The sequence below is a fragment of the Saccharopolyspora sp. NPDC000359 genome, assembly GCF_040300525.1.
Lineage (GTDB): Bacteria > Actinomycetota > Actinomycetes > Mycobacteriales > Pseudonocardiaceae > Saccharopolyspora.
Genome location: NZ_JBEPDU010000021.1, coordinates 56489 through 107535 on the forward strand (window position 1 = coordinate 56489; position 51047 = coordinate 107535).

The following is a 51047-nucleotide window of genomic DNA, read 5'->3' on the forward strand; positions in this document are numbered from 1 at the left end:
TCGGCGAGCTCCACGGAGTGGCACCGGACGAGGTGGCGGTCGGCCAGCGGGTCGCGGTCGACTTCCTGCGCGTGGACGACGAACTGGCGCTGCCCATCTGGCGGCCCGAGCCGACGGAGGCCTCATGAGCGGACCGGAACTCCGCGCGACCAGGTCCTCGGCCGGGGTCGCGATCGGTGATGCCCTGCCGGAGGAGCGGATCGAGGTGACGCCGACGTTCGTGGTCAGCACGGCAATCGCCACCCGGGACTTCCAGGACGTCCACCACGACCGCGACCTGGCGGTGGCCAAGGGGTCGAAGGACATCTTCGTCAACATCCTGACCACCACCGGTCTGGTGCAGCGCTACGTGACCGACTGGGCTGGGCCGGAGGCGCTGGTGCGCGGGGTGGCGATCAAGCTCGGGGTGCCCTGCTACGCCCACGAGGTGCTGACCCTGCACGGCCAGGTGCTGGAGCGCGACGGTGCGGTGCTGGTCGTGGAGGTGCTGGGGCGTAACAGCCTGGGCACGCACGTCAGCGGGACGGTCCGGGTCGAACTGCCGGAGGTGGCGGCATGAGCGAATTCTCCGGCAGCGCGGCGGTCGTGGGCATCGGCGCGACCGAGTTCTCCAAGGACTCCGGGCGCAGCGAGCTGCAGCTGGCCGCCGAGTCGGTGCGCGCCGCGCTCGCCGACGCCGCACTGGAGCCGTCCGATGTGGATGGTCTGGTCACCTTCACCATGGACACCAACACCGAGGTCGCGGTGGCGCGCGAGCTGGGCATCCCGGAGCTGAGCTTCTTCAGCCGGATCCACTACGGCGGCGGGGCGGCGTGCGCGACGGTGCAGCAGGCGGCGATGGCGGTCGCCACCGGCATGGCCGAGGTGGTGGTCTGCTACCGGGCGTTCAACGAGCGCTCCGGGAACCGCTTCGGGCAGGTGCAGACCGCGTTGGCGGGCGCGCCGACCTCCACCGGGCTGGACAACAGCTGGTCCTACCCGGTCGGCCTGGCCACGCCCGGCGCCCAGGTCGCGATGTTCGCCCGCCGCTACATGCACGCCTACGGGGCGACCAGCGAGGACTTCGGCCGGGTGGCGGTGGCCGACCGCAGGCACGCGGCGACCAACCCGAACGCCTGGTTCTACCAGCGGCCGATCACCCTGGCCGACCACCAGGCGTCGCGCTGGATCACCGAACCACTCCGGCTGCTGGACTGCTGCCAGGAGAGCGACGGCGGTGTCGCGGTCGTGGTGACCAGCGCGGAACGCGCTCGGGACCTGCCGCACCCGCCCGCGGTGGTGGCCGCGGCGGCGCAGGGCAGCGGTCCGGACCAGTTCACCATGACCAGCTACTACCGCGACGACCTCACCGCGCTGCCGGAGCTCGGCGTGGTCGCCCGGCAGCTGTGGCAGCAGGCCGGGATCGGGCCGCAGGACGTGCAGGTCGGCATCCTCTACGACCACTTCACCCCGTTCGTCCTGGTGCAGCTGGAGGAGCTGGGCTTCTGCGGGCGCGGCGAGGCCAAGGACTTCATCGCCGGCGGTGCGATCGAGCTCGGCGGGCGGCTGCCGCTGAACACCCACGGCGGTCAGCTCGGCGAGGCCTACATCCACGGCATGAACGGCATCGCCGAAGCGGTCCGCCAGCTCCGCGGCACGGCGGTCAACCAGGTCGACGACGTCGACCACGTCCTGGTCACCGCGGGCACCGGGGTCCCCACCAGCGGCCTGGTCCTGTCCACGTCCTGACCGCAGTTTCAATTGAAACTGCGACTCCCCTGCGGCCCAGACCGCAGTTTCAATTGAAACTGCGGGCCCGGCTCCCGGGGCTGCGGTGGCAATGGGACGGCAACCGCTGGTCAGCAGGGGAGGCCGCACTTGATGCAGACCATGCCGCCGCCCTGCTTCGGGATCGGGGCGTGGCCGCCGCCCTGCGGGCATTCGTCCATGCGCAGGATCGTGGTGCTGTTGCGGGGCGGTGCGGTCCAGGTTCGGGATCCTGCGAGGTCGGCCTGGAGTACGCCGCTGGTGCCCATTGTTTCGCTCCTGATCTTCGTGCTCTCAGGACTTCACGTCGGCTGAGAACGCGTCGAGGAAAAGGTGCAAATGGTCGGCCTCTCGGGGGATTTCCGCGTGGTCGGCGGAGCAACTCCAGCGAACGGGTGATGTTGTTCAGCCGAGCGCGTCGAGTCCCCGGCGCAGCTGGGCCCGAAGTTGCGCCCGCAGCTCGTCCGAGGCGTCGACGGTGAACTCCACGTCGAGGGCGGTCAGGGCGGCGATCTGCCGGGTGAGCTGGGGCAGCGAGTCCTCGCCGAGGTCGACGGTGCAGCTGTTCGCGCCGGTGGGGGACACCCGGTTCGGCAGCAGCGGGTGCAGGCGCTCGCGCACCACATCGGCAGGTGCGTGCACCCCGACCCGAGCGGTGTGGCGGTAGGGCGCGTCGGTGATGGAGCGGCGCAGGTGGTCCGCAGGGCTGTCGGCGGGGAGCTCGCGGGGTTCGAAGCGGCGGCCGGTGGCCAGCGGGTCGCGCAGCCGGTCGGCGCGGAACGTGCGCCAGTCGCCGCGCTCCGGGTCGAAGGCGATCAGGTACCACCGGCCGACGACGGCCACCAGACTGTGCGGCTCCACCCGGCGGGGTTGGGTCGCACCGTCGCGCCTGACGTAGTCGAACGACAGGATTTCGTGGTCCCGGCACGCCGCGGCGAGGGTGGCCAGGACCGCCGCGTCGACCTGTGGTCCCTCGCGCACCACCAGCGGCACCGTCGCCCCGGCCACGGCCGCCACCTGGGCGCGCAGCCGGGCGGGCAGCACCTGCTCCAGCTTGGCCAGCGCGCGGACCGAGCTCTCCTCGATGCCGGTGACGCTCCCGCTGGCGGCGGTCAGCAGCCCGGCGGCCACCGCCACGGCCTCGTCGTCGTCGAGCAGCAGCGGCGGCAGGTCCTTGCCGGAGGCCAACCGGTACCCGCCGGCGGTTCCGGTGGTGGAGGACACCGGGTAGCCGAGCGCGCGCAGCCGGTCGATGTCCCGGCGCACGGTGCGCCCGGTGACCTCCAGCCGGTCGGCGAGCTCGGCGCCGGACCACTCGCGCCTGCTCTGCAGCAGCGACAACAACCGGAGCAACCGGGCGGGCAAGGTGGTCATGACACCATTATCCCCTCCTTGAGGACAGGACCTGTCCGCAAGGTGGCGGATTTGGTCCTTCTGCCCACCGACGAGCACCACACCGCCGAAACCGCCGGGTTCCAGACCTCTCGGGGCGCCGAACGGACGTCGTCGCGGCGACCGGCGGCGAGGACGTGCGGGCCGCCGTCCAGATCGCCGCTGGTCGCGGACTCGCCGTCGCGGTGCGGAGCGAGGGCCACCAGCGTTCGGACCGTGACTGGTCGGATCACTCGTAGGCGATGCGGACCTCGTCGGTGATGGGCAGGGACTGGCAGGCGAGGATGATCCCCTCGTCCAGGTCCTCCTGCTCCAGCACCGAGTTCTGCAGCATCTTGACCTCGCCCCGCTCGATCCGGCAGGCGCAGGCGCTGCACGCGCCTTCGCGGCAGGAGAACGGGGCCGCCACGCCGTTCTCCAACAGCAGGTCGAGGAGGCGCTTCTGGCGAGGCCACCGCAGCCGGTGGTGCTCGCCGTCGAGTTCGAGCTCCACCACGGCCTCCGCCGAGCCACTGCCGGACTCGCCGGAGGCGCCCGGCTCGCCTCGCGGGGACGCGCCAGGAGGCTCGGGACGGTCGGGCGTGTCCACCTCAGGGGCGGCCCCCGCGGGCGCGCTGGACGTGCCCGCGGCGGGAGCGGACTCGTTCTCCGGTTCGCTGGCGGACGTGGCGCGCTTCCTGCGCTCGAACGGGTTCCGCTTGAGGGACACGAAGCGCTCGACGTGGGTCCTGGCTCGGGGCACGTCGAGCTCGCGCAACGCCGCTTCGGCGGTGTCCATGAAGCCGCCCGGGCCGCACACGAAGCACTCGCGGTCGGCGAACGGGCGGCTGAGCTCGCGCAGCGCCTCGACGGTCGGCAGTCCCTGGACCGACTCCAGCCAGTGCACCACCACCAGGCGGTCGGGGTGCCGCGCGACCAGGTCCTGGAGCTCGGCGGCGAAGATGACCGCGTCCTGGTGCTGGTTGGCGTAGATCAGCGCGATGCGCCCGGTCCCGGCCGCCAGCACCGACTTCGCGATGGACATCACCGGCGTGATGCCGCTGCCCGCCGCCAGCAGCAGGACGTCGGCGTCCAGCGAGGTCGGCACGAACGCCCCGGACGGCGGGAGCGCGTCCACTTCGGACTCGGCGGTGATGTTGTCGCACAACCAGTTCGACCCGTACCCGGCGCGCTTGATGGTCACCTGGAGCGCGTCGTCCACGTGCGGCGAGCTGGACAGCGAGTAGCTGCGCGCGACGGATCCGGTGCGGTCGCTGGGGATCCGCAGGGTGAGGAACTGGCCGGGGCGGTAGGTCCACCCCGGTGGTGCCTCGAACACCAGCGAACGGCTCTCGCCGGTCTCCTCGACCACCGCGACGACCCGCAACCGGGCAGGCTCAGGCATCACTGGCTCCTCTGGTGAGACGTCCCACGGCGCGAGACGCGACTTCCCTCGGGATCAGGCATCCGATCTCAGTGGAACTCCGACGCCTGATCCCCGTTGGAATCGCCTCCGGTGGTGGGCAGCCGCCCGTCCTGGGCTGCGGCGGCGATGCTGCGCTGCAGGTCAGGGCAAGACTCGGCGACCTCACCCGGTTCCCGGGCGGCGAACTCCGTGCACTGCCGGACGTTTTCAGCGCTCCACTGGACGCTGGTGTGCTGAGGGCTGTTCTTCTTCGCCAGCACGCACGCCGCGCACCGCTCGCACTGGACCGGGCGCAGGCCGTCGCGCAGGTAGGCGTCGCGGTCCGCGGCCGTGCCCACGCGCACCGTGTCGCGCTGCTGCGGCCGGTCGGCGAGGTCCGGCGCCTTGGCCCAGCTGGACATCAGCTCCGCGCCTCCTTGCGCGCCAGGTTCTCCGCGACCTCGCGCTCCCACACCTCGTTGGCCCGGCTGGTGTCCACCTCGAACTCGAAGCGCGCCACCATGTCGTCGGTGACGTCCTCGACGTCCACGTAGAACTGCTCGTACCAGCGGCGCAGCTGGTAGACCGGGCCATCCTCCTCGCACAGCAGCGGGTTGTCGATGCGGGTCTTGTTCCGCCAGATCTCCACGTCCTGCAGGAAGCCGACACCGGTGTTCTTGGCGATCTTGGCGGCCAGCTTGTCGGCGTCGGCGTCGGAGAGCCCGGGCAGCTTCTTGACCAGCACCCCCCACTGCAGCACGAAGGAGTCCGCGGTGACCGGGTAGTGGCAGTTGATCAGGATCGTCTCGATCGCATAGCCCTTGTACTCGTTCTGCAGCCGGTCGATCATGTACGACGGGCCGTAGTAGGAGGCCTCCGAGCGGACCACGTTGTCGTCACCGGAGTAGCTGCCCGCGCCGATGTCCGGTCGGCCCTTGGTGGTCAGGTACTGGCTGGCCACGTGGCCCTCGAAGACGTTCTTGAAGTAGGTCGGGAACGCGAAGTGGATGTAGAAGAAGTGCGCCATGTCCACCACGTTGTCCACGATCTCGCGGCAGTTCGAGCCCTCGATACGCACCGAGTCCCAGGTCCAGTTGCTCCACTCGCCGGAGTGCACCTCGGGCAGCTCCGGGATGGTCACGTGCTCCGGTGGCGGGTTGCCCTGCGGGTCGTTCCAGACGAACAGCTGCTTGTTGCGCTCCATCGCCAGCCACGCGCGGGTGCGGGCCCGTAGCGGGATCCGCTTGGCGTAGGGGATCCCGGCGCAGCGGCCGTTGCCGGACCAGCGCCAGTCGTGGAACGGGCAGGCGATGGCGTTGCCCTTCACGGTGCCTTGGCTGAGGTCGCCGCCCATGTGGCGGCAGAAGGCGTCGAGCACGTTGAGCGCGCCGTCCTCGCCCTGGAACACCACGAGCTTGGTGCCGAACGCCTCCACCGGGTGCGGCTGGCCGTCCTTGAACCGCTCGGCCAGGCCCAGGCAGTGCCAGCCGCGCGCGAACCTGGTCGGTGGTGTGCCGACGTCGATGGTGCGCACTTCGTCGTTGCTTGCCGCGGTCATCTCGTCCCTCCCGCTCGTTCCGCGCCGGTCGCCAGGTGCCGCGCGGCGAGGTATCCGAACGTCATCGCCGGGCCGAGCGTCGCGCCCGGGCCCGCGTAGGTGTGCCCCATCACGGCGGAGCTGGTGTTTCCCGCCGCGTAGAGGCCGTCGATGGGCGTGCCGTCCTCGCGCAGGACGCGAGCGTGCACGTCGGTGACCAAGCCGCCCTTGGTCCCGAGGTCGCCCGGCACGATCTTCACCGCGTAGAACGGTGAGACCTCCAACGCCGCCAGGCTGGGGTTGGGCTTGTTGCGCGGATCGCCGTAGTAGTGGTCGTACCCGCTCGCGCCGCGCTGGAAGTCGGCGTCGACGCCGCTGCGCGCGAACCCGTTGAACCGCTCGACGGTGCTGCGCAGCGCATCGGCCGGGACGTCGATGCGCCCGGCCAGCTCTTCGAGGGTGGCGGCGCGGTGGATGGCGCCGTGCTTGTACCAGCGCCCGGGGAACGGTTGCCGCGGGCCGAGCCCGGCAAACATGTACCGGTTCCGGTAGCGCTGGTCGGCGATCAGCCAGGTCGGGATGTTGCGCACGGGGCCGTCGCCCGGGCCGTACATCGCGTGCACGGCGTCGACGTAGGGTGCCGCCTCGTTGGTGAACCGCTCGCCCGCGCCGTTGACCAGGATGCAGCCCGGCAGGGTGCGCTCGGCCAGGCAGAACCACGGTCCGCCGGGCAGCGGGATCGACGGTCCCCACCAGGCGTCGTCCATCAGCTCCACGGCGGCGCCGAGCTGCTGCGCGGCGAGGATGGCATCACCGGTGTTGGCCTTCGCGCCGACGGTCCACTGGGTGCCGATGGGGTCGCGCTGGTGCTGTTTGCGCATCACCTCGTTGTGTTCGAAACCGCCTGCTGCCAGCACGGTTCCCCACCGCGCGGTCAGCGTCCGGCGCTGCCCGCCGCGTTCCACGACGACGCCGGTCACCCGGCCGCCGTCCTCCTGCAGCTCGACCAGGGGCGTGTTCAGCCACACCGGGACCCCGGCGTCGCGCAACCCGGCCCGCAGGCCCGCGGCCAGCGCCTGGCCCCGCCCGAGCAGGCGTTGGCGGCGGGCGCGGGCGAGCAGCCAGCGCAGTCCGACGCGCACTGCGCGGAGGGGGCCGCGCGGGTGGCGGGCCAACAGGTTCAGCCAGCGGAAGTCGGCCTGGGTGACGACCAGGCCCGCCGGTGCCTTGCCGTAGTCGGGTTCCAGGTCGGCGAGCAGCTCGCCGAGCACCCGGCCGTCCAGCGGGGCCGGTTCGACGGACCGCCCGCCGAGCCGCCCACCGGGGGCTTCCGGGTAGTAGTCGGAGTAGTCGGGCACCCAGCGCATGCGCAGCGGCGTGCGCGGCAGCAGCTCGGCCAGCATCCGCGGCCCGGCGTCCAGGAACGCCTGCTGCCGCTCGACGCTGACCGCGTCGCCGACGATGTGGGCCAGGTAGTCGCGGGCCGACTCGGGGGTGTCGGCGATGCCCGCCCCGGCCAGGACGTGGTTGTTGGGGATCCAGACGCCGCCGCCGGACCGGGCGGTGGAACCGCCGAACTTGGCGGCCTTCTCCACCACGACCGCGTCCAGCCCGTGCAGCGCTGCGGTCAGCGCAGCCGCCATGCCTGCAGCTCCGCTGCCGACCACCACGACGTCGAACCTGTCCGCAGCCATCGCACCTCCTCGCGACCCTTCGCGATCCATACTGAAACATGTTATAGATTTATGCGCCAGTGGCGCTATGGTGTAGCCAGAAATCGAGCGGTTGTTCGTCCGGAGCCGTGAAGAGAACCTGTTTCAAACTGGTGAGGGTGCGATGGTCCAGCGCAGCACGTTGCACGCCGATGTGGTGATCATCGGCTTCGGCGCCGCCGGGGCCTGCGCGGCGCTGGAAGCGGCCCGCGCCGGGGCTCGTGTGGTGGTGCTCGACCGATTCGGTGGCGGTGGCGCGAGTCGGCTGTCCGGCGGTGTCGTCTACGCCGGGGGCGGGACGCGCGAGCAGCACGCCGCCGGGGTGTCCGACTCTCCCGAGGCGATGCTGGCCTACCTGCGGCAGGAGGTCGGCGACGCGGTCTCGGAGCGCACCCTGCGCCGATTCTGCGAGGGCAGCGCCGAGATGATCACCTGGTTGGCGCAGCAGGGCGTGCCGTTCGAGGGCAGCCTGTGCCCCTACAAGACCTCGTACCCGAGCAACCGGCACTACCTGTACTACTCGGGCAGCGAAGCCGCCGGGCGGTTCCGCGACGCCGCGCCCCCGGCCCCGCGCGGCCACCGGGCCAAGGGCCGCGGGACCTCGGGGAAGGTGCTCTTCGCCGCGCTGGCCGCGGCGGTGCGGCGCGCGGGCGTGCAGGTGCTGACCGAGACCCGGGCGCGGGAACTCGTCGTCGACGCCGACGGCCGGGTCCGCGCCGTGGACTGCGAGCGGCTGAGCGGAGCCGCCGCACGCGCGCACCGGGCGGTGAGCCGGGTGGCGGCGAAGCCGGGGCTCTACGTGCCGAAGCTGGCCAGGGCGCTGCACCGGCGCGCCGAACAGCTCGAACGCCGTGCGGAACCAATTCGGGTACACGCCGAGCGGGCGGTGGTCATCGCGGCCGGTGGTTTCGTGTCGAACCGCGAGATGATGCGGCGGCACGCACCGGGCTACCGCGCTGGTCTGCCGCTGGGCACCCAGGGCGACGACGGCAGCGGAATCCGGTTGGGGGAGGGGGTCGGCGGCGCCACGGCGAAGCTGGACCGGGTCTCGGCGTGGCGGTTCATCACCCCGCCGAGCGCGATGCTCGCCGGGCTGCTGGTCAACCGGGATGGTGCGCGCATCGGCGACGAGTCCCGCTACGGCGCGGCGCACGGCCAGGCGATCGTGGACGAGCACGGCGGACGCGGCTGGTTGCTGGTCGACCAGCGGGTGCGCGACGCGGCCAGGCGCCAGGTCCGCACCCAGACCGTGTGGTTCCAGCGGATGCAGGCCGAGTACCTGCTCGCCACCGCGGCCACCGGTGGCACCCTCGAAGCAGCGGCGCGCAAGGCGGGCATCGATCCCAGCGGGCTCAAGGCCACAGTGGACGCGCACAACGCGGCGGCGCGCGCGGGTAGGCCCGACCCGGCCGGGAAACCAGCGGACTTCGTGCGGGTGCTGGACCATCCGCCGTACGCGCTGCTGGACGTCTCGGTGCGGCCCAGCACGGCCTACCCGTGCCCGGTGCTGACCCTCGGCGGCCTGCGCGTGGACGAGGACACCGGGCAGGTGCTCGACGAGCGCGGCAACCCGGTCGCCGGGCTGTACGCGGCCGGGCGGTCGGCGGTCGGGATCTGCTCGAACTCCTACATCAGCGGGCTCTCGCTGGCCGACTGCGTCTTCTCCGGCCGCCGCGCCGGACTCCACTCGGTGAAGGAGCTGACCGATGCTGACCGCTGAAGCGCGCACCGAGATCGCGCAGCGTCTCTGGGCCGCCGAGGTGCACCGCGCCCCCATCCCGCCGCTGGTGGAGACCCACCCGCAGCTCGACCCGGGGGACGCCTACCGGATCCAGCTGCTCAACGTGCAGCGCCGCGACGAACCGGTGGTGGGGCACAAGGTGGGCCTGACCTCGCCGGTCATGCAGCAGATGATGGGCGTCTCCGAGCCCGACTACGGCCACCTGTTGGCGAGCATGCGGCTGGCGGAGTCCGAGCCCGTCCCGGTCTCGCGCTACTGCGTGCCGCGGGTGGAGGTGGAGGTTGGGTTTTTGCTCGGCGCGGACCTGCCCACCGAGTGCACCGAAGCCGACGTGCTGGCGGGCACCGAGGCGCTGGTCCCGGCGATCGAGCTGATCGACAGCCGGATCGCGGACTGGCGGATCAGCCTGGTGGACACCATCGCCGACAACGCCTCTTCGGCGGGTTTCGCCCTCGGTGCCGCGCGCACCGCCCCCGGGGACGTCGACCTCCGGGCGATCGAGGCGACCCTGCTGTGCAACGGCGAACCGGTCGAGCGCGGCCGCTCCGACGCGGTGCTGGGGAACCCGGCGACGGCGGTGGCCTGGCTGGCCCGCACGGTCGCGGTCCACGGCGTCCGCCTCCGCGCGGGCAACGTGGTGCTCCCCGGTTCGTGCACCCGGGCGGTCGACGTGGCACCCGGCGACCACTTCCGCGCCGACTTCCGGTGCGGCGAAGACGAATTCGGCTCCGTGGAGCTGTCGTTCCGGTCGTGAGCGGGGATGGTCGATCTTGCCACCACCCCCACTCACGACGAAGAGAGGAGGCCGCATGGGCAAGGTCCCCGCTGCCATCGTCGGGTCCGGCAACATCGGCACCGACCTGCTGCACAAGCTGACCCGCTCCGCGCACATCGAACCCCGGTGGATGATCGGCGTCGACCCGGCCAGCGAGGGCCTGCGCCGGGCCGCTGACCTGGGAGTCGAGACCAGCGCCGAAGGCGTGGACTGGCTGCTGGACCACCACCGGCCCGGTGTCGTCTTCGAGGCCACCTCGGCGGGCGTGCACCGGGCCAACGCGCCCCGCTACGCCGAGGCCGGGATCCGGGCCGTCGACCTCACCCCGGCCGCGGTCGGGCCGTACGTGGTGCCACCGGTGAACCTCGACCAGCACCTCGACGCGCCGAACCTGAACCTGATCACCTGTGGCGGTCAGGCCACCATCCCGATGGTGCACGCGGTCTCGCGGGTGGTCCCCGTCGAGTACGCCGAGATCGTCGCCTCGGTGGCGTCGGTGTCGGCCGGACCGGGCACCCGCGCCAACATCGACGAGTTCACCCGGACCACCAGTACCGGGATCGAGGTGCTGGGCGGAGCGCGGCGCGGCAAGGCGATCATCGTGCTCAACCCGGCCGACCCGCCGGTGATCATGCGAGACACCATCTTCTGCGCCATCCCCGCCGACGCCGACACCGACGCGGTCGCCGCCTCCATCGGGCGGATGGCGACCGAGATCGCCGAGTACGTGCCCGGCTACCGGCTGCTGGTGGAGCCGCAGTTCGACCCGCCGTCGCCCGCCACCGGCGGGATGGCCCGGGTGGCGATCTTCGTGGAGGTCGAGGGCGCGGGCGACTTCCTGCCGCCCTACTCCGGCAACCTCGACATCATGACCGCCGCCGCGGTGCGGGTCGGCGAGCAGCTCGTGCGGAAGGAGGCAGTGCGATGACCGGTCTGCCCAGCACCTACTCGGACGCGCTCGACGTGCGCATCACCGACACCTCGTTGCGGGACGGTTCGCACCACAAGCGCCACCAGTTCACCGCGACCGAGGTGCGCGACATCGTCGCGGCGCTGGACGGCGCGGGCGTGCCGGTGATCGAGGTGACCCACGGCGACGGGCTCGGCGGGTCGTCGTTCAACTACGGCTTCTCCCGCACCCCGGAGCAGGAGCTCATCACGATCGCCGCGGAAACCGCGCGGCGCGCCAAGATCGCGGTGCTGATGCTGCCCGGTGTCGGTGTCAAGGACGACATCGTGGTCGCGCGTGACAACGGTGCCTCGGTGTGCCGGATCGCCACCCACTGCACCGAAGCCGACGTGTCGGTACAGCACTTCGGCTTGGCGCGCGAGCTGGGCCTGGAGACCGTCGGGTTCCTGATGATGGCGCACTCGCAGCCGCCGGAGGTGCTGGCCGCCCAGGCGCGGACCATGGTCGACGCGGGCTGCCAGTGCGTCTACGTCGTGGACTCGGCTGGTGCGCTGGTGCTGGAGCAGGTCGCCGAGCGGGTCGCCGCGCTGGTGGCGGAAGTGGGCGACCAGGCGCAGGTCGGGTTCCACGGGCACGAGAACCTCGGTGTCGCGGTGGCCAACTCGGTCGCCGCGGCGCGCGCCGGAGCGGTGCAGATCGACGGCAGCGCGCGGCGCTTCGGTGCCGGGGCGGGCAACACGCCGGTGGAGGCGTTCGTCGGGGTGTGCGACAAGCTCGGCATCCGCACCGGGGTGGATTTCTTCGCCATCGCCGACGCCGCCGAGGACGTGGTGCGACCGGCGATGCCGGAGGAGTGCCTGCTGGACCGCTCGGCGCTGATGATGGGCTACGCCGGGGTGTACTCCAGCTTCCTCAAGCACGCCACCCGACAAGCCGAGCGCTATGGCGTCAGCGAAGCCCAGCTCCTGGTCAGGGCCGGCGAGCGGAAACTCGTTGGCGGCCAGGAGGACCAGCTCATCGACATCGCCCTGGAGCTGCGACGGGGTTGAGCTCAGCGACAGCGTACGAGAACATGTTCTAGCCTGTGTGGGAACGGGAGCGCCGATGAAGGACAGTCGAGCAGTCGTGGACCGGGTGCGGGGCCTGCTGCCGGACCTGCGGGAGCGCGCGCAGCGGGCCGAGGAGCTGCGCCGGATCCCGGACGAGACCATCGCGGAGTTGCAGGAGATCGGGTTCTTCGCGCTGCTGCAACCGGAGCGCTACGGCGGTTTCGAGGCCGATCCGCTGGATTTCTACACCGCGGTCAAGCTCCTCGGCAGCGCCTGCGGGTCGACCGGCTGGGTGGCCTCCATCCTCGGGGTGCACCCGTGGCACCTCGCGTTGTTCCCGCAGCAGGCGCAGGACGACGTCTGGGGTGCGGACCCGGGCACCCGCATCTCCTCCTCCTACGCGCCGATGGGCAAGGCCAAGGTCGTCGACGGCGGCTACCGGCTCACCGGGCGCTGGAGCTTCTCCTCCGGCTGCGACCACGCGTCGTGGGCGTTCGTCGGCGGCCCGGTGGAGGACGACGAGGGCAAGCCGGTCGACTTCTGCACCTACCTGCTGCCGCTCGGCGACTACCGCATCGAGGACGTCTGGGACACCGTCGGCCTGCGCGGCACCGGCAGCAACGACATCGTGGTGGACAACGCGTTCATTCCGCAGCACCGGGCGCTGAGCTTCCTGGCGATGTCGCGGGGCACCTGCCCAGGGCACGAGGTCAACTCCGCGCCGCTGTACCGGATGCCGTGGGGCACGGTGCACCCGTCGACCATCACCGCGCCGATCATCGGGATGGCCCAGGGCGCCTACGACGCGCACGTCGAGCACCAGGTCAAGCGGGTCCGGGCGGCGTTCGCGGGGGAGAAGGTCAGGGAGGACCCGTTCGCCAAGGTGCGCATCGCCGACGCGGCCAGCGAGATCGACGCGGCCTGGCTGCAGCTGACCCACAACCTGGCCGAGGAGTACGAGCTGGCCAAGGCGGGTGAGGAGATCCCGTTCCCACTGCGGCTGCGCGCCCGCCGCGACCAGGTTCGCGGCACCGCGCGGGCGATCTCCGCGGTGGACCGCCTCTTCGAGAACTCCGGCGGCCGCGCGCTGTGGTCGGGCACCCCCATCCAGCGGTTCTGGCGGGACGCCCACGCCGGTCGCGTGCACGCCGCCAACGACCTCGAACGCGCCTACCTGATGTTCGGTTCCGGCGAGTTCGGCCAACCGGTGAAGGACACGATGGTATGACCACCTTCGACAGCACCAGCCGGACCGCGGAGCTGCCGTCCGGGCTGACCCTGCACTACCACGAGGCGGGCGACCCGGCGGCGTCCACTGTGGTCATGCTGCACGGCGGTGGCCCGGGTGCCTCGTCGTGGAGCAACTTCGCCCGCAACATCCCGGTGTTCGCCGAGGACTTCCGCACCATCGCGGTGGACCAGCCGGGGTTCGGCCGCTCCGCCAAGCCCACCGAGCACGGCCAGTACTTCACCCACAGCGCCTCGGCGCTGCTGGAACTGCTCGACGAGCTGGGCGTGGAGCGGGCGCACCTGCTCGGCAACTCGCTCGGCGGTGGCACCGCGGTGCGTTTCGCGCTGGACCACCCGGACCGCGCGGGGCGGCTGGTCCTGATGGGGCCGGGTGGGTTGAGCCTGAACGTGTTCGCGCCCGACCCGACCGAGGGCGTGCGCAAGCTCAGCGCCTTCGCCGCGCCACCCGGGCCGAGCAAGGAGAAGCTCGCCGACTTCCTCCGGACCATGGTCCACGACCAGTCGCTGATCACCGACGAGCTGGTCGAGGAGCGCTACGCCGCCGCCGCCACGCCGGAGTCGCTGGCCGCGATGCGCGCCATGGGCGCCTCGTTCATGCAAGCCGACACCTTCGAGGAAGGCCTGCTCTGGCGGGAAGCGCACCGGCTGCGGCAGCGCGTCCTGCTGGTCTGGGGGCGCGAGGACCGGGTCAACCCGCTGGACGGCGCGCTGCTCGCGCTGAAGCTGATCCCGCGCGCGCAGCTGCACGTGTTCGGCCGCTGCGGGCACTGGGCCCAGCTGGAGAAGTTCGCCGAATTCAACCGGATCGCCAAGGACTTCCTGCTCGACTGAGCCCTTGGCACGTGGGAGGAGGCCCGCTGTGGGCATTCGTTCGCTCGGCTACCTGCGCATCGAAGCCACCGACGTCGAGGCCTGGCGGGTGTTCGGGTTGAAAGTGCTCGGCCTGGTCGAGGGCAGCGGACCGGACCCGGACGCGCTCTACCTGCGGATGGACGACTTCCCGGCCCGGCTGGTGATCCTGCCTGGCGAGCAGGACCGGTTGGAGTCCTCCGGCTGGGAGGTCGCCACCGAGGCCGAGCTGGACGAGATCAAGAAACGGCTGGAAACCGCGGGTGTCCCGTACGAGGACGGCACGCCTGAGGAGCTGGCGGACCGGCGGGTCAACGGGCTGATCCGGTTCGCCGACCCCTCCGGCAACGGGCTGGAGGTCTTCCACGGGGTGGCGCTGCAGCACCGCCGCGTGGTCAGCCCCTACGGCCACCGGTTCGTCACCGAGGAGCAGGGGCTCGGGCACGTGGTGCTGTCCACCCACGACGACGCCGCCGCGCTGAGCTTCTACCGGGACGTGCTGGGCTTCCGGCTGCGCGACTCGATGCGGCTGGCCCCGGAGCTGGTCGGCCGACCGGCCGACGGGGAACCGGCCTGGCTGCGGTTCTTCGGCTGCAACCCGCGCCACCACAGCCTGGCGTTCCTGCCGATGCCCACGCCCAGCGGCATCGTGCACCTGATGGTCGAGGTCGCCGACGTCGACGACGTGGGGCTGGCGCTGGACCGCGCGCAGCGGCGGAAGGTGCCGCTGTCGGCGACGCTGGGGCGGCACGTCAACGACCTGATGCTGTCGTTCTACATGAAGGCGCCCGGCGGTTTCGACGTGGAGTTCGGCTGCGAGGGCCGCCAGGTCGACGACGAGGACTGGATCGCCCGCGAGAGCACCGCGGTCAGCCTGTGGGGCCACGACTTCAGCGTCGGCGCCCGATGAGCGCAGGGCAGGTCGTGGTGGACCAGGCCGCGTTCCGGCGGGTGCTCGGGCACTTCGGGACCGGGGTCGTGGTGATCACCGGGGTGGACGGCGCGCGGCCGGTGGGCTTCGCCTGCCAGTCCTTCGCCGCGCTGTCCCTGGACCCGCCGCTGGTGCTGTTCTGCCCGGCCCGCACCTCACGCGCCTGGCCGGTGCTGGAGCGCGCGGGCCGGTTCTGCGCGAACGTGCTGTCGGAGTCGCAGCAACCGGTGAGCACGGTGTTTGGCCGCAGCGGCGAGGACAAGTTCGCCGGGGTGCCCTGGACCCCGGCGCCGTCCGGAGCCCCGGTGCTGGCGGGGGCGCTGACCTGGGTGGACTGCCGGATCGAGGAGGTGCACGCAGGCGGCGACCACCACATCGTGGTCGGCCGGGTCGAGGCCCTCGGCGAGCTGACCGGCGAGCGCCCGCTGCTGTTCTACCGCGGGGCGTACGCGGGCCTCGGCCCGACGGCGCAACCACCACCCCCGGACCTCGAAGCCTTCCTCACCGGCCTGCACCCCGACGACTGGATGTAGCCGAGGCGACCGCAGCCCATACCCTTTCATTACGCATCGTTCCCTGTATGAGGTATCTTGGGGAGCGATGGCGGAGGAAATGTACTCAGTGGAGCAGGTTGCGGCGCTCCTGGGGCTGCACGTGCGGACGGTGCGCGGCTACATCCGGGGTGGACGGCTCAACGCGGTCCGGATCGGGAAGCAGTACCGCATCTCCCGGTCAGACCTGGAGGCGTTCACCGGGCAGGCGGCACCGGCCGAGCCGGTCGGGCCCACCTCGGTGGAGGTGTCGAGCATCGTGCAGGTCGACGGCGTCGACCGGGGCACCGCCGACCGGCTGGGCACGCTGGTGCTGGCCGGGGTGAACACCGCTCGCGGGTCGTCGAGTCCGCTGCGCGTCCACACCGCCTACGACGAGGAGCGGCACCGGTTGAAGGTCGTGGTGCTCGGCGGTGCGGGGGACACCGCCGAGGTGCTTCGCCTGCTGGATGCCGTGCTCGAAGGCGGACTGCACCCAGAGGAGGCCGGGGATGGCTGATGTCGTGGAAGAGCGGGCTGGCGTTCAGGTGCTGGTGTGCGACTCGGACGGGCCGGAGGTCTCGACCGTGCAGGACGCCCTGGACCTGATCGGCGCGTCCTACGGCGGCGAGGCGGTGGCGCTGCCCGCTGCGCGCCTCGACGCGCGGTTCTTCGACCTGCGCAGCGGTTTCGCCGGTGAGGTGATGCAGAAGTTCGTCAACTACCGCGTGCGGCTGGCGATCCTCGGCGACATCTCCGCGCACCTGGCGGCCAGCTCGGCGCTGCAGGCGCTGGTCCGCGAGTCCAACCGGGCCAACCACGTCTGGTTCCTGCCCGACCTGCCCGCGCTCGACGCCCGCCTGGCCGCGTGATCGAGGTCCCCGCGGGGCGGGTCACCTTGCGGGACGAGGGTGCGCGGACCAGCTGGGAGGTCGACGTGGCAGCTTTCCAGCTGGCCGAGCACCCGGTGACCCGCGAGCTCCACCTCGGCGCGGCGCAACCGGGTTCGCCGGGCAGGCCGGTGACCGAGGTGTCGTGGCTCGACGCGATCAGGTTCTGCAACCGGCTCTCGCGGGAGCACGGGCTTGATCCGTGTTACGCGATCCCCGAGGACCGGGACGGGGTGGGGGTGGTGTGTGACTGGTCGGCCGACGGCTACCGCCTGCCCTCCGAGGCGGAGTGGGAGCACGCGTGCCGCGCGGGGAGCTCCGAGGTCCGCTACGGGGAGCTGGACGAGATCGCCTGGTACCGCGGGAACTCCGGCGAACGGGTGCGCGAGGTCGGTGCCAAGGAACCGAACTCGTGGGGGTTGCACGACATGATCGGCAACGTCTGGGAGTGGTGCTGGGACCTGTACGACCCGGCGCGTTACGGGCCCTACCGGGTGTTCCGCGGCGGAGGCGCGTTCGACCCGCCCCGCGGCTGCCGGGCGTCCTGCCGCCGCAGGAGCCACCCGACGTTCCGCGTGGACGACCTGGGCTTCCGCCTGGCCCGCCGGGGCCCGTGAGCGCGGTTGTCCGGGGCGTCAGCGCAGGCGCTCGATGATGGTGCCGGTGGCCAGCGCGCCGCCCGCGCACATGGTGATCAGGGCCGTGCTGGCGTCGCGGCGTTCGAGTTCGTGCAGTGCCGAGGTGATCAGGCGGGCGCCGGTGCTGCCGACCGGGTGGCCCAGGGCGATCGCGCCGCCGTTGACGTTGACCCGGTCCAGGTCCGGTTCGTGCACCGCCGCCCACGACAGCACCACTGAGGCGAACGCCTCGTTGACCTCGAAGAGGTCGATGTCGCCGATCTTCATCCCGCTGAGCTCCAGCACGCGCTGGGTCGCCTGCACCGGCCCGTCCAGGTGGTAGTAGGGCTCGCCGCCCACCAGGCACTGCGCGACGATGCGGGCGCGGGGCCGCAGGCCCAGCTCGGCCGCTCGGTCGACGTCGGCCAGCAGCACCGCGGCAGCGCCGTCGGAGATCTGCGAGGACGTTCCCGCCGTGTGCATCCCGTCCGCCAGCACGGGTTTCAGCCCGCCGAGGGCCTGCATGCTGGTGTCGCGCAGCCCTTCGTCGCGGGTGACCGGCTCGCCGTCGGGGACCTGCACCGGCACGATCTCGCGGTCGAACCGCCCCTCCTGCCAGGCGGCCTGGGCGCGCTGCTGGGAGCGCAGGCCGAAGGCGTCGAGGTCCTCGCGGCTCAAACCGCGCCGCGCCGCGATCCGGTCGGCCGCCTGGTACTGGTTCGGCAGGTCGATGTCCCACGAGTCCGGTCGCGGCATGCCGACGTCCGCGCCGAGGTTGCTGCGCAGCGGCACCCGGCTCATCGCCTCCACGCCGCAGGAGATCCCGAGGCGCACCGCGTCGGCGGTGATCAGCCCGGCGACCAGGTGCGTGGCCTGCTGCGCCGAGCCGCACTGCGCGTCGACCGTGGTGCAGCCGACCTGGTGCGGCAGCCCGGAGTGCAGCCACGCGGTGCGGGTGATGTTGTTCGACTGCTCGCCGGCCTGCGTGACGCAGCCGCCGATCGCCTGGTCGACCTCGGAGCCGTCGAGGCCGGTGCGCTCCAGCAGGCCGCGCTGGGCGGCGCCGAGGATCTCGGCCGCGTGCAGTCCGGAGAGGCGTCCGCGGCGCTTGCCGATCGGGGTGCGGACCGCCTCCACGATCACCGGGTTGCCCACCTGGTCCTCCCTTCGGGCGACAACGTCGATCAAAATTAGAACACGTTCCTATTGTTCGGCAAGGGCGGTTTTCGCCGGGTCGGTTCGGTGGTTCCGGAACTGGCTCGGTGCTGGCTGAGTTACAGGGGTTTACCAAACCTGGTCGATGTGCTTCTCTCAATCGTAGAACTCGTTTCACTTCTTGATCGGATTCCCCGCTTAGGAGGCAGCCGTGGTCGCACCGCGCATTCCGGAGGGCTTCGACTTCACCGATCCTGACCTGCTCGCCGAACGGCTTCCGCTGGCCGAGTTCGCCGAGCTCCGCAGCACCGCTCCGGTGTGGTGGAACGACCAGCCCGACCGGTGCGGGGGCTTCGACGACGGCGGGTTCTGGGTGGTCAGCAAGCACGCCGACGTCAAGGAGGTCTCCCGGCGCTCCGACATCTTCTCGACCCGGGAGAACACCGCGATCATCCGGTTCAACGACGGCATGACCCGCGAGCAGATCGAGCTGCAGCGGTTCATCATGATCAACATGGATCCGCCGCAGCACACCAAGGTGCGCCAGATCGTGCAGCGCGGGTTCACCCCGCGCGCCATCAAGAGCCTCGAAGCGGCACTGCGTGAGCGGGCGCAGCGCATCGTCACCGAGGCGCGCACCGGCGGCAGCGGGGACTTCGTGACCGACGTGGCCTGCGAGCTGCCGCTGCAGGCGATCGCGGAACTGCTCGGCCTGCCGCAGGAGCACCGCCGGGAGATCTTCGACTGGTCCAACCAGATGATCGGCTACGACGACCCCGAGTACGACATCCAACCGGAGATCGCGGCCGCGGAAATGCTCGGCTACTTCAGCAAGATGGCCGAGCAGCGGCGCGGCTGCCCGATGGACGACATCGTGACCAAGCTGGTGCAGGCCGACATCGACGGCAACGCGCTGACCGACGACGAGTTCGGGTTCTTCGTCATCCTGCTGGCGGTGGCGGGCAACGAGACCACCCGCAACGCGATCACCCACGGCATGCTGGCCTTCCTGGACAACCCGGACCAGTGGGAGCTCTACAAGCGCGAGCGGCCGAAGACCGCGGCCGACGAGATCGTCCGCTGGGCGACCCCGGTGGTGGCCTTCCAACGCACCGCCCTGGCCGACACCGAGCTGAGCGGGGTGCCGATCAAGCAGGGCCAGCGAGTCGGGCTGTTCTACAGCTCGGCGAACTTCGACCCGGAGGTCTTCGACGAGCCGGAGCGCTTCGACATCACCCGCGACCCCAACCCGCACGTCGGGTTCGGCGGCACCGGAGCCCACTTCTGCCTCGGCGCGAACCTGGCGCGCCTGGAGATCGACCTGATCTTCAACGCGATCGCCGACCACATGCCGGACATCAAGCGCACCGGCGAACCCCGCCGCCTCCGCTCCGGCTGGCTCAACGGCATCAAGGAGGTCCAAGTCCAGTACTCCTGACCCGGCCTCCCGCGATCCCCGGGGAGGTCGGACGTCTGATCTCCCCCGGAATCGAGCAGAACCCGACGCGCAGCCGGCATGTCGGCACCCGACACGCCGGTGGTGCACAGTTTCAGTTGAAACTGTAACCGTCCCCATCCCTCCGACGACGCGTCACCACTCTTGCGCGCCCGAAGTGAAGACACCCCCACCGGCCCAGTCGGAGAAGGGTGTCCTTCATCGGCGCCTGCGATCGGCGCTGGGTGCCGGTGGGAGCGGTTTCGGTGCTTGCCCGGGGTCGCAGTTTCAATTGAAACTGCGAATCATCCGGCGACTCGCCTGTGGGGCCGGTGAGATCACCTCAATGGGAACTGCGGATCACCCGGTGCCCGGGCGGCATGTCGGTGTACGACTCGGCCGAGGGGCAGTGCGGTGGGATCACCTCGGGTCAGCCTGTGGCGGACGGGCGGCGTGGTGGAGGGCTGGTATCACTCCGCCCTGCGGAGGGTGTTGAGGGCCCTGTCGAACTCCCAGAAAGCCCGCATGGATCGGATCAGGCCTGATTCGTCGACGTGGTAGACGAAGACGCCCTCGGCGTCCATCGCGTTGCCGTCCGGGAGGTACGTCGAGATGTGGCCGACGTTGGCCACCTCCCGGCCCGCCGCGAAGGAGTCGTGGATGTGGAACTCGATGCGGTCGGCCTGGGCGATCGCCAGGTCCCAGAACGCCGCGATGCCGTCGTGCCCGTGGTGACCGCAGCCGTCCGGGTCGAAGACCGACGGCCCGACCGGGTCCTCCACCACTCCGTCCGGGGCGAACAGGGCCACCCACTCGTCCTTCGCGCCGCGCGCCACCGCGCTCATCGACCTCAGCGCCGCATCGCGGGCCGGGTGCGGCTCCGTGTTGGCCGACCAGTGCACGCCCTCGACCATGACTTCCTCCCATCGGTCGCGCGGGTGGACCTCAGAACTCGCCGATCACCTGGTCGGCGAACCTGCGGATGGAGTCCTGCTTGGTGCGCAGGTCGGCGTCGAAGCCGTGGCCGTCGAACAGCCACGGGACCACGATCGCGTCCGTCACGCCGATCTCGGCCTGCTCGCGGTAGCCGCTGACGCCGAACCGGTCCACGCACACCGCCTGGACCTCGAACGGCACCTCCGACCGGCCGAAGGAGGCGCGCAGCTCGGCGAGGCGGTCGATGGTGGTGCGCAGCTCCTCCAACGTCATCATCGCCGAGGCCCAGCCGTCACCGACCCGGGCGGCCCGGCGCAGCGCGGCGTCGGTGTGCCCGCCGACGTAGATCGGCACCGGGTGAGCCGGGGCCGGGCTCATCTGCAGGCGGTCGAAGTCGAAGAACTCGCCGTGGTACTCGACCATCCCGCCGCCGAGGATCAACCGCAGCACCTCGATCGCCTCGTCCACGCGCGCACCGCGCTTGGCGTACGGCGCGCCGCACCACTCGAACTCCTCGGGCGCCCAGCCGAGGCCGATGCCGAGCCCGAAGCGGTCACCGGTGAGCGTCGCGACCGACGCCAGCTGCCGGGCCAGCAGCACCGGGTTGCGCGGCCCGAGCTTGAGCACCGAGGTGTAGAAGCGCAGCCGCGAGGTGACCGCGCCCATCGTCGCCGCGGCGATCAGCGGGTCCGCCCACGGGGTTTCGGCGTCCCACATCCGGGAGCCGTCCGGGGTGTACGGGTAGGCCGCGGAGACCTGCTCGGAGTAGAACAGCGAATCGGGCAGCGCGACGGCGGCGAAGCCGCACTCCTCCGCGGTGCGGGCCAGCCCGGTGAGCTGGTCCAGCGGGCTCATCGCCACGGACAGCGTGAACTTCATCGTTCCCCCGGTTTCCGGGTGCCGACCACCCACATCGAGAAGTACTGGGAGCCACCGCCGTAGGCGTGGCCGAGCGCGGTGCGGGCACCGTCCACCTGGTGCTCGCCCGCCTTGCCGGTGACCTGCATGGCGGCCTCGGCGAAGCGCAGCATGCCGGAGGCGCCGATCGGGTTGGACGAGAGGACCCCGCCCGAGGGGTTCACCGGCAGCCGCCCGCCGAGCGCGGTGTCCCCGGCTTCGGTGAGCTTCCAGCCCTCGCCCACGGGGGCGAAGCCCAGGTTCTCCAGCCACATCGGCTCGAACCAGGAGAACGGCACGTAGATCTCGGCGACGTCCACTTCGGACAGCGGGTCGGTGATGCCCGCCTGCCGCCACAGCGCCGCTGCGGCGTCCCGCCCGGCCTGCGGGTTGACCTGGTCGCGCCCGGCGAAGGTGGTGGGTTCGGTGCGCATCGCGGTGGCGTGGATCCAGGCCGCGGACCGACCGGCGGCGCTCTCGTCGGTGATGACCACCGCGCAGGCCCCGTCGGAGGACGGGCAGGTCTCGTCGTAGCGGATCGGGTCCCACAGCACCTGCGAGGCCAGCACCGACTCCAGCGTGATCCCGCCCTGCTTGAGGTGCGCGTACGGGTTGCGCGCGCCGTTGCGCCGGTCCTTCACCGCCACCACCGCGCCGATGTGCTCGGGCGCGCCGGAGCGGCGGATGTAGGAGCGCACGTGCGGCGCGAAGTAGCCGCCCGCGCCCGCGCCCACCGGCATGGTGAACGGCGGCAGGATCGACAGCGCCCACATCGCGTTGGACTCGGACTGCTTCTCGAAGGCCACCGCCAGCACCCGCCGGTGCACCCCGCCCTGCACCAGGCTCGCCGCCACGTTGGCCGTCGACCCGCCCACGGACCCGGCGGTGTGCACCCGCAGCAGTGGTTTTCCCGTCGCACCGAGGGCGTCCGCCAGGTGCAGCTCGGGCATCATCACGCCCTCGAACAGGTCTGGTGCCTTGCCGACCACCACGGCGTCGACGTCCGGCCAGTCCAGCCCGGCGTCGGCCAGCGCGCGTTCGGCGGCCTCCCGGCACAGCCCGGCGATCGAGACGTCGAGGCGCTTGCTGGTGTGGTGCGTCTGGCCGGTCCCGACGACCGCCGCCAACCGCTTGCCCATCAGGACCTTCCCTCCATCACGCAGACCAGGTTCTGCTGCAGTGCCGGGCCGCTGGTGGCGTGCGCCAGCACCCGCTGCGCCGCGCCGGACATCACGCGGGAGGCGGCCTCGCCGATGCGGGCCAGCCCCGCGGCGAACATCGGGTTGCCGCACAGCGCCCCGCCCGAGGGGTTGACCACCACGTCCGCACCGAGACCGATCGCCTCGCGCAGCACGATCTCCTGGTGGGTGAAGGGAGCGTGCAGCTCGGCCAGCTCGACGCCACCGGCCCCGGCGGCTTGCGCGGCGGCGGTGGTCGACGGCGACCGCAGCAGGTCGCGGGCTCCGAGGCTGCCGGACTCCACGCGGTGCTCCAGACCGGTGATCCACGCCGGGTGCTCGTGCAGCTCACGTGCTCGTTCCGCGCTGGCGAGCACGACCACGGCGGCACCGTCGGTGATCGGCGCGCAGTCGTGCTTGCGCAGCGGGTCCGCGACGTAGGGTTCGGCGAGCAGGTCGGCCACCTCGAACCGGCCCGAGACCTGCGCGCTGGGGCCTGCGGTCGCGCGGCTGCGGGCGGCGACCTCGGCCATGTCCCGCTCGGTCCACGCGCCGGAGTCCAGGCCGAGCCGGGCCTGCAACCCGGCGATGCTCACCGAGTCGGGCCACAGCGGCGCCGCGGTGTACGGGTCGAGCTGGAGGGCGAGGGTCCGGCGCAGGTCCCCGGCCGAGGACTTGCCGAAGCCGTAGACCAGCGCGGTGTCGACCTCGCCGGTGCGGATCTTCACCCACGCCTCGTACAGCGCCCACGCCGCGTCCATCTCCACGTGCGACTCGTTGATCGGGGGGAAGGCGCCGATGGCGTCCACCGCCGCGATGAACGAGAACGCCCGCCCCGCCAGGTAGTCCGACGATCCGGAGCACCAGAACCCGATGTCCTCGGTGGCCAGCCCGGTGCTGTCGAGCACCTCCCGGAAGATCGGGACGAGCATCTCGACCCCGTTGGTGGTGCCGTGGGTGGCGCGCACGTTCGGTGCTTGCGCGAACCCGACGACGGCTACGTCTGCCACGGTGCACTCCTCGGCGTTCTGGGGAGGGTCACGGCCCTCCTAGAGGTGGTGGGCGTAGGACTCGAACGGCGCATCGGGCTCGCCGGTGGGCCGGAAGTGGTCGATGTTCTGCAACGAGTACTCCCACTCCTCGCGGGGCTTCCACTGCGCGCGCACCCGCATGCCCATCCGCACCTCCGCCGCCTCGCAGCCCAGCACCAGGTGCAGGAAGGCGATGTCGGCGCCGTCGAGCAGCACGTAGGCCGACACGTACGGGGGTGTGATGCGCTGGCCGAGGAACGGGACGTTGACGATGCAGAAGGTGGTCACGATCCCGGTGTCGGGCAGCTCCACCTCCTCCTCGGTGGGCACGCCGTCGGTGGGGCAGGCACCGCGCGGTGGGACGTAGACCTTCCCGCACGCCGGGCAGCGCTGGCCCAGCAGCCGCCCCTCGGCGAGACCGCGCAGGTAGCGGCTCTCCTCGGGCGACGCCGAGTGCTGGTAGCGCAGGTGCACGGGCGCGGTGATCGTGGAGACCGGCTCGGGGTCGGCCACCGGGGCGGCGGGGGAGTCGCCGACCGGTTCGAAGCAGGCGATGTCGCGGATCCCGTTGCCGAGTTCGGCCGACCACCGGACCTGCACCCGCATGCCGGTGCGGATGTCCTCGGGTGAACCGACGTCCACGGCGTGCAGCAGGGGGGTGTCCGCGCCGTCGAGCCGCACCAGGGCCCAGGCGAACGGGTGCTGGAGCGGCTGACCCTCCAGCGGTTGCGGCATCCACGACCAGCTGAGCACGGTGCCCTGGGTGCCGACCGGGACGAACTCGTCGAGCGCGGCGGCGGTGTCCGGGTCGTACTCCACGGGTGGCACGTGCACCCGGCCGTCGCTGCCGCGCACGCCGACGATGCGGCGGCCGCGCAGTTCGGTGGCGAACCGGCGGTGGACCGGTCCGAGGGAGCGGGTGTAGTCGAAGCCGACTTCGAGCGGTGCGCTGAGTGGTTCGGAGAGCCCAGTCACGACTCGAAGTGAAACATGTTCTCGATTTTGGGGCAACATGCGGGCAGGATGGGCGCTTGGTGGACCCGTCGGGACGAGGAGGACCGCTGATGAGGATCGGACTTCAACTCGGCTACTGGGGCGCGGCTCCGCCGCCCAACGCGGCGGAACTCGTTCTCGAGGCGGAAGGTGCCGGGTTCGACTCGGTCTTCGCCGCCGAGTCCTGGGGGTCGGACGCCTTCACCCCGCTGGCCTGGTGGGGCTCGCGGACCAGTCGTGTGCGGTTGGGCACCTCGGTGGCGCAGGTCGCCGCGCGCACCCCGGCGTCGTGCGCGATGCACGCGCTGACCCTGGACCACCTCTCGGGCGGTCGCTGCGTGCTCGGGCTCGGGGTGTCCGGCCCGCAGGTGGTGGAGGGCTGGTACGGCACCCCGTTCGCGAAACCCCTTGCCCGGACGCGGGAATACGTCTCGATCGTGCGCCAGGTGCTGGCCCGCGAGGCCCCGGTGCGCAACGACGGCGCGCACTACCGGCTGCCCTACGACGGGCCGGGCTCGACCGGCCTGGGCAAGTCGCTGCGCCCGATCACCCACCCGCTGCGCGCCGACCTGCCGATCTGGCTGGGCGCGGAGGGGCCGCGCAACGTGGCGCAGACGGCGGAGATCGCGGACGGGTGGATCGCGGTGTACTACTCGCCGCGGGTGGCCGGGATGTACGAGGACTGGCTGGCGGAGGGCTTCGCCCGGCCGGGTGCGCGCCGGAGCCGCGCGGAGTTCGAGGTCGCCGCGACCTGCCAGGTGGTGGTCACCGACGATCCCGCCGCGGAGCGGGCGAAGCTGAAGCCGTCGCTGGCGCTCTACATCGGTGGGATGGGCGCGCCGGGCATGAACTTCCACGCCGAGCTGTTCCGGCGGATGGGCTACGGCGAGGTGGTCGACGACGTCGTCCGGCTGTTCGCCGAGGGGCGGCGGGACGAGGCGGTGGCCGCGGTGCCGGACGAGGTGGTGGACGACGTCGCGATCATCGGCGACGCCGACCTCGTGCGCACCCGAGTGGCGGAGTGGGCACAGGCGGGGGTGGACACCTTGCTGGTGGGCTGCCGCGAGGTGGGCCACATCCGGAGCGTCTCCGCTGCGCTCGGTCTCGGCGGCGGACCGGACCAGTCCGCAGTGGACGGTTGAGGGCGGCGCCCAGCTCTTGCCGGTCTGGTGGAACACGTTCTAGATTTGGTGGTCGTTCTCGATTCCCGCGTCGCCGTTGACAGGAGTCCGCCGTGTCCGACATCGGGTTGTGGAAGATCGCCGAGCAAGAACCGGACCGGGTCGCGGTGGTCGCGCCCGACGGGAGTTCGGTCAGCTACGCCGAACTCGCCGCCGCGGCCGACCGCTGCGGCCGCGGCCTGCAGGCCATGGGGCTCGACGTGGGCGACAGCGTGGTGCTGATGCTGCCCAACGGCCCGGACCTGCTGGCCGCCTACTTCGCCGCGCTGCAGTGCGGCCTGTACGTGGTGACCGTGAACTGGCACCTGGTCGGACCCGAGGTCGCCTACCTGATCGAGGACAGCGGGGCGAAGGCGTTCATCGCGCACGAGCGCTTCCGCGAGGCCGCCTCCGACGCCGCCACGCGATCCGGCCTCCCGGCTTCGGCACGCTTCGCGGTGGGCGAGATCCCCGGGTTCCAGCAGCTGTCGCAGCTCGGCGCGAGCGAACCGGTGGGTCGGCCGGACGTGCGCACGATGGGATCGCCGATGCTCTACACCTCGGGGACCACCGGTCGTCCCAAGGGTGTTCGGCGCCCGCTGACCGGTGCTGATCCGGACGTGGTGCCTGCCGCCGCGACGTGGTTCTTCGGCATCTTCGGCCTCGAACCCTTCGACGGGCACGTGCACCTGTGCGGTTCGCCGCTCTACCACACCGCCGTGCTCAACTTCGTCACGCACGCCATCCAGCTGGGGCACACCGCGGTGCTGATGGACCGGTGGGAACCCGCCGAGATGCTCCGGCTGATCGAGCGGTACCGGGTCACGCACACGCACATGGTGCCCACCCAGTTCCACCGGCTGCTGGCGCTGCCACCCGAGGTCCGGCAGCGTTGCGACGTGTCGTCGCTGCGCGCGGCGATCCACGGCGCCGCGCCGTGCCCGCCGGAGGTCAAGCGGGCCATGCTGGAGTGGTGGGGGCCGGTCGTGGTCGAGTACTACGCGGCGACCGAAGGTGGTGGCACGTCGATCGGTGCGGCGGAGTGGCTGGCGAAACCCGGGTCGGTCGGCCGCCCGTGGCCTGGCTCGACGGTCAAGGTGCTCGGCGACGACGGCGCGGAGCTGCCGCCCGGCGAGGTCGGCACGGTGTACATGCGGATGGGCGGTTCGACGTTCGAGTACCACCGGGACGCCCGCAAGACCGAGCAGGCGCGCGTCGGGGACCTGTTCACCCTCGGCGACGTCGGCTACCTGGATGCGGACGGCTACCTGTTCCTGTGCGACCGGAAGAGTGACATGATCATCTCCGGCGGGGTGAACATCTACCCGGCGGAGGTCGAGAACGCCCTGTCGGTGCACCCGAAGGTCGCCGACGTGGCGGTGTTCGGCGTCCCGAACGAGGACTGGGGCGAGGAGGTCAAGGCCGTCGTGCAGCCCGCCGACGGCGTACCACCCGGCGAGGAGTTGGCCGAGGAGTTGCTCTCCTACGCCCGTGAACGCCTGGCGAAGTTCAAGACGCCGCGCAGCGTCGACTTCGTCGAGGAGTTGCCGCGCGACCCGAACGGCAAGTTGTACAAGAGGCGGTTGCGAGACCCGTACTGGGCCGACCAGGAGCGGGCGATCTGATCCACGTGGTGCGCAACTCCCGTTGAAATCGCACATCCGGTTCCAACGGGAGTCGCGCACCCGCCCCTGGCGGGAGTCAGCGCGCGCGGAAGTCCGGGGTGCGCTTCTCGGCGAACGCGCGTGGACCTTCCTTCGCGTCCTCGCTGGTGAAGACCTGCATCCCGAGCCGGGCGTCCACTGTGAACGCCTCGTTCTCCGGCATGCCCTCGGTTTCGCGCATGGTGCGGAGGATGGCCTGCACGGCGAGCGGGCCGTTGGCCGCGATGAGCTCGGCCAGCTCCAGGGCCTTGGCCAGCGCCCGCCCATCCGGCACGACGTGGCCGATCAGCCCGATCTCCTTTGCCTCGGCGGCGCGGATGTGCCTGCCGGTCAGCAGGATGTCCGCGGCCACGGTGTAGGGGATCTGGCGGGGCAGGCGGACCGCTGAGCCGCCGAGCGGGAACAGGCCCCAGCGGGCTTCCGAGACGCCGAACCGGGCGCTCTCGCCCGCCACCCGGATGTCGGTGGCCTGCAGGATCTCGGTGCCGCCCGCGATCGCCGGGCCCTCCACCGCCGCGATCAGCGGTTTGCTCAGCCGACGCCCCTTGAGCAGCGGTTCGATCACCGACATGTCCATGCCGCGGGTGGTGTCCCCGGGGTGGGACCGCGTCATCGCCTTGAGGTCCGCACCGGCGCAGAACGCGCCTCCCGCCCCGGTGAGGACGCAGGCGCGGATCCCGTCGTCGCGATCCACCTCGTCCCAGGCCTCCCGCATGATCTGCAACATCGGCCCGGACAGCGCGTTGCGGGCTTCCGGGCGGTTCATCGTCACCACCAGCACCGGTCCGCGGCGCTCGACCAGGCAGTGGGGTTGTTCGGCGACCTCGGCGCTCGACGTCATGGGCGACCTCCCGCTTCGGCGGATTTCCTTGTGTCAATGGGGGAAATGGGTCTGGATCGTCCAAGGAGCCGCGAATTCCGGTTGGGCTCATCGGGTTCTTGTGCCGAACGATAACACGTTCTACTTTCTTGGGGTGGCGTACAACATCGCAGATCTCTTCGAGCACGCCGTCGATCTGACGCCAGATCGCGTCGCCGTGGTCTGCGGCGAGCGACGGCTCACCTTCGGGCAGCTGGACCAGCGGGTCAACCAGCTGGCGCACCACTACACCGCTCGCGGGCTCGGGCGGGGGTCGCACATCGGGATCTACTCCCGCAACGGCATCGAGGCGCTGGAGGCCATGCTGGCCGCCTACAAGATCCGCGCCGTCCCGATCAACATCAACTTCCGCTACGTGCCAGCGGAACTCCGCTACATCTTCGACAACGCCGACCTGGCGGCGCTGGTGCACGAGCGCCGCTACAGCGACTCCGTCGCGCAGGTCCGCCCGGAATTCCCGGGCCTGCGCGAAGTCCTGGTGATCGAGGACGGCACGGACCTCGAGCACGGCGGGACCGAGTACGAGTCCGCGCTGTCCGGCCAGTCCGGCGAGCGCGACTTTCCGCAGCGCAGCTCGGACGACCTGTACCTGCTCTACACCGGCGGCACCACCGGCATGCCGAAGGGCGTGATGTGGCGCCACGAGGACGTTTGGCGGGTGCTGGGCGGCGGCATCGACTTCATGACCGGCGAGGTGCTGCGCGACGAGTGGCAGCAGGCGCGCGCCGGGGCCGACAGCGGCGGCCTGGTCCGGCTCCCGGCGGCGCCGTTCATCCACGGTGCCGCGCAGTGGGCCAGCTTCGGCAACCTCTTCGCCTGCAGCGCGGTGGTCTTCGTCCCGCAGTTCGACGCGCACGAGGTGTGGCGGGCCGTCGAGCGGGAGGGGGTCAACGTGCTGGCCATCGTCGGCGACGCGATGGCCCGGCCGCTCATCGAGGCCTACCGCGACGGCGACTACGACGCCTCCTCGCTGGTGGCGATCTCCAGCAGCGCGGCGCTGTTCTCACCGGCGGTGCAGCGCCAGTACCTGGACGCGCTGCCGAACGTGGTGATCACCGACTCCATCGGCTCCTCCGAGACCGGTTTCAGCGGCATCGGCGTGGTCTCCCGGGACAGCGAGCAGTCCGGCGGCCCGCGGGTCAACGCCGACGCCTCCACCACGGTCATCCGCGACGACGGCACCTTCGCCGACCCCGGCGAGGTCGGGTGGCTGGCGCGGCGCGGGCACGTGCCGCTGGGCTACTACAAGGACGAGGAGAAGTCGCGGAAGGTGTTCGTCGAGATCGGCGGCACCCGGTACGTGGTGCCCGGCGACTACGCGCGGATCGAGGACGACGGCACCGTCACCATGCTCGGCCGCGGCTCGGTGTCCATCAACACCGGCGGGGAGAAGGTCTACCCGGAGGAGGTGGAGGCCGCGCTGAAGTCCCACCCGGACGTCTTCGACGTGCTCGTCGTGGGCGTGCCGGACGAGCGCCTGGGCCAGCGCGTCGCGGCCGTGGTGCAGCCCAGGCCCGGCGCGCGACCGCCGCTGGCCGACCTCGACGAGCACGTCCGGGAGTCGATCGCCGGGTACAAGGTGCCGCGCAGCCTGTGGCTGGTGGACCAGATCACCCGCTCACCCAGCGGCAAACCTGACTACACCTGGGCCAAGCAGCACACCCAGGCGCACCCGCCGACCGAGGTCCGCGAACCCGCGAAGCGCGCGACGAGCTGAACCAGGCCCGCCCCGAGAGGACCGAAGAGGATCCATGCGAACACCACTGTGCGACACCCTGGGCATCGAGCACCCGATCGTCGGGTTCACCCCGTCCGAGCACGTCGCGGCGGCGATCAGCCGGGCGGGCGGGCTCGGGGTGCTGGGCTGCGTGCGGTTCAACGACGCCGACGACCTGGACGCGGCGCTGGACTGGATGGACGCGAACACCGACGGCAAGCCCTACGGGGTGGACGTGGTGATGCCCGCGAAGATCCCCACCGAAGGCGCCGCGGTGGACCTGGCGGAGCTGATCCCGCCCGAGCACCGGGACTTCGTGCACCGCACGCTCGACGAGTTGGGCGTGCCCGAGCTGCCCGCCGACGAGCAGCAGCGGGAAGGCGTGCTGGGCTGGCTGCACTCGGTGGCCCGGTCGCACGTGGACGTCGCGCTGCGGCACCCGGTGCGGCTGGTCGCCAACGCGCTGGGCTCACCGCCGCTGGACGTCATCGAGCAGGCCCACGGGCACGACGTGCTGGTGGCGGCGTTGGCGGGCAAGGCCGAGCACGCGGTCCGGCACGTCGACAACGGGGTGGACATCGTCGTGGCGCAGGGCCACGAGGCCGGTGGGCACACCGGGGAGATCGCCAGCATGGTGCTGGTGCCGGAGGTCGTCGACGCGGTCGGCGACCGGGTGCCGGTGCTGGCGGCCGGGGGCATCGGCTCCGGGCGGCAGGTCGCGGCGGCGCTGGCACTCGGCGCCAGCGGTGCGTGGATGGGCTCGTACTGGCTGGCCACCACCGAGTACCAGCAGCTCCCCGGCAACGCGGTGACGCAGCAGGCGCTGCTGGCGGCGGGCTCCAGCGACACGGTGCGCTCCCGCATCTACACCGGGAAGCCCGCGCGGCTGCTCAAGACCCGGTGGACCGAGGCGTGGGCGGCGCCCGGCGCACCCGACCCGCTGCCGATGCCGCTGCAGAACATCCTGGTCAGCGAGGCGCACCAGCGGATCATGCGCGCCGCGGACCCGTCGGTGGTGTCGATGCCGGTGGGCCAGGTCGTGGGCCGGATGAACCAGGTCCGCCCGGTCGCCGACGTGATGGCCGACCTGCTGGCCGAACTGGACCGGACGATCACCGGCCTCAACGACCTCCGCTGAGCGCAGGAGCGGCCACCTGGGCGGTGGTCCGGGCTTGAACCTGACGCAGCGGCAGGTCCTAGTGTCGGTGGCATGAGCGGAACCGAGCGCGCGGACGAGCCGCGAACTGCCCAGCTCGGACGCCGTGCTCGACGAGCTCGGCCGGGCGGTGGACGTGACCCGGATCGGGATGTACGGCCACTCGGCGGGCGGGGCGACCGCGGCGCAAGCGCTCTACGAGGACGCCCGGCTCAAGGTGGCGGTCAACATGGAGGGCTACCTGGACCTCCTCCCGGAGCGGCCCAGCGAGGACGGCGAGCTGCTGCCGATCGCCGAGCACGGGGTGGACCGCCCGCTGCTGCTGCTCGGGACCGACGGCTACCGCGACGAGCGGTTCGAGCGCAGCTGGCGCGCTGTGCTCGACTGCGGCAGCACCAGCTGGGAGCAGCTCGACCACACGAACCACTGGGTGTTCACCGACCACGGGGTCCTGGCACCGCAGCTCCAGGCGGCGGGCCTGATGAGCGAGCCGGACCGCACCCGGCTGGTCGGCGCGGTGGATCCAGCGGTCTCGGTCCGCGCGATCCGCCACCACGTGCTGGGCTTCTTCGCCAAGGACCTCTGATCACCCCAGCTCGCGGAGGTAGCGGGAGCCCTCGCGCCGGTAGACGGGATCCTGGGTGTCCAGGGCCTCGGTCATCAGGTGGCGCTTGAGGACCTTGTGGGTCGCGGTGCGGGGCAGGTCGGGCGTGAGGCGGAGGTAGCGGGGCCACTGCTTCGGGCCCAGGTCCGACTGGGCGGCCAGGAAGTCCGCGACGGTCTCGGCGCGGAACCCGTCCGTGGTGACCAGGGCGGCCACCACCTGGTCGCCCGTCGTCGGGTCCGGGACCGCGTAGACCGCCGCCTCGCGGACCTCCGGGTGGCGGAGCAGGATTCGCTCGATCGGCGCCGTCGCCAGGTTCTCGCCGTCCACCCGCAGCCAGTCGGCGGTGCGCCCGGCGAAGCGGCAGAAGCCGGCCGCGTCCACGTAGGCGAGGTCACCGCTCCAGTACATGCCGTCGCGCATCCGCTCCGCGTCGGCGGCCGGGGCGTTGTAGTAGCCCGCGAACCAGCCCGAGCCGGCGGTGTTGACCAGCTCGCCGATGGCCTCGTCGGGGTTGAGCAGCTGCCCGTCTGGCGAGAACCGCGCGGTGGCGCAGGGCTTCCCGGTGTCCGGGTCCAGCACGGCCACCCCGTCGGGCAGGCGGCCGAGCGCGCCCGGTGGGGTGTCCGGGCTGCGGGGGATCGCGATGCCGCCCTCGGTGGAGCCGAACGCGTCGACCACCCGGCAGCCGAACCGCTCGGCGAAGCGCCGCACGTCCCGCTCGTTGGCCTCGTTGCCGTACACCAGGCGCAGCGGGTTGTCCGCGTCGTCCGGGCGTTCCGGGGTGGCCAGCACGTGCGCGAGGGGCTTGCCCACGTAGTTGGCGTAGGTGGCGCCGAACCGCCGCACGTCCGGGAGGAACCCGGACGCGGAGAAGCGGCGGCGCAGCGCGATGGTCCCACCGGCGGCCGCGCCGACCGCCCACCCGGCCATCAGGGCGTTGGAGTGGAACAGCGGCATCGCCACGTAGATGACGTCCTCGCCGGTGAGCCCGAAGCGCTCGGCGAGCATCCGGCCGGGGAAGGCGATCTTGCCGTGCGTGCAGCGGACCGCTTTGGGGTCGCCGCCGGTGCCGGAGGTGAACACCAGCACCAGCAGGTCGTCGGGGTCGGCCGCTGCGGGGTCGAGTTCGGCGCCGTCGTGCTCGGCCAGCAACGCCGACCACGGCGCGGAGTCCACCAGCAGCACCGGGACTCCCGTGTTCGGGAGCAGGTGCGCGTGCGCGGTGTCGGTGACGACCAGTTGGCAGTCGGTCAGGCGCACGTCGCGGGCCAGCGCCTCACCCCGCCGCGTCGGGTTCAACCCGACCAGCACCGCACCGGAGAAGGCCGTACCGCCGAGCAGGAAGGTGAACTCCGGGACGTTGCCGAGCAGCACCCCGATGTGGAACGGGCCGGGGCGGCGCAGCGAGCGCAGCAGCGACGCGTGCTGCGCGCAGGTGCGCACCACCTCCCGCCACGACCACGAGCGGTTCTCGAAGCGCAGACCGCAGCGCTCGTCGTCGGCGCGCGCCAGCAGGAACTCGGTCACGGTGGGGGACATCGTCAGCCTGCCAGCGCGTCGCCGAGCCGACCGAGCTGCACCTGCGCGCCGCCGAGGGCGAACTCGTTGCGCTTGGCCGCCACGAAGTAGCGGTGCAGCGGGTGGTCCACGTCGATGCCGACCCCGCCGTGGACGTGGACCGCGGTGTGCGCGACCCGGTGCCCGGCGTCGGCGGCCCAGAACTTCGCGGTGGCGACCTCGGCCTCGCCCGGCAACCCCTCCGCCAGGCGCCACGCGGCCTGCCACAACGTCAGCCGCGCCGCCTCCACGTCGATGAAGGCGTCGGCGAGCCGCTGGGCGACCGCCTGGAAGCTGCCGACCGGTCGCCCGAACTGCACCCGCTCCCGGGCGTGCTCGCTGGTCAGCTCCAGGGCGCGGGAGAGGACCCCGACCTGGTGCGCGCACGTCCCGACGGTGGTGCGGGTCAGCAACCAGCCCAGCACCGCGTCGCCGCCGAGCACCCGGTCATCACCGACCCGGACGCCGTCCAGGTCCAGCCAGGCCTCGCTGTCGGAGTCCACGACCTGCTGGCGCCGCACCGCCAACCGGTCCCGCTCCACCACGAACACCCGCGGTCCGTCCGATGTGGACGCCGGGAGCAGGACCAGGTCGGCCAGCGCACCGGCCGGGACGCCCGTCTTGCTGCCGGTGAGCACCCACTCGCCGTCCCGGCGCTCGGCGCGGCAGGACGGGACGAGCGGGGTCGGGTTGTGCTCCTCGGTCAGCGCGGCGGTAAGCACCAGCTCGCCGCGCGCAGCGGGCGCGGCCCAGTGGAGCCGCTGCTGGTCGGTGCCGAAGCGGGCGATCGCGGCGGCCGCGGTGATCGAGCTCAGGTAGGGCACCGGCGCGACGACGCGGCCCAGCTCGACCAGCACGCTGCACTGCTCCAGCAGCCCGAAACCGCCACCGCCGACCGGTTCCGGCAGCGCGGCGGACAGCACGTCGGCCGTGGCCAGCTGCGTCCACAGCGCGCGGTCGAACCGGTCCTCGCCGCGCTCCACCTCGCGCAGCCGCTCGTTGGTCACGTGGTCGTCGAGGATGGTACGGGTGAGCTCGGCCAGGTCGTCCTGCGCCTCGGTGGGGGTGAAGTCCACGGGTCCTCCTCAGGGGTCCAGTCGTCCTGCGGCGTCAGCGCTTGGCCGGGGGCAGACCCAGGCCGACCGCGGCGATGATGTCCCGCTGGACCTCGTTGGTCCCGCCACCGAAGGTCAGGATCAGCGAGGAGCGGTGCATGCGTTCGATCCGGCCGCGCAGGGCCGCGCCGGGCGAGCCCTGGCGGATGTGGGCCGCGCTGCCGAGGACCTCCATCAGCAGCCGGTAGGCCTCGGTGGCGAACTCGGTGCCGAAGACCTTCGTGGCCGAGGCGGTGGCCGGGGCCGGCTGCTGCTCGACGGTGGTGGCGATCTTCCAGTTGACCAGCTTGAGGAACTCGGCACCGGCGTGCACGCGGGCCAGGTGGTGGCGCACCCACTCCTGGTCGAGCACCCGCCGCCCGTCGGTGAGCCGGGTTTCCCGCGCCCACTCCAGGACCTCCTCCAGCGCGGAGCGCAGCGGCGCGGCGGAGGTGAGCGCGACCCGTTCGTGGTTGAGCTGGTTGGTGATCAGCGGCCAGCCCTCGTTCTCCCCGCCCACCAGCGACGACGCGGGCACCCGCACATCCTGGTAGTAGGTCGCGCTGGTGGTCGGCCCGGCCATCGTGCGCACCGGGGTCCAGGAGAAGCCGGGCGAGTCGGTGGGCACGACCAGGATGCTCAGCCCGCGGTGCTTCCTGGCCTCGCGGTCGGTGCGGCAAGCCAGCCACACGTAGTCGGCGTACTGGATCAGGCTGGTCCACATCTTCTGCCCGTTGACCACGTACTCGTCGCCGTCGCGGTCGGCGGTGGTGCGCAGCGAGGCCAGGTCGGTCCCGGCCTCGGGTTCGGAGTAGCCGATCGCGAAGTGGACCTCCCCGGCGGCGATCTTCGGCAGGTAGTGGGCCTTCTGCTCCGGGGTGCCGAAGCGCATGATGGTCGGGGCGATGCTGTTGAGCGTCAGGAAGGGCACCGGAGCGCCCGCGATCGCCGCCTCGTCGGTGAAGATCAACTGGTCGAGGGTGCTGCGGTCCTGCCCGCCGTACTCGGCGGGCCAGCCCAGCGCCAGCCAGCCGTCGGCACCCATCTGCCGCACCACCTGGCGGTAGGCCTCGCCGTCGCCGTAGTCGCCGTGCGCGGTCAGCTCGGCGCGGATCTCGGGTGTCATGAGCTTGTCGAAGTACCGCCGCAGCTCCTCGCGCAGCTCCTCCTGCTCGGACGTGTAGGCGATGCGCATGCACCCCTCCTGCGATCGGACGCGTGTGGAACATGTTTCAACAACCATAAGCCCGGCGGGGTGCTCAGGTCGACAAACTCGCTTGTGTAGTGGGGATCTGGCTCCGAACTTGGTTCTCATAACGAGTTCTAGGGAGAGGCGGGGGAGCGAGGACGCACCGATCGGAGCAGTGACGCTGGGTCGAATGGCTCGTTGTGCAGTCGGACGCAGTGCCCGAACCGGATTGCCAAGAACGAGTTGCACGCACTTTGAGTTTCGATCAGCGGAGTTCTGCGGGGTTTTCCCGACGACCTTGCCACTTTGAGAGAACACGTTCTACTGTGTTGTGGGTTACAGGACCGGCGCGAGCGCACGACGGAGGAGTGGTGGTGCGGAGCCTGGAGGGCAAGGTCGCGATCGTCACCGGGGCAGGCGCCGGGTTGGGGCGGGCGGAAGCGCTCGCGCTGGCCCACGCCGGGGCCGCGGTGGTGGTCAACGACGTCACCGAGCGCGCCTCGGACGTGGTGGCCGAGATCGAGGAGTTCGGCGGTGGAGCTGTCGCGGTGCACGGTGACGTCTCGTCCAGCGCGACAGCCGAGGAGCTGGTGTCCACCGCGCGGCAGCGGTTCGGCGGGCTGCACGTGGTGGTCAACAACGCCGGGGTGCTGCGGGACCGGATGCTGTTCAAGATGACCGACCAGGAGTGGGACGACGTGATCCGCGTCCACCTGCGCGGCCACTTCCTGCTGTCCCGCAACGCCGCCGCGTACTGGCGCGACCAGTACAAGGAGACCGGGACGACCAGCGGCAGCCTGATCAACACCGCCTCGGAGGCGTTCCTGCTCGGCGCGGCCGCGCAACCGAACTACGCCGCGGCCAAGGCCGGGGTCGCCGCGCTCACCGTCTCCACCGCGCGTGCTCTCGCGCGCATCGGCGTGCGGGCCAACGCGATCTGCCCGCGGGCCCGCACCGCGATGACCGAGGAGGTGTTCGGCCCGGCGCCGGAGGAAGGTGTCGACCCGCTGTCCACGGACCATGTCGCACCGCTGGTCGCCTACCTGGCCTCGCCCGCCGCGGAGCGGATCAGCGGGCAGGTCTTCGTCGTGCACAGCGGGATGGTCGCGCTCATGTCCGCACCCACCGTCGAGCAGCGGTTCGACACCAGCGGTCCGCTGTGGACGCAGGACGAGCTGGCCGGCACCCTCGGCGCCTACTTCGCCGACCGGGACCCGGAGCGCACCTTCGCCGCCGCAGAACTGATCTCCCTCCCCTAGGAGGACCACGGGAGCGCGGAGCTCCCCCGGACGCAGCACAACTGGCCGAACCCGCCGTGCAGGGAGGACTTCCGATGGCGCTCACCGTGCAGCAGCACCGCGACGCTGCTGGGCTCAAGGACGGATTGCTGCTGGTCGACGGCCAGTGGCGGCAGGCCCGCGCGGGCCGGACCTGGACCCACCACCACCCGGCGACCGGCGAGGTCATCGGCGAGATCGCCGTGGCCGACGCCGAGGATGTCGACGAGGCGGTGCGGGCCGCGCGGCGCGCCTTCGACGAGGGGCCGTGGCCGACGCTGCGGGTGGGGGAGCGCTCCCGGCTGCTGCGCCGCTGCTCGGACCTGTTGCGCGAGAACGCTGATGACCTGCGGGCCCGGCAGGCGCTGGACAACAGCGTCCCGCTGTCGTTCGCCACTGTCTACGCGGGCTCGGTCGACGTGGCCGCCGACGTCTTCGACCACCACGCCGGTTGGATCGACAAGGCCGGTGGTGAGACCTTCCCGCCGTACCAGGGCGGTGACCACCTGGCGATGACCCTGCGCGAACCCGTCGGTGTGGTGGCCGCGGTGCTGCCGTGGAACGCGCCGTTCCTGCTGTTCGCGCAGAAGGTCGCGCCCGCGCTGGCCGCCGGGTGCACGGTGGTGCTCAAGCCGTCCGAGCACGCGACGTTCAGCGTGCTGCGCATGGTGGAACTGCTGCAGGAGGCCGGGGTCCCGGACGGCGTGGTCAACGTCGTCACCGGTCCCGGCGACCCGACCGGCGAAGCGCTGATCACCCACCCGCTGGTGGACAAGGTCAGCTTCACCGGCAGCCGGGAGGTCGGCCGCCGGGTCGTCGAGGCCTCGGCGGGCACCATGAAGCGGGTGTCGCTGGAGCTCGGCGGCAAGAGCCCGGCGATCGTGTTCCCGGACGCCGACGTGGGACTGGCTGGGATGACCGCGATGGGCATGGTCACGCTCGGGTTGTCCGGGCAGGCGTGCGTGGCGACCACCCGGGCGCTGGTGCACCGCGACGCCTACGACGAGTTCATCGGCGCCGCCGAGATGATCGCCGGGTCGGTGACCTACGGCGACCCGTTCGACCCTGGCGTGCTGTCCAGCCCGCTGATCAACCAGCGGCAGCTGGAGCGGGTTCTCGGCTTCGTCGAGCAGGGCCAGCAGGAGGGCGCTCGGCTGGTCACCGGCGGGGCGCGCTCCGACGGCGACCTGACCGCCGGGAACTTCGTGCAGCCGACCATCTTCGCCGACGTGGCCAACTCGATGGCCATCGCCCAGCAGGAGATCTTCGGGCCGGTGCTCGCGGTGGTGCCCTTCGACGACGAGGACGAGGCGGTGCGGCTGGCCAACGACACCGAGTACGGCCTGGGTGCCGGGGTGTACACCAAGGACGTGCAGCGGGCGTTCCGGGTGGCCAAGCGGCTGCGCGCCGGAACGGTCGGCATCAACGGCTTCCAGGTGGAGCCGCACCTGCCCTTCGGCGGGTACAAGCAGTCCGGGCTCGGCCGGGAGGGCGGGCGCTCGTCGTTCGAGGCCTACACCGAGCTCAAGACCGTCCTGCTGCCGCTGACCGAGGAGATGATGTGACATGAGGTTGGCGGGCAAGGTAGCCATCATCACCGGTGCGGCGCGTGGGCAGGGTGCGGCGGCCGCGCGGCGGTTCGTCGCCGAGGGCGCCCAGGTGCTCATCGCCGACGTGGCGGACGAGGCGGGCAAGGCGCTGGCCGACGAGCTCGGCCCCGCCGCCACCTACCAGCACCTGGACGTCTCCTCCGAGGACGACTGGGTCGACGCGGTGCGCGCGGCGGGCGAGCTGGGCCGGATCAACGTGCTGGTGAACAACGCCGGGGTGCTGCACTTCTCGGAGCTGGCCGACACCAGCCTGGCCGACTACGAGCGGGTGATCCGGGTCAACCAGGTCGGCACCTTCCTGGGCATGCGGGAGGTGGTCCCGGCGATGTCCGACGGCGGCGGCTCCGTCATCAACGTGTCCTCTGTGGAGGGGATCGGCGGGATGCCGCTGATGGTGGCGTACGCGGCGAGCAAGTTCGCCATCCGCGGCATGACGAAGGTGGCCGCGGTGGAGCTGGGCAGGCACGGCATCCGGGTCAACTCGGTACACCCCGGGGCCATCGACACCCGGATGATCCCCGAAGCGGTGGGCGGGGAGGTGCCGATGGACCAGGTCGGCAAGCGGGTCGCGCTCGGGCGGGTCGGGCAACCCGAGGAGATCGCCGACCTGGTGGTGTTCCTGGCCAGCGACGAGAGCTCGTACTGCACCGGCGCGGAGTTCGTCGCCGACGGCGGTGCCACGGCAACGCACGCACTGGCCTGAGCACCAGTTGCGTGCCCACGCGACCGCAATCGAGACCAGGTCCCTGGCCTCCATCGGAATCGCGTGAACCCCACCTCCGAGGAGGCGGGCGCAAGACCTGCGATCAACGTGGATCGGGAGGTGGCGGGATGGCGGTGCGCAGCGCCGGTGCCGGTGCGTTCGCCCAGGTCGGCCGGATGGCCACGCTGGCCTGGGAAGTCCTGCGGGCCATGCCGCGGCGGCCGTTCCAGGTCCGCGAGGGCATCCAGCAGGCCTGGTTCTTCGCCAGCGTGACCATCCTGCCGACCGCACTGGTCGCGATCCCGTTCGGCGCGGTCATCGCGATGCAGCTCGGCTCGCTGACCCAGCAGATCGGGGCGCAGTCGTTCACCGGTGCCGCCAGCGCGCTGGCCATCCTGCAGCAGGCCAGCCCGCTGATCACCGCGCTGCTGGTGGCCGGGGCCGGTGGGTCCGCGGTGTGCGCGGACATCGGGGCGCGCACCATCCGCGAGGAGATCGACGCCATGGAGGTGCTGGGCGTCTCGCCGATCCACCGGTTGATCGTGCCCCGGGTGGTCGGCGCGATGCTGGTCTCCCTGCTGCTCAACGGGATGGTCAGCGTCGTCGGGGTGATGGGCGGCTACTTCTTCAACGTGATCCTGCAGGGCGGCACGCCCGGCGCCTACCTGGCCAGCTTCAACGCCCTCGCGCAGCTGCCCGACCTGTGGATCAGCGAGTTCAAGGCGCTGCTGTACGGGTTCGTGGCCGGGGTGGTCGCCGCCTACCGCGGGCTCAACCCGGCGGGCGGGCCCAAGGGCGTGGGTGACGCGGTCAACCAGGCGGTGGTGATCACCTTCCTGCTGCTGTTCCTGATCAACCTGGTGCTCACCGGGATCTACCTGCAACTCGTGCCACCGAAGGGGTTGTGAGCCGATGGCCGTCGTCGATCCGGTCGCCGCGTCCCCGCGGGGCCGCTTCCTGCGCGGGCCTGGCGACGCGCTCGCCGGTCTGGGCTGGCAGCTGTCGTTCTACCTGCGCGCCCTCGCGCTGGCCCCGGTCACGCTGCGCCGCTACTCGCGGGAGACCGCGCGGCTGCTGACCGAGGTGGTGTTCGGCAGCGGGGCGCTGGCCGTCATCGGCGGCACCCTCGGCGTGATGATCGGCATGACCGTGGCCACCGGCGCGGTGGTGGGACTGCAGGGCTACTCCTCGCTGGACCAGCTGGGCACCTCCGCGCTGACCGGGTTCATCGCCGCCTACTTCGACACCCGCGAGGTGGCGCCGCTGGCCGCGGGCCTGGCGCTGTCGGCGACCGTGGGCTGCGGGTTCACCGCGCAGCTGGGTGCGATGCGCATCTCCGACGAGATCGACGCGCTGGAGGTGATGGGCGTGCGCACCGTGCCGTACCTGGTGACCAGCCGGGTGCTGGCCGGGGTGACCGCGGTGGTCCCGCTGTACGTGGTGGGGCTGCTCGGCTCCTACTTCGCTTCCCGGCAGATCACCGTGTGGTTCTACGGCCAGTCCGCGGGCACCTACGACCACTACTTCCACCTGTTCCTGCCGCCGGAGGACGTGCTGTGGTCCTTCGGGAAGGTGATCGTGTTCAGCATCGCGGTGATCCTGACGCACTGCTACTACGGCTACACCGCGCGCGGCGGGCCCGCCGGGGTCGGAATGGCGGTGGGCCGGGCGGTGCGCACCTCGATCGTGCTGATCTCGGTGCTGGACTTCTTCCTCAGCCTGGCGATCTGGGGTTCCACCACGACCGTGCGGATCTCCGGATGAGGGGCGGCGGGGAGCGGCGCCGCTACCAGGCGCTCGGCATCGCGTTCCTGATCGCGGTCGGGATGTTCTTCGCGGGCACCACCGCGGTCTACCGCAAGGCGTTCACCTCGGTGGTGGCGGTGAGCCTGGAGACCGACCGGATCGGCAACCAGATGCGCGTCGGCGCGGACGTGAAGGCGCGCGGGGTGGTGGTAGGGGAGGTCCGCGAGGTGCGCGCGGTCGGCGACCACGCGGTGCTGGAGCTGGCGCTCAAGCCCGACCAGGCCGCGCTCATCCCGGCCGGTGCTTCGGCGCGGCTGCTGCCGAAGACGCTGTTCGGCGAGCGCTACGTCGCCCTGCAGATCCCCGAGGAGCCCGGCGCGCGGGTGCTGGCCGAGGGCGACGTGATCCCGCAGGACCGCAGCAGTTCGGCCATCGAGGTCGAGAAGGTCCTCAACGACCTGATGCCGGTGCTCCAGGCGGTGCAGCCGGAGAAGCTGTCCACGACGCTGACCGCCGTGTCGCAGGCGCTGGAGGGCCGGGGCGAGCAGCTCGGGGACACGCTGGTGCAGTTGGACAGCTACCTGGAACGGCTCAACCCGTCGCTGCCGGAGCTGGAGTCGGTCATCAGGCGCATCGACGACGTGGCCGACACCTACCGCGAAGCGGTACCGGACCTGGCGCAGGCGCTGGGCGACCTGACCACCACCAGCCGGACCCTCGCCGAGCAGCGCACGCAGCTGCAGCAGATGATCGGCGGCGTCACCAGCAGCGCCGAGGGGCTCGACCGGTTCCTGGCGCTGAACAAGGACAACCTGATCAACCTGACCAGCGCGTCGCGGTCCACACTGGAGCTGCTGGCCGAGTACTCGCCGCAGTACCCGTGCATGCTCAAGCAGTTCGCCGACTCCATCCCGACCGCCGAGGCGTCCTTCGGCAAGGGCACCGAGCACCCGGAGATCGCCAAGTTCACCATCGAGATCACCGGCAGCCGCGGCAAGTACCTGCCGGGGGTGGACGACCCGGAGTACCTCGACCAGCGGGGACCGCGCTGCTACCCGTGGGTCGAACCGCCGGACACCTTCCCGCAGTACCCGCCGGGCGGTCCGGTGCAGGACGGCTCGACGTTCCCGGAACCGCCGCTGGACCGCGACGAGGTGTTCCCGTGGGCCGAACCCGCCTCGACCACACCGCAGTCGGTGGTGAACGCGCCCGCTGAGCGGGAACTGCTCTCGACGCTGCTCGCCCCTCAGCTCGGCGTCGCCCGGGAGGACGTGCCGGGGTGGAGCGGGCTGCTGGTCGGACCGGTCTACCGCGGGGCCGAGGTGGAGGTCAGATGAGGTCGATCACCGCACCACTGCTCAAGCTGCTGCTGTTCGCGCTGGTCACGGTCGTGCTCACCGGGGTGCTGGCGATGACCATCGCGGCGTCGACGTCCAGCTCCTCGCACACCTACACCGCGCGGTTCGCCGACGCCTCCGGGCTCAACCTCGGCGACGACGTGCGGATGGCCGGGGTCAAGGTCGGCCGGGTCACCGGGTTGGAGGTGGTCGACGGCAGGCACGCGCTGGTCAGCTTCGACGTCGACGCGAACCGCCAGCTGCCCGGGGACGCCTCGGCGACGGTGAAGTACCGCAACCTCGCCGGGCAGCGGTACCTGTCGCTGGACGCGGCGCTGCGCGAGGGCGGTGCCGTGCTACCGCCGGGCAGCGAGATCCCGCTGGAGCGCACCCACCCGGCGCTGAACCTCACCGCGCTGTTCAACGGCTTCAAGCCGCTGTTCCAGGCGCTCTCCCCGGAGGACGTCAACCAGCTCTCCGGCGAGATCGTCCAGGTGCTGCAAGGCGAAGCGGGCACGGTGGACAGCCTGCTCGCGCACACCGCGTCGCTGACCACCACCCTGGCCCGCAAGGACGAGGTGATCGGGCAGGTGATCGACAACCTCAACACCGCGGTCGGCGCGGTCAACGCGCGCGGCCCGCAGCTGGGGGAGCTCATCGGCTCGCTGCAGCAGCTGACCAGCGGGCTGGCCGAGCAGCGCGAACCGGTCGGCGAGGCCATCTCCGCGCTGGACGAGCTGGCCGGGACCACCGGCGACCTGTTGGCGCAGGGGCGGGAACCGCTGCAGCGCAACATCGCCGAGCTCGAGCGGTTCACCACCGTGCTCAACGCCGACCTGCCCGAGCTGGAGCACCAGCTGCAGACCGTGCCGGACCGGCTGAACGCGCTGACCCGCACGGTCAGCTACGGCAGCTGGTTCAACTTCTACCTGTGCCGGATGTCGGGCACCGTCGGGATCTCCGAGCTCAACATCAAGGTCCCGATCCTGCCCGCGCCGCCGTCGGAGATGCCGGAGAGGTGCCAGTCGTGAAGCCGTTGCGGGAGCGGAACCAGGTGGTCGTCGGGGTGGTGGCGGTCGTGCTGCTGGTGCTGGTCACCGGCGGGGCGTTCTTCGCCAACGACCTGCCGGTGCTCGGTGGGCGCACCTACCAGGCCTACTTCACCGAGTCGGCCGGGCTGGCCGCGGGCAACGACGTGCGGATCGCCGGCATCCGCAGCGGCGAGGTCACCGACGTGTCGCTGGAGGGCAACCGGGTGCTGGTGTCCTTCCGCGTCGACGACGAGCAGATCGGCGACCGCAGCCGGGCCGGGATCGAGATCAAGACGCTGCTCGGCGAGAAGTTCCTGGCGCTGCGACCGGAGGGCGCGCAGGAGCTGTCCGAGCCGATCCCGGTGCAGCGCACCACCGCACCGTTCGACATCCCCGACGCGCTGGACCAGCTCACCCGCACCGCCGAGCAGGTCGACAGCCAGCAGCTGGCGGAGAGCTTCCGGGTGCTGGCCGACACCTTCCGCGGGGCACCGGAGCACTTCGGCGCGGCGGTGGACGGGCTTTCCGCGCTGTCGCAGACCGTCTCCTCGCGCGACCAGCAGCTCACCGAGCTGCTGCGCAGCACCAGCGGCGTGAGCGAGATCGTCGCCAACCGCGACGAGCAGGTGCAGCGGTTGGTCGCCGACGGCAACCTGCTGCTGACCGAGCTGCAGGAGCGCCGCGGCGCGATCTCCTCGCTGCTGAGCGGAACGCAGCGGCTCGCCGACGAGCTGCGCGGCCTGGTCGCCGACAACCAGGCACAGCTGCGGCCGACGCTGGACCAGCTCACCCAGCTGACCGAGATGCTGCAGCGCAACCAGGACGACCTGGGCCGCACCATCGAGGCGATGGCGCCCTACGTGCGCGGGTTCAACAACACCGTCGGCAACGGGCGCTGGTTCGACGGCTACATCTGCGGGTTGCTCCCGCCCCCGATCAACGCCGGGCCGCTGCAGACGAACACGACCTCCTGCGAGCTCCCGGTGCCGACCCGACCTGTCGGAGGTGGCTGATGTCCAAGCGGCGATCCACCGCGGGAGCGCTGCTCACCCTCGGGTGCGCGCTGGTGCTGTTGGCCAGCGCGGGCCTGTGGTGGGTGTTCAGCGACCCGGGCAAGCAGCTCACCGCCTACTTCGACAAGGCCGTCGGCGTCTACCCCGGGTCGAGCGTGCGGGTGCTCGGCGTCGAGGTGGGCAAGATCGACGCCGTGGTGCCGGAGGGCGAGGTCGTCCGGGTGGACCTGCACGTGGCCGACGACGTGCAGGTGCCCGCCGACGTCAAGGCGGTGGTGGTGGCGCCGAGCCTGGTCAGCGACCGGTACGTGCAGCTCACCCCGGCCTACTCCGGGGGCCCGGAGCTCGCCGCCGGTGCGGTGCTGGACCGGGACCGCACCGCGACCCCGGCCGAGCTGGACGAGCTCTACCGCAGCGCCAAGACGCTCGCCGAGGCGCTCGGGCCGGACGGGGCCAACAGCACCGGCGCGCTGACGGACGTGCTCAGCACCTCGGCCGAGGCGCTGGAGGGCAACGGCGCGGACCTCAACGCCACCGTCGCGCGGCTCGGCGATCTCGCCGGAACCCTGCAGGACAACCAGGACGACCTGTTCGCCACGGTGGACAACCTGAACCAGTTCACCGCCGCGCTGGCCGCCAGCGACGGGCAGATCCGGGAGTTCAACGGCCGCCTCGCCGACGTCGCCGGGTTCCTGGCCAGCGAGCAGGACCAGATGGGTGCCGCGCTGGGCTCGCTGTCCACCGCGCTGGGCGAGGTCTCGACGTTCATCCGGGACAACCGCGGGCAAATCGCGTCCAACGTGGACAACCTGACCGGGGTGACGCAGGCGCTGGTGGACCAGCGCGAAGCCCTGGGCGAGGTGCTCGACGTGGCGCCGCTGGGCGCGACGAACTTCATCAACGCCTACGACGCGGCCTCCGGCACGGTGACCGTGCGCGGGCACCTCAACGAGCTCACCCACCCGCCGGTCCTGATGGTGTGCAAGCTGATCCAGCACAGCCTGCCGGAACCGCTCCCCGAGGGCCTCAAGCAGACGTGTGACGAACTGGCCCCGGTGCTGGACGGCCAACTCGGCCTCCCGTCGGTAGGCGAAGCCCTGCACCACCTCCAACAAGGCGAGCTACCACCCCTGCCACTGCCGCTGGTCGACGCGGCCCGAGAAGGGGGTTCGCAGTGAAGCGGTGCGCGTTGGTCGTGGTCCTGCTGCTGGTGTCCGGTTGCTCGGCGGGCGGGTTCACCGGGCTCTACAACGCGCCGCTGCCCGGCGGGGCGGAGCTGGGCGACCGGCCCTACCGGGTCAGCGCGCAGTTCGCCGACGTGCTGGACCTGGTGCCGCAGTCCAGCGTGAAGGTCAACGACGTGCCGGTCGGCCGGGTGGAGCGCATCGAGCTCGGCCCGGACAACACCACGGCGGTGGTTACCATGTCGGTCAACGGTGACGTCCGGCTGCCCGCCAACGCCGACGCCCGGCTGCGGCAGTCCAGCCTGCTGGGGGAGAAGTTCGTCGAGCTCGCCGCCCCCGCGCAGCCCGCACCCGCCGAGCTCGCCGACGGCGCGGTGATCCCGCTGGAGCGCACCAACCGCAACCCGCAGGTCGAGGAGGTGCTCGGCGCGCTGTCGATGCTGCTCAACGGTGGCGGGGTGGCGCAGCTGCAGGACATCGTGCGGGAGCTGAACACCGCCTTCACCGGCAACGAACCGGAGATCCGCTCGCTGCTGTCCAACCTGGACGAAGCGGTGTCCAGGTTGGACGCCCAGCGGGAGGACATCACCAGGGCCATCGACGGGCTCGGCCGGTTGTCGGTGACGCTGCGCGAGCAGACCGGCACCGTCGCGAAGGCGCTGGACGAGATCGGGCCAGGTCTGGAGGTGCTCAACGAGCAGCGCGACCAGCTGGTGGCGATGCTGCAGTCGCTGGACCGGCTCTCCGGCGTCGCGGTCGACACCGTCAACCGCAGCAAGGACGACATGCTCGCCGACCTGCACGCGCTCGCCCCCACCCTGCAGCAGCTCGCCGACACCGGTGAGGCGCTGCCGGACGCGATCGGCCTGTTGGCGACCTACCCGTTCCCGGAGTACGCGATGAAGCCGCTCAAGGGCGACTTCGTCAACGCCGACGTCCGCTTCGAGCTGGACCTGAGCAGCATCGTGGAGAACCTCTCCCGCTCCTCCGGGCCGCTGCTACCGATCCCCGGCCTGTCCGACGCCGGGCAGCCCGGACTGCGGCTGCCGCCACCGGTTCCGCCGCTGCCACCGCTGCCGCTGCCCGCTCCGGAGCCGCAGCTGCCCGTCCCACCGCTGCCGGGAGGCCAGTGATGTTCAGCCGCAAGACCAAGGTGCACCTGGCGCTGTTCCTGGTCCTTGCCGTCGTCGGCATCGGCTACACCGGCGGCCGGTACGCCGGGCTGGACCGGTTCTTCGGCGGCAACGGCTACGCGGTGACCGTGCGGCTGGCTGACTCCGGCGGCCTGTTCACCAACTCCGAGGTCACCTACCGGGGGGTCGCCGTCGGCCGGGTCACCGCGATGCGGCTGACCGGCTCCGGGCTGGAAGCCGACCTGCACATCGACGACTCGGCCCCGCCGATCCCGGCCGACACCCGCGCGGTGGTGGCCAACCGGTCGGCGGTCGGCGAGCAGTACTTGGACCTGCGGCCGGAGCGCGACGGCGGCCCGCACCTGGCGGACGGGGCGGTGATCGCGCAGGAGCGCACCGAGGTGCCGCTGCCGCCGGAGTCGCTGCTGGTCGACCTGGACCGGCTGGTCGGCAGCGTCCCGGTGGAGGACCTGCGCACGGTCGTCGACGAGGTCGGTACCGCCTTCGAGGGCTCCGGCGCGCACCTGCAGCGGCTGCTGGACGCGGCCAGCTCGGTCACCGCCGCGGCCGACCAGCACCTTCCGCAGACGACCGGACTGCTCGCCAACAGCGACGTCGTGCTGCGCACCCAGCAGGAGCAGGCCGCGGAGATCAAGACGTTCAGCAGCGGGTTGCGGGAGATCTCCGGGCAGCTGGCGGAGTCCGACCCGGACCTGCGCGGGATCATCCGCGACGCGCCCGCCGCCGGGCACGAGGTGCAGGCGCTGCTGGACAGCGCGGGTACCGACTTCGGGGTGGTGGCGGCGAACCTGCTGACCACGATGAAGGTCACCGAGGTGCGCACCGAGGGCGTGGAGCAGCTGCTGGTGGCGCTGCCGGTGATCTCGTCGTTCTCGCACAGCCTGTCTCCGGACGGCACCGGGCACCTCGGCCTGGTGCTGAACTTCTTCAACCCGATGGCCTGCACCCGCGGCTACGAGGACACCCCGCGCCGCCCGGGCAGCGAGACGGCACCCGGCCCGATCAACCCGGACCTGCACTGCGCCGAGCCCCCGGGCAGCGTGATCAGCGTCCGCGGGTCCCAGAACGCGCCGCGCCAGCCGGTCCCGGACCCGGTGCCCGCCCCGCCGCCGTACAACCCGTGATCGCGCACCTGGTGGCGGAGCGGCGGCGAGAAGTTGATAATTTGTTGAACATGCAGGTGGAGCGACTGGAGTACGGCTCGTCCGAGGTGCGCGCGAGGGGTGGTGCCTGGTGCGCCGCGGTGCTGCTGGCCGGTGCCGGGCTGACCGCGCTGCTGGTCGCCGGGTGCGGATCGGGTGGTTCGACCAGCTCCGACCCCAGCAGCGGGACCTCGACGTCGGCCGACGAGGCCGCCCCGCTGCCGGTCGTGGACCCCGTCGAGGAGGACGAGCCGGACGCCGGTTCGGAGAAGGTCGACGTCCCGGGTGGCGCGGCGCCGCTGATCGTCCGGGCCAACGGCACCGCGCTCACCGAGGACTGCCGGTCCCGAAAGGTCGTCGTGCTGGCCAACGATGCTGACCTGACCCTGCACGGGGCCTGCTCGCTGGTGAAGGTCCAGGGCAGCAACGCCACCGTCGAGGTGGGCTCCGCGCAGAAGATCATCGCGGTCGGCACCGGCAGCACCGTGCACTACGCCACCGGCCAACCGCACGTGGTCAACAAGGGCGACAACGACGTCTCCCCGGGGGGTGCCGCCACCCCCTGACCCGACCTCAGGCGGGTTTTTGCCCGAAGTGGACCGTCTTGGCGGTGAGCAGGAACAGGTCCGGGCGCTGGTCGATCCCCATCGGGTCGGCCGGGTCCAGCAACCGGTCCAGCGCCGCCAGGTCCTCCGCGGCCAGGTGGTCGTGCAGGCCGTGGCGGTAGCGCTCGACCGTTCCGCACAGCCACCGCCGGGCGCCGTCGGCCAGCGGTGCCGGGCGGTCGACCAGGAAGGTCCTGCTCCGGGTGCCGTCGAGACCGGCCGTGCGCAGCATGTCCGCCCAGGTCTCCACGGTCGCGACCGAGCCAGGCAGCTCGGAGCGCATCTGGTTGAACCGCTCGGACATCGCCGCGTCGAGGCGGGACTGCAGCCCGGGGCGGCCGAAGCCGAGGTCGTGCGGCAGCCAGCGGGTCGGCAGCCCGCCCTCCACGACCGCCAGCACGCCGCCCGGTGCCAGCAGCCGCGCCAACCGGTTCAGCGCGTCCTGCTGGTCGCCGACGTGGTGCACGGTCTGCGCGGTCCAGATCAGGTCCGCGGTGCCCAGCTCGCCCAGCCCGTCCGGGAACTCGGCGACCCGGGTGCGCAGCTCGACGCCGAGCCGCTCCGCCCGCTGCTCGGCCCGCGCCAGCAGCTCCGGGCTGCCGTCGACCGCGGTCACCTCGGCCTTGGGGAACGTCGCCGCCAACTGGCAGGCGGCCACGCCGGGGCCGCTGCCCACGTCCAGGACGCGCTGCGGCTCCAGGTGCGCCAGCTCGGCCAGCGCCTGCTGCACGTAGGGCTGGTGGGCCTCCGCTTCGAGTTCGAGCACGTCGGCCATGGCGGCCCAGTCGAGGTCGGTCATCTGCACTCCAATCGGGGATGGTCTGGCCCACGGTGCGCCCGCGCTCGACGATTTGACAAATCTTGTTGCCATTCCTGCAATGGATGGGTGGACGAAGTGCTCGCCGCGGTGGGACCGCGCCTGAAAGCCATCCGCCAGCAGCGCAACTGCACCCTGGCGGCGCTGTCGGAGAAGACCGGGATCTCGGTCAGCACGCTCTCGCGCCTGGAGTCGGGGCAGCGCAGGCCGAGCCTGGAGCTGCTGCTGCCGATCGCCCAGGCCCACCAGGTGCCGCTGGACGAGCTCGTCGGCGCGCCGCCGGTCGGCGACCCGCGGGTGCGGATGAAGCCGATCAAGCGCGGCGACGCCACCACGGTGGTGCCGCTGACCCAGCAACCGGGCGGGCTGCAGGCGTTCAAGATGATCATCAGCCCGGAGCGCAGCGAACCCGACCCGCGCACCCACGAGGGCTACGAGTGGCTGTACGTGCTGAGCGGGAAGCTGCGGCTGGTGCTGGCCCAGCACGACGTGGTGCTCAAGGTCGGGGAGGCCGCCGAGTTCGACACCCGCCTCCCGCACTGGTTCGGCAGCACCGGCGAGGCGCCGGTCGAGGTCCTCAGCCTCTTCGGCCCCCAGGGCGAGAAGATGCACGTCCGCGCCAAGCCGCGGACCTCGTAGCGGGCTCTCCGGGCACCATCCGGCGCACCACCCACTCCCGTCCCACCCGCACCTGTTTGCCCAGCTGGACGGGTGGGGCATTCCCATACTGGGAGCGCGGTACTCGACGGCGGCGAGTCGGGGAGGAGTGCGTGATGGGGCGCGCGGTAGGGATCGACCTGGGGACCACGAACTCCGTGGTGGCCGTGCTGGAGGGCGGTGAAGCGACGGTGATCGCCAACTCCGAGGGCTCGCGGACCACGCCCTCGGTGGTGGCTTTCGCGAAGAACGGTGACCTGCTGACCGGGCAACCGGCGAAGAACCAGGCGGTCACCAACGTGGACCGCACCATCCGGTCGGTCAAGCGGCACATGGGCACCGACTGGAAGGTCCAGATCGACGACAAGTTTTACACCCCGCAGGAGATCAGCGCCCGCGTGCTGATGAAGCTCAAGCGGGACGCGGAGTCGTACCTGGGCGAGGAGGTCACCGACGCGGTGATCACGGTGCCTGCGTACTTCGACGACTCGCAGCGGCAGACCACCAAGGAAGCGGGCCAGATCGCCGGTCTCAACGTCCTGCGGATCATCAACGAGCCGACCGCGGCGGCGCTGGCCTACGGCCTGGAGAAGGGCGAGAAGGAGCAGACCATCCTGGTCTTCGACCTGGGCGGCGGCACCTTCGACGTGTCCCTGCTCGACGTCGGTGAGGGGTTGGTCGAGGTCAAGGCCACCTCCGGCGACACCCACCTGGGTGGTGACGACTGGGACGAGCGCATCGTCGAGTGGCTGGTGGAGAAGTTCAAGTCCTCGTCGGGCATCGACCTGACCAAGGACCGGATGGCCAT

51 protein-coding genes (1 of these 51 cut by a window edge) are annotated in these 51047 nt (G+C 71.6%); 34 read left to right on the plus strand and 17 right to left on the minus strand.

Annotated features, from left to right (window positions below):
* The 3 genes in view from ABT324_RS15750 to ABT324_RS15760 are tightly spaced (each overlapping or abutting the next) and all read left to right on the plus strand, a layout consistent with a single transcriptional unit that may run on beyond the window.
* Nucleotides 1-128 carry the 3' portion of a bifunctional MaoC family dehydratase N-terminal/OB-fold nucleic acid binding domain-containing protein gene (locus ABT324_RS15750; protein WP_351176968.1) on the plus strand. Its footprint begins 820 nt before the window's first position, so the window shows 128 of its 948 coding nt (coding positions 821-948); its start codon lies beyond the left edge, outside the window; its stop codon occupies nt 126-128.
* The gene (locus tag ABT324_RS15755) at nt 125-559 is read left to right on the plus strand and encodes a MaoC family dehydratase (RefSeq protein WP_351176971.1); all 435 of its coding nucleotides are present in this window, start codon (nt 125-127) and stop codon (nt 557-559) included. The genes ABT324_RS15750 and ABT324_RS15755 overlap by 4 nt, the downstream gene beginning before the upstream one ends.
* A complete protein-coding gene (locus ABT324_RS15760) occupies nt 556-1728 on the plus strand; it encodes a lipid-transfer protein (RefSeq protein ID WP_351176974.1) in 1173 nt (390 codons plus the stop codon). Before ABT324_RS15755 ends, ABT324_RS15760 begins: the two co-directional genes overlap by 4 nt.
* Nucleotides 1729-1838: 110 nt before the next feature.
* On the opposite strand, the gene ABT324_RS15765 is transcribed toward ABT324_RS15760, so the two are convergent.
* The 6 genes from ABT324_RS15765 to kstD form a co-directional block, all read right to left on the minus strand.
* The gene (locus ABT324_RS15765; protein ID WP_351176977.1) at nt 1839-2015 is read right to left on the minus strand and encodes a hypothetical protein; all 177 of its coding nucleotides are present in this window, start codon (nt 2013-2015) and stop codon (nt 1839-1841) included.
* Between the two features lie 136 nt (nt 2016-2151).
* On the minus strand, nt 2152-3120 hold the full coding sequence (locus ABT324_RS15770) for a helix-turn-helix transcriptional regulator (protein WP_351176980.1): 969 nt from the start codon (nt 3118-3120) through the stop codon (nt 2152-2154).
* 247 nt (nt 3121-3367) lie between these two features.
* Nucleotides 3368-4522 (minus strand): 2Fe-2S iron-sulfur cluster-binding protein, encoded by a 1155-nt coding sequence (locus ABT324_RS15775; protein WP_351176983.1) that lies wholly within the window; start codon nt 4520-4522, stop codon nt 3368-3370.
* Nucleotides 4523-4590: 68 nt separating this feature from the next.
* Entirely contained in the window at nt 4591-4944 is a 354-nt protein-coding gene (locus ABT324_RS15780) for a hypothetical protein (RefSeq protein WP_351176986.1), read from the minus strand.
* Nucleotides 4944-6080, minus strand: a complete 1137-nt coding sequence (locus ABT324_RS15785; protein ID WP_351176989.1) for a 3-ketosteroid-9-alpha-monooxygenase, oxygenase component — start codon at nt 6078-6080, stop codon at nt 4944-4946. The genes ABT324_RS15780 and ABT324_RS15785 overlap by 1 nt, the downstream gene beginning before the upstream one ends.
* Complete coding sequence (gene kstD, locus ABT324_RS15790; RefSeq protein ID WP_351176992.1) at nt 6077-7753, minus strand: 3-oxosteroid 1-dehydrogenase; 1677 nt, start codon at nt 7751-7753, stop codon at nt 6077-6079. The genes ABT324_RS15785 and kstD overlap by 4 nt, the downstream gene beginning before the upstream one ends.
* A 142-nt stretch (nt 7754-7895) precedes the next feature.
* Here kstD and ABT324_RS15795 point away from each other — a divergent pair, with 142 nt between their 5' ends.
* The 11 genes from ABT324_RS15795 to ABT324_RS15845 all read left to right on the plus strand — a co-directional run bounded on the left by ABT324_RS15795 (nt 7896) and on the right by ABT324_RS15845 (nt 17314).
* Nucleotides 7896-9491: an FAD-binding protein gene (locus ABT324_RS15795; RefSeq protein WP_351176995.1), complete on the plus strand. Its 1596-nt coding sequence runs from the start codon at nt 7896-7898 to the stop codon at nt 9489-9491.
* The gene (locus ABT324_RS15800) at nt 9478-10266 is read left to right on the plus strand and encodes a 2-keto-4-pentenoate hydratase (protein WP_351176998.1); all 789 of its coding nucleotides are present in this window, start codon (nt 9478-9480) and stop codon (nt 10264-10266) included. Before ABT324_RS15795 ends, ABT324_RS15800 begins: the two co-directional genes overlap by 14 nt.
* A gap of 55 nt (nt 10267-10321) precedes the next feature.
* Nucleotides 10322-11215 carry an acetaldehyde dehydrogenase (acetylating) gene (locus tag ABT324_RS15805; RefSeq protein WP_351177001.1) on the plus strand — a complete coding sequence of 298 codons (894 nt, stop codon included), beginning with the start codon at nt 10322-10324 and terminating at the stop codon, nt 11213-11215.
* Complete coding sequence (gene dmpG / locus ABT324_RS15810) at nt 11212-12246, plus strand: 4-hydroxy-2-oxovalerate aldolase (RefSeq protein WP_351177004.1); 1035 nt, start codon at nt 11212-11214, stop codon at nt 12244-12246. The genes ABT324_RS15805 and dmpG overlap by 4 nt, the downstream gene beginning before the upstream one ends.
* Before the next feature lie 55 nt (nt 12247-12301).
* A complete protein-coding gene (gene hsaA / locus ABT324_RS15815; protein ID WP_351177007.1) occupies nt 12302-13474 on the plus strand; it encodes a 3-hydroxy-9,10-secoandrosta-1,3,5(10)-triene-9,17-dione monooxygenase oxygenase subunit in 1173 nt (390 codons plus the stop codon).
* Entirely contained in the window at nt 13471-14328 is an 858-nt protein-coding gene (gene hsaD / locus ABT324_RS15820) for a 4,5:9,10-diseco-3-hydroxy-5,9,17-trioxoandrosta-1(10),2-diene-4-oate hydrolase (RefSeq protein WP_351177010.1), read from the plus strand. The genes hsaA and hsaD overlap by 4 nt, the downstream gene beginning before the upstream one ends.
* Before the next feature lie 28 nt (nt 14329-14356).
* Nucleotides 14357-15256: an iron-dependent extradiol dioxygenase HsaC gene (gene hsaC / locus ABT324_RS15825; protein WP_351177013.1), complete on the plus strand. Its 900-nt coding sequence runs from the start codon at nt 14357-14359 to the stop codon at nt 15254-15256.
* Nucleotides 15253-15810, plus strand: coding sequence for a 3-hydroxy-9,10-secoandrosta-1,3,5(10)-triene-9,17-dione monooxygenase reductase subunit (gene hsaB, locus ABT324_RS15830; RefSeq protein ID WP_351177016.1), 558 nt, complete (start codon nt 15253-15255; stop codon nt 15808-15810). The genes hsaC and hsaB overlap by 4 nt, the downstream gene beginning before the upstream one ends.
* A gap of 67 nt (nt 15811-15877) precedes the next feature.
* The gene (locus tag ABT324_RS15835) at nt 15878-16327 is read left to right on the plus strand and encodes a helix-turn-helix domain-containing protein (RefSeq protein ID WP_351177019.1); all 450 of its coding nucleotides are present in this window, start codon (nt 15878-15880) and stop codon (nt 16325-16327) included.
* Nucleotides 16320-16679, plus strand: coding sequence for a DUF4180 domain-containing protein (locus ABT324_RS15840; protein WP_351177022.1), 360 nt, complete (start codon nt 16320-16322; stop codon nt 16677-16679). Before ABT324_RS15835 ends, ABT324_RS15840 begins: the two co-directional genes overlap by 8 nt.
* Nucleotides 16676-17314, plus strand: coding sequence for a formylglycine-generating enzyme family protein (locus ABT324_RS15845; RefSeq protein ID WP_351177025.1), 639 nt, complete (start codon nt 16676-16678; stop codon nt 17312-17314). The genes ABT324_RS15840 and ABT324_RS15845 overlap by 4 nt, the downstream gene beginning before the upstream one ends.
* A gap of 18 nt (nt 17315-17332) precedes the next feature.
* Here ABT324_RS15845 and ABT324_RS15850 read toward each other — a convergent pair whose 3' ends face one another.
* A complete protein-coding gene (locus tag ABT324_RS15850) occupies nt 17333-18469 on the minus strand; it encodes a steroid 3-ketoacyl-CoA thiolase (protein WP_351177028.1) in 1137 nt (378 codons plus the stop codon).
* 211 nt (nt 18470-18680) lie between these two features.
* Here ABT324_RS15850 and ABT324_RS15855 point away from each other — a divergent pair, with 211 nt between their 5' ends.
* Nucleotides 18681-19907, plus strand: coding sequence for a cytochrome P450 (locus tag ABT324_RS15855; protein WP_351177031.1), 1227 nt, complete (start codon nt 18681-18683; stop codon nt 19905-19907).
* Between the two features lie 467 nt (nt 19908-20374).
* Here ABT324_RS15855 and ABT324_RS15860 read toward each other — a convergent pair whose 3' ends face one another.
* From ABT324_RS15860 to ABT324_RS15880, 5 genes are read right to left on the minus strand one after another with little or no spacing between them, the layout of a single operon-like run.
* A complete protein-coding gene (locus tag ABT324_RS15860) occupies nt 20375-20818 on the minus strand; it encodes a nuclear transport factor 2 family protein (RefSeq protein WP_351177034.1) in 444 nt (147 codons plus the stop codon).
* Between the two features lie 31 nt (nt 20819-20849).
* Complete coding sequence (locus ABT324_RS15865; protein WP_351177037.1) at nt 20850-21719, minus strand: TIGR03619 family F420-dependent LLM class oxidoreductase; 870 nt, start codon at nt 21717-21719, stop codon at nt 20850-20852.
* On the minus strand, nt 21716-22876 hold the full coding sequence (locus ABT324_RS15870) for a thiolase family protein (RefSeq protein WP_351177040.1): 1161 nt from the start codon (nt 22874-22876) through the stop codon (nt 21716-21718). The genes ABT324_RS15865 and ABT324_RS15870 overlap by 4 nt, the downstream gene beginning before the upstream one ends.
* On the minus strand, nt 22876-23925 hold the full coding sequence (locus ABT324_RS15875) for a thiolase family protein (RefSeq protein WP_351177043.1): 1050 nt from the start codon (nt 23923-23925) through the stop codon (nt 22876-22878). The genes ABT324_RS15870 and ABT324_RS15875 overlap by 1 nt, the downstream gene beginning before the upstream one ends.
* 39 nt (nt 23926-23964) lie before the next feature.
* Nucleotides 23965-24921 (minus strand): Zn-ribbon domain-containing OB-fold protein, encoded by a 957-nt coding sequence (locus tag ABT324_RS15880; protein WP_351177046.1) that lies wholly within the window; start codon nt 24919-24921, stop codon nt 23965-23967.
* A gap of 89 nt (nt 24922-25010) precedes the next feature.
* On the opposite strand from ABT324_RS15880, the gene ABT324_RS15885 reads away from it, so the two are divergent.
* Together ABT324_RS15885 and ABT324_RS15890 are read left to right on the plus strand one after the other, a co-directional pair.
* Nucleotides 25011-26081: an LLM class F420-dependent oxidoreductase gene (locus ABT324_RS15885; RefSeq protein WP_351177049.1), complete on the plus strand. Its 1071-nt coding sequence runs from the start codon at nt 25011-25013 to the stop codon at nt 26079-26081.
* Between the two features lie 92 nt (nt 26082-26173).
* Nucleotides 26174-27724 (plus strand): acyl-CoA synthetase, encoded by a 1551-nt coding sequence (locus ABT324_RS15890; RefSeq protein ID WP_351177052.1) that lies wholly within the window; start codon nt 26174-26176, stop codon nt 27722-27724.
* 76 nt (nt 27725-27800) lie between these two features.
* On the opposite strand, the gene ABT324_RS15895 is transcribed toward ABT324_RS15890, so the two are convergent.
* Nucleotides 27801-28604 carry a crotonase/enoyl-CoA hydratase family protein gene (locus ABT324_RS15895; RefSeq protein WP_351177055.1) on the minus strand — a complete coding sequence of 268 codons (804 nt, stop codon included), beginning with the start codon at nt 28602-28604 and terminating at the stop codon, nt 27801-27803.
* 133 nt (nt 28605-28737) lie between these two features.
* On the opposite strand from ABT324_RS15895, the gene ABT324_RS15900 reads away from it, so the two are divergent.
* The 3 genes from ABT324_RS15900 to ABT324_RS15910 all read left to right on the plus strand — a co-directional run bounded on the left by ABT324_RS15900 (nt 28738) and on the right by ABT324_RS15910 (nt 32102).
* The gene (locus ABT324_RS15900) at nt 28738-30360 is read left to right on the plus strand and encodes an acyl-CoA synthetase (protein ID WP_351177058.1); all 1623 of its coding nucleotides are present in this window, start codon (nt 28738-28740) and stop codon (nt 30358-30360) included.
* Nucleotides 30361-30394: 34 nt separating this feature from the next.
* On the plus strand, nt 30395-31498 hold the full coding sequence (locus tag ABT324_RS15905) for an NAD(P)H-dependent flavin oxidoreductase (protein WP_351177061.1): 1104 nt from the start codon (nt 30395-30397) through the stop codon (nt 31496-31498).
* Between the two features lie 124 nt (nt 31499-31622).
* Nucleotides 31623-32102, plus strand: coding sequence for an alpha/beta hydrolase (locus ABT324_RS15910; RefSeq protein ID WP_351177064.1), 480 nt, complete (start codon nt 31623-31625; stop codon nt 32100-32102).
* Here the strand turns inward: ABT324_RS15910 and ABT324_RS15915 are convergent, their stop codons facing one another.
* Genes ABT324_RS15915 through ABT324_RS15925 form a run of 3 tightly spaced genes read right to left on the minus strand, consistent with a single transcriptional unit; the run spans nt 32103 to nt 35969 of the window.
* Nucleotides 32103-33662, minus strand: a complete 1560-nt coding sequence (locus tag ABT324_RS15915) for a long-chain-fatty-acid--CoA ligase (protein WP_351177067.1) — start codon at nt 33660-33662, stop codon at nt 32103-32105. It abuts the gene before it with no gap.
* Nucleotides 33663-33664: 2 nt separating this feature from the next.
* Nucleotides 33665-34756 carry an acyl-CoA dehydrogenase family protein gene (locus tag ABT324_RS15920; RefSeq protein ID WP_351177070.1) on the minus strand — a complete coding sequence of 364 codons (1092 nt, stop codon included), beginning with the start codon at nt 34754-34756 and terminating at the stop codon, nt 33665-33667.
* A 34-nt stretch (nt 34757-34790) separates the two neighbouring features.
* Nucleotides 34791-35969, minus strand: coding sequence for an acyl-CoA dehydrogenase family protein (locus ABT324_RS15925; protein ID WP_351177073.1), 1179 nt, complete (start codon nt 35967-35969; stop codon nt 34791-34793).
* 365 nt (nt 35970-36334) lie between these two features.
* On the opposite strand from ABT324_RS15925, the gene ABT324_RS15930 reads away from it, so the two are divergent.
* The 12 genes from ABT324_RS15930 to ABT324_RS15985 all read left to right on the plus strand — a co-directional run bounded on the left by ABT324_RS15930 (nt 36335) and on the right by ABT324_RS15985 (nt 48726).
* Entirely contained in the window at nt 36335-37222 is an 888-nt protein-coding gene (locus ABT324_RS15930) for a 3-oxoacyl-ACP reductase (RefSeq protein ID WP_351177076.1), read from the plus strand.
* A gap of 74 nt (nt 37223-37296) precedes the next feature.
* Nucleotides 37297-38805: an aldehyde dehydrogenase family protein gene (locus tag ABT324_RS15935; protein ID WP_351177078.1), complete on the plus strand. Its 1509-nt coding sequence runs from the start codon at nt 37297-37299 to the stop codon at nt 38803-38805.
* Between the two features lies 1 nt (nt 38806).
* Entirely contained in the window at nt 38807-39553 is a 747-nt protein-coding gene (locus tag ABT324_RS15940; protein WP_351177081.1) for a glucose 1-dehydrogenase, read from the plus strand.
* Between the two features lie 128 nt (nt 39554-39681).
* On the plus strand, nt 39682-40461 hold the full coding sequence (locus tag ABT324_RS15945) for an MlaE family ABC transporter permease (RefSeq protein ID WP_351177084.1): 780 nt from the start codon (nt 39682-39684) through the stop codon (nt 40459-40461).
* A gap of 4 nt (nt 40462-40465) precedes the next feature.
* Nucleotides 40466-41317 carry an MlaE family ABC transporter permease gene (locus ABT324_RS15950; protein WP_351177087.1) on the plus strand — a complete coding sequence of 284 codons (852 nt, stop codon included), beginning with the start codon at nt 40466-40468 and terminating at the stop codon, nt 41315-41317.
* Nucleotides 41314-42636, plus strand: a complete 1323-nt coding sequence (locus ABT324_RS15955; protein ID WP_351177090.1) for an MCE family protein — start codon at nt 41314-41316, stop codon at nt 42634-42636. The genes ABT324_RS15950 and ABT324_RS15955 overlap by 4 nt, the downstream gene beginning before the upstream one ends.
* A complete protein-coding gene (locus ABT324_RS15960; RefSeq protein WP_351177093.1) occupies nt 42633-43667 on the plus strand; it encodes an MCE family protein in 1035 nt (344 codons plus the stop codon). The genes ABT324_RS15955 and ABT324_RS15960 overlap by 4 nt, the downstream gene beginning before the upstream one ends.
* Nucleotides 43664-44680, plus strand: a complete 1017-nt coding sequence (locus ABT324_RS15965; RefSeq protein ID WP_351177096.1) for an MCE family protein — start codon at nt 43664-43666, stop codon at nt 44678-44680. Before ABT324_RS15960 ends, ABT324_RS15965 begins: the two co-directional genes overlap by 4 nt.
* Entirely contained in the window at nt 44680-45858 is a 1179-nt protein-coding gene (locus tag ABT324_RS15970; protein ID WP_351177099.1) for an MCE family protein, read from the plus strand. The genes ABT324_RS15965 and ABT324_RS15970 overlap by 1 nt, the downstream gene beginning before the upstream one ends.
* Complete coding sequence (locus ABT324_RS15975; protein WP_351177102.1) at nt 45855-46997, plus strand: MCE family protein; 1143 nt, start codon at nt 45855-45857, stop codon at nt 46995-46997. The genes ABT324_RS15970 and ABT324_RS15975 overlap by 4 nt, the downstream gene beginning before the upstream one ends.
* The gene (locus ABT324_RS15980) at nt 46997-48142 is read left to right on the plus strand and encodes an MCE family protein (protein ID WP_351177105.1); all 1146 of its coding nucleotides are present in this window, start codon (nt 46997-46999) and stop codon (nt 48140-48142) included. Before ABT324_RS15975 ends, ABT324_RS15980 begins: the two co-directional genes overlap by 1 nt.
* Nucleotides 48143-48192: 50 nt before the next feature.
* Nucleotides 48193-48726, plus strand: a complete 534-nt coding sequence (locus tag ABT324_RS15985; RefSeq protein ID WP_351177108.1) for a DUF3060 domain-containing protein — start codon at nt 48193-48195, stop codon at nt 48724-48726.
* 7 nt (nt 48727-48733) lie between these two features.
* On the opposite strand, the gene ABT324_RS15990 is transcribed toward ABT324_RS15985, so the two are convergent.
* The gene (locus tag ABT324_RS15990; protein WP_351177111.1) at nt 48734-49564 is read right to left on the minus strand and encodes a class I SAM-dependent methyltransferase; all 831 of its coding nucleotides are present in this window, start codon (nt 49562-49564) and stop codon (nt 48734-48736) included.
* 87 nt (nt 49565-49651) lie between these two features.
* Between ABT324_RS15990 and ABT324_RS15995 the strand changes: the two genes are divergently transcribed.
* Together ABT324_RS15995 and ABT324_RS16000 are read left to right on the plus strand one after the other, a co-directional pair.
* Complete coding sequence (locus ABT324_RS15995) at nt 49652-50221, plus strand: helix-turn-helix domain-containing protein (RefSeq protein WP_351177114.1); 570 nt, start codon at nt 49652-49654, stop codon at nt 50219-50221.
* A gap of 134 nt (nt 50222-50355) precedes the next feature.
* Nucleotides 50356-51047, plus strand: a 692-nt coding sequence (locus ABT324_RS16000) for an Hsp70 family protein (RefSeq protein ID WP_351177117.1), incomplete at its 3' end; no start/stop codon positions are given.

Coding starts and splice junctions, on each gene's coding strand:
- ABT324_RS15775 (WP_351176983.1), bottom strand. CDS start 4,522: ATGCCTGAGCCTGCCCGGTTGCGGGTCGTCGCGGTGGTCGAGGAGACC.
- ABT324_RS15915 (WP_351177067.1), bottom strand. CDS start 33,662: ATGTCCCCCACCGTGACCGAGTTCCTGCTGGCGCGCGCCGACGACGAG.
- ABT324_RS15955 (WP_351177090.1), top strand. CDS start 41,314: ATGAGGGGCGGCGGGGAGCGGCGCCGCTACCAGGCGCTCGGCATCGCG.
- ABT324_RS15960 (WP_351177093.1), top strand. CDS start 42,633: ATGAGGTCGATCACCGCACCACTGCTCAAGCTGCTGCTGTTCGCGCTG.
- dmpG (WP_351177004.1), top strand. CDS start 11,212: ATGACCGGTCTGCCCAGCACCTACTCGGACGCGCTCGACGTGCGCATC.
- ABT324_RS15780 (WP_351176986.1), bottom strand. CDS start 4,944: ATGTCCAGCTGGGCCAAGGCGCCGGACCTCGCCGACCGGCCGCAGCAG.
- ABT324_RS15990 (WP_351177111.1), bottom strand. CDS start 49,564: ATGACCGACCTCGACTGGGCCGCCATGGCCGACGTGCTCGAACTCGAA.
- ABT324_RS15925 (WP_351177073.1), bottom strand. CDS start 35,969: ATGCGCATCGCCTACACGTCCGAGCAGGAGGAGCTGCGCGAGGAGCTG.
- ABT324_RS15765 (WP_351176977.1), bottom strand. CDS start 2,015: ATGGGCACCAGCGGCGTACTCCAGGCCGACCTCGCAGGATCCCGAACC.
- ABT324_RS15770 (WP_351176980.1), bottom strand. CDS start 3,120: ATGACCACCTTGCCCGCCCGGTTGCTCCGGTTGTTGTCGCTGCTGCAG.
- ABT324_RS15940 (WP_351177081.1), top strand. CDS start 38,807: ATGAGGTTGGCGGGCAAGGTAGCCATCATCACCGGTGCGGCGCGTGGG.
- ABT324_RS15755 (WP_351176971.1), top strand. CDS start 125: ATGAGCGGACCGGAACTCCGCGCGACCAGGTCCTCGGCCGGGGTCGCG.
- ABT324_RS15980 (WP_351177105.1), top strand. CDS start 46,997: ATGTTCAGCCGCAAGACCAAGGTGCACCTGGCGCTGTTCCTGGTCCTT.
- ABT324_RS15945 (WP_351177084.1), top strand. CDS start 39,682: ATGGCGGTGCGCAGCGCCGGTGCCGGTGCGTTCGCCCAGGTCGGCCGG.
- ABT324_RS15950 (WP_351177087.1), top strand. CDS start 40,466: ATGGCCGTCGTCGATCCGGTCGCCGCGTCCCCGCGGGGCCGCTTCCTG.
- ABT324_RS15870 (WP_351177040.1), bottom strand. CDS start 22,876: ATGGGCAAGCGGTTGGCGGCGGTCGTCGGGACCGGCCAGACGCACCAC.
- ABT324_RS15985 (WP_351177108.1), top strand. CDS start 48,193: ATGCAGGTGGAGCGACTGGAGTACGGCTCGTCCGAGGTGCGCGCGAGG.
- ABT324_RS15785 (WP_351176989.1), bottom strand. CDS start 6,080: ATGACCGCGGCAAGCAACGACGAAGTGCGCACCATCGACGTCGGCACA.
- kstD (WP_351176992.1), bottom strand. CDS start 7,753: ATGGCTGCGGACAGGTTCGACGTCGTGGTGGTCGGCAGCGGAGCTGCA.
- hsaA (WP_351177007.1), top strand. CDS start 12,302: ATGAAGGACAGTCGAGCAGTCGTGGACCGGGTGCGGGGCCTGCTGCCG.
- ABT324_RS15835 (WP_351177019.1), top strand. CDS start 15,878: ATGGCGGAGGAAATGTACTCAGTGGAGCAGGTTGCGGCGCTCCTGGGG.
- ABT324_RS15860 (WP_351177034.1), bottom strand. CDS start 20,818: ATGGTCGAGGGCGTGCACTGGTCGGCCAACACGGAGCCGCACCCGGCC.
- ABT324_RS15895 (WP_351177055.1), bottom strand. CDS start 28,604: ATGACGTCGAGCGCCGAGGTCGCCGAACAACCCCACTGCCTGGTCGAG.
- hsaD (WP_351177010.1), top strand. CDS start 13,471: ATGACCACCTTCGACAGCACCAGCCGGACCGCGGAGCTGCCGTCCGGG.
- ABT324_RS15760 (WP_351176974.1), top strand. CDS start 556: ATGAGCGAATTCTCCGGCAGCGCGGCGGTCGTGGGCATCGGCGCGACC.
- hsaB (WP_351177016.1), top strand. CDS start 15,253: ATGAGCGCAGGGCAGGTCGTGGTGGACCAGGCCGCGTTCCGGCGGGTG.
- ABT324_RS15885 (WP_351177049.1), top strand. CDS start 25,011: ATGAGGATCGGACTTCAACTCGGCTACTGGGGCGCGGCTCCGCCGCCC.
- ABT324_RS15970 (WP_351177099.1), top strand. CDS start 44,680: ATGTCCAAGCGGCGATCCACCGCGGGAGCGCTGCTCACCCTCGGGTGC.
- ABT324_RS15795 (WP_351176995.1), top strand. CDS start 7,896: ATGGTCCAGCGCAGCACGTTGCACGCCGATGTGGTGATCATCGGCTTC.
- ABT324_RS15905 (WP_351177061.1), top strand. CDS start 30,395: ATGCGAACACCACTGTGCGACACCCTGGGCATCGAGCACCCGATCGTC.
- ABT324_RS15840 (WP_351177022.1), top strand. CDS start 16,320: ATGGCTGATGTCGTGGAAGAGCGGGCTGGCGTTCAGGTGCTGGTGTGC.
- ABT324_RS15800 (WP_351176998.1), top strand. CDS start 9,478: ATGCTGACCGCTGAAGCGCGCACCGAGATCGCGCAGCGTCTCTGGGCC.
- ABT324_RS15935 (WP_351177078.1), top strand. CDS start 37,297: ATGGCGCTCACCGTGCAGCAGCACCGCGACGCTGCTGGGCTCAAGGAC.
- ABT324_RS15865 (WP_351177037.1), bottom strand. CDS start 21,719: ATGAAGTTCACGCTGTCCGTGGCGATGAGCCCGCTGGACCAGCTCACC.
- ABT324_RS15805 (WP_351177001.1), top strand. CDS start 10,322: ATGGGCAAGGTCCCCGCTGCCATCGTCGGGTCCGGCAACATCGGCACC.